General features: G+C 74.5%; 33 protein-coding genes and 1 tRNA gene. 23 read left to right on the top strand and 11 right to left on the bottom strand.

The annotated features are described in order from the left end of the window. Window positions 1-255: 255 nt before the first annotated feature. Window positions 256-330 (bottom strand) — tRNA-Gly (locus K1J50_RS11890). Window positions 331-582: 252 nt separating this feature from the next. Between K1J50_RS11890 and dapF the strand changes: the two genes are divergently transcribed. From dapF to ftsY, 3 genes are all read left to right on the top strand, one after another. Continuing rightward, complete coding sequence (dapF, locus tag K1J50_RS11885; RefSeq protein ID WP_220117931.1) at window positions 583-1,419, top strand: diaminopimelate epimerase; 837 nt, start codon at window positions 583-585, stop codon at window positions 1,417-1,419. Next, complete coding sequence (gene mtaB / locus K1J50_RS11880) at window positions 1,416-2,714, top strand: tRNA (N(6)-L-threonylcarbamoyladenosine(37)-C(2))-methylthiotransferase MtaB (RefSeq protein WP_220117930.1); 1,299 nt, start codon at window positions 1,416-1,418, stop codon at window positions 2,712-2,714. The genes dapF and mtaB overlap by 4 nt, the downstream gene beginning before the upstream one ends. A gap of 350 nt (window positions 2,715-3,064) precedes the next feature. Then, on the top strand, window positions 3,065-4,039 hold the full coding sequence (gene ftsY, locus K1J50_RS11875; protein WP_369413582.1) for a signal recognition particle-docking protein FtsY: 975 nt from the start codon (window positions 3,065-3,067) through the stop codon (window positions 4,037-4,039). 3 nt (window positions 4,040-4,042) lie between these two features. Here the strand turns inward: ftsY and K1J50_RS11870 are convergent, their stop codons facing one another. Next, complete coding sequence (locus K1J50_RS11870; RefSeq protein WP_220117928.1) at window positions 4,043-4,810, bottom strand: VIT1/CCC1 transporter family protein; 768 nt, start codon at window positions 4,808-4,810, stop codon at window positions 4,043-4,045. Window positions 4,811-5,083: 273 nt separating this feature from the next. On the opposite strand from K1J50_RS11870, the gene tkt reads away from it, so the two are divergent. The 5 genes from tkt (at window position 5,084) to K1J50_RS11845 (ending at window position 10,587) form a co-directional block, all read left to right on the top strand. Continuing rightward, on the top strand, window positions 5,084-7,033 hold the full coding sequence (gene tkt / locus K1J50_RS11865) for a transketolase (protein ID WP_220117933.1): 1,950 nt from the start codon (window positions 5,084-5,086) through the stop codon (window positions 7,031-7,033). A gap of 25 nt (window positions 7,034-7,058) precedes the next feature. Then, window positions 7,059-8,081: a type I glyceraldehyde-3-phosphate dehydrogenase gene (gene gap / locus K1J50_RS11860; RefSeq protein WP_220117927.1), complete on the top strand. Its 1,023-nt coding sequence runs from the start codon at window positions 7,059-7,061 to the stop codon at window positions 8,079-8,081. Window positions 8,082-8,106: 25 nt separating this feature from the next. Next, on the top strand, window positions 8,107-9,318 hold the full coding sequence (locus K1J50_RS11855) for a phosphoglycerate kinase (protein WP_220117926.1): 1,212 nt from the start codon (window positions 8,107-8,109) through the stop codon (window positions 9,316-9,318). A gap of 208 nt (window positions 9,319-9,526) precedes the next feature. After that, entirely contained in the window at window positions 9,527-9,751 is a 225-nt protein-coding gene (locus tag K1J50_RS11850) for a hypothetical protein (protein WP_220117925.1), read from the top strand. 128 nt (window positions 9,752-9,879) lie between these two features. Beyond that, a complete protein-coding gene (locus K1J50_RS11845; protein ID WP_220117924.1) occupies window positions 9,880-10,587 on the top strand; it encodes a ribonuclease activity regulator RraA in 708 nt (235 codons plus the stop codon). 27 nt (window positions 10,588-10,614) lie between these two features. On the opposite strand, the gene K1J50_RS11840 is transcribed toward K1J50_RS11845, so the two are convergent. Beyond that, complete coding sequence (locus K1J50_RS11840) at window positions 10,615-10,794, bottom strand: hypothetical protein (RefSeq protein ID WP_220117923.1); 180 nt, start codon at window positions 10,792-10,794, stop codon at window positions 10,615-10,617. A gap of 212 nt (window positions 10,795-11,006) precedes the next feature. Here K1J50_RS11840 and K1J50_RS11835 point away from each other — a divergent pair, with 212 nt between their 5' ends. The 4 genes from K1J50_RS11835 to argF all read left to right on the top strand — a co-directional run bounded on the left by K1J50_RS11835 (window position 11,007) and on the right by argF (window position 15,187). Further along, window positions 11,007-11,846 carry an NAD-dependent epimerase/dehydratase family protein gene (locus K1J50_RS11835; protein ID WP_220117922.1) on the top strand — a complete coding sequence of 280 codons (840 nt, stop codon included), beginning with the start codon at window positions 11,007-11,009 and terminating at the stop codon, window positions 11,844-11,846. Further along, window positions 11,843-12,706 (top strand): aldose epimerase family protein, encoded by an 864-nt coding sequence (locus K1J50_RS11830; protein WP_220117921.1) that lies wholly within the window; start codon window positions 11,843-11,845, stop codon window positions 12,704-12,706. The genes K1J50_RS11835 and K1J50_RS11830 overlap by 4 nt, the downstream gene beginning before the upstream one ends. A gap of 337 nt (window positions 12,707-13,043) precedes the next feature. Then, a complete protein-coding gene (locus K1J50_RS11825; protein ID WP_220117920.1) occupies window positions 13,044-14,249 on the top strand; it encodes an aspartate aminotransferase family protein in 1,206 nt (401 codons plus the stop codon). Beyond that, window positions 14,246-15,187, top strand: coding sequence for an ornithine carbamoyltransferase (gene argF / locus K1J50_RS11820; RefSeq protein ID WP_220117919.1), 942 nt, complete (start codon window positions 14,246-14,248; stop codon window positions 15,185-15,187). The genes K1J50_RS11825 and argF overlap by 4 nt, the downstream gene beginning before the upstream one ends. A 226-nt stretch (window positions 15,188-15,413) precedes the next feature. Here argF and murJ read toward each other — a convergent pair whose 3' ends face one another. Further along, complete coding sequence (murJ, locus tag K1J50_RS11815) at window positions 15,414-17,003, bottom strand: murein biosynthesis integral membrane protein MurJ (RefSeq protein WP_220117918.1); 1,590 nt, start codon at window positions 17,001-17,003, stop codon at window positions 15,414-15,416. Window positions 17,004-17,241: 238 nt separating this feature from the next. On the opposite strand from murJ, the gene K1J50_RS11810 reads away from it, so the two are divergent. From K1J50_RS11810 to dnaJ, 3 genes are all read left to right on the top strand, one after another. Continuing rightward, window positions 17,242-17,853, top strand: coding sequence for a nucleotide exchange factor GrpE (locus K1J50_RS11810; protein ID WP_220117932.1), 612 nt, complete (start codon window positions 17,242-17,244; stop codon window positions 17,851-17,853). 658 nt (window positions 17,854-18,511) lie between these two features. After that, the gene (gene dnaK / locus K1J50_RS11805) at window positions 18,512-20,440 is read left to right on the top strand and encodes a molecular chaperone DnaK (RefSeq protein WP_220117917.1); all 1,929 of its coding nucleotides are present in this window, start codon (window positions 18,512-18,514) and stop codon (window positions 20,438-20,440) included. A gap of 101 nt (window positions 20,441-20,541) precedes the next feature. Continuing rightward, window positions 20,542-21,705: a molecular chaperone DnaJ gene (gene dnaJ, locus K1J50_RS11800; protein WP_220117916.1), complete on the top strand. Its 1,164-nt coding sequence runs from the start codon at window positions 20,542-20,544 to the stop codon at window positions 21,703-21,705. A 30-nt stretch (window positions 21,706-21,735) separates the two neighbouring features. Here dnaJ and K1J50_RS11795 read toward each other — a convergent pair whose 3' ends face one another. Both K1J50_RS11795 and K1J50_RS11790 read right to left on the bottom strand, forming a co-directional pair. Then, window positions 21,736-22,587 carry a serine hydrolase gene (locus K1J50_RS11795; RefSeq protein ID WP_220117915.1) on the bottom strand — a complete coding sequence of 284 codons (852 nt, stop codon included), beginning with the start codon at window positions 22,585-22,587 and terminating at the stop codon, window positions 21,736-21,738. Window positions 22,588-22,601: 14 nt separating this feature from the next. Continuing rightward, window positions 22,602-23,279, bottom strand: a complete 678-nt coding sequence (locus tag K1J50_RS11790; RefSeq protein WP_220117914.1) for an RraA family protein — start codon at window positions 23,277-23,279, stop codon at window positions 22,602-22,604. 1,056 nt (window positions 23,280-24,335) lie between these two features. Here K1J50_RS11790 and K1J50_RS11785 point away from each other — a divergent pair. The 3 genes from K1J50_RS11785 to K1J50_RS11775 are packed head-to-tail and all read left to right on the top strand — an operon-like array spanning window position 24,336 to window position 29,010. Beyond that, the gene (locus tag K1J50_RS11785) at window positions 24,336-26,132 is read left to right on the top strand and encodes an FAD-dependent oxidoreductase (protein WP_220117913.1); all 1,797 of its coding nucleotides are present in this window, start codon (window positions 24,336-24,338) and stop codon (window positions 26,130-26,132) included. Then, window positions 26,120-27,958: a 2-oxoacid:acceptor oxidoreductase subunit alpha gene (locus K1J50_RS11780; RefSeq protein ID WP_220117912.1), complete on the top strand. Its 1,839-nt coding sequence runs from the start codon at window positions 26,120-26,122 to the stop codon at window positions 27,956-27,958. The genes K1J50_RS11785 and K1J50_RS11780 overlap by 13 nt, the downstream gene beginning before the upstream one ends. Next, on the top strand, window positions 27,955-29,010 hold the full coding sequence (locus K1J50_RS11775) for a 2-oxoacid:ferredoxin oxidoreductase subunit beta (RefSeq protein ID WP_220117911.1): 1,056 nt from the start codon (window positions 27,955-27,957) through the stop codon (window positions 29,008-29,010). Before K1J50_RS11780 ends, K1J50_RS11775 begins: the two co-directional genes overlap by 4 nt. A 34-nt stretch (window positions 29,011-29,044) precedes the next feature. Here K1J50_RS11775 and K1J50_RS11770 read toward each other — a convergent pair whose 3' ends face one another. Genes K1J50_RS11770 through K1J50_RS11760 form a run of 3 tightly spaced genes read right to left on the bottom strand, consistent with a single transcriptional unit; the run spans window position 29,045 to window position 33,540 of the window. After that, the gene (locus K1J50_RS11770; protein ID WP_220117910.1) at window positions 29,045-30,202 is read right to left on the bottom strand and encodes an acyl-CoA dehydrogenase family protein; all 1,158 of its coding nucleotides are present in this window, start codon (window positions 30,200-30,202) and stop codon (window positions 29,045-29,047) included. A gap of 5 nt (window positions 30,203-30,207) precedes the next feature. Further along, complete coding sequence (locus K1J50_RS11765; RefSeq protein ID WP_220117909.1) at window positions 30,208-31,413, bottom strand: acyl-CoA dehydrogenase family protein; 1,206 nt, start codon at window positions 31,411-31,413, stop codon at window positions 30,208-30,210. 18 nt (window positions 31,414-31,431) lie between these two features. Then, a complete protein-coding gene (locus tag K1J50_RS11760) occupies window positions 31,432-33,540 on the bottom strand; it encodes a 3-hydroxyacyl-CoA dehydrogenase NAD-binding domain-containing protein (protein WP_220117908.1) in 2,109 nt (702 codons plus the stop codon). A gap of 204 nt (window positions 33,541-33,744) precedes the next feature. Here K1J50_RS11760 and K1J50_RS11755 point away from each other — a divergent pair, with 204 nt between their 5' ends. Continuing rightward, window positions 33,745-34,932: an acetyl-CoA C-acyltransferase gene (locus tag K1J50_RS11755; protein WP_220117907.1), complete on the top strand. Its 1,188-nt coding sequence runs from the start codon at window positions 33,745-33,747 to the stop codon at window positions 34,930-34,932. A 13-nt stretch (window positions 34,933-34,945) separates the two neighbouring features. Here K1J50_RS11755 and greB read toward each other — a convergent pair whose 3' ends face one another. After that, complete coding sequence (gene greB / locus K1J50_RS11750; protein WP_220117906.1) at window positions 34,946-35,467, bottom strand: transcription elongation factor GreB; 522 nt, start codon at window positions 35,465-35,467, stop codon at window positions 34,946-34,948. 226 nt (window positions 35,468-35,693) lie between these two features. On the opposite strand from greB, the gene cnbZ reads away from it, so the two are divergent. The 4 genes from cnbZ to K1J50_RS11730 all read left to right on the top strand — a co-directional run bounded on the left by cnbZ (window position 35,694) and on the right by K1J50_RS11730 (window position 41,650). After that, window positions 35,694-36,455, top strand: a complete 762-nt coding sequence (cnbZ, locus tag K1J50_RS11745) for a 2-amino-5-chloromuconate deaminase CnbZ (protein WP_220117905.1) — start codon at window positions 35,694-35,696, stop codon at window positions 36,453-36,455. 63 nt (window positions 36,456-36,518) lie between these two features. Further along, entirely contained in the window at window positions 36,519-37,613 is a 1,095-nt protein-coding gene (locus K1J50_RS11740; protein WP_220117904.1) for an alpha-hydroxy acid oxidase, read from the top strand. A 16-nt stretch (window positions 37,614-37,629) separates the two neighbouring features. Further along, complete coding sequence (locus tag K1J50_RS11735) at window positions 37,630-39,369, top strand: thiamine pyrophosphate-binding protein (RefSeq protein WP_220117903.1); 1,740 nt, start codon at window positions 37,630-37,632, stop codon at window positions 39,367-39,369. A gap of 1,120 nt (window positions 39,370-40,489) precedes the next feature. Next, the gene (locus K1J50_RS11730; RefSeq protein ID WP_220117902.1) at window positions 40,490-41,650 is read left to right on the top strand and encodes a Hint domain-containing protein; all 1,161 of its coding nucleotides are present in this window, start codon (window positions 40,490-40,492) and stop codon (window positions 41,648-41,650) included. 143 nt (window positions 41,651-41,793) lie between these two features. On the opposite strand, the gene K1J50_RS11725 is transcribed toward K1J50_RS11730, so the two are convergent. Continuing rightward, the coding region (locus tag K1J50_RS11725; protein WP_369413499.1) for a transposase at window positions 41,794-41,910 on the bottom strand (117 nt) is incomplete at its 5' end.

The following is a 41,910-nucleotide window of genomic DNA, read 5'->3' as shown; positions in this document are numbered from 1 at the left end:
CGCCCGGTTCGAGGATTACAACGCCATCCACCCCCATAGCGGCTTGCGCATGCTCTCGCCGCGCGAGCTCATCGCCCAGCAGTCAGCAACCCAAGCCGTGTGCCCGGTCTGACGGGGTGCACTCCAGAGCGGAGAGAAGCGCCCGGAAGGTGTTCATTGCGCTATCGAAGTATCATTCCCGCCGCGCCATCTCCGGCCAACCCCGAGGCTCAGCGCGGCAACAACCCAGGGGAGGGAGTTGAGGGAAGCGGCGACTGGAGCGGGCGAAGGGATTCGAACCCTCGACCCCAACCTTGGCAAGGTTGTGCTCTACCCCTGAGCTACGCCCGCGCCCCGTTGGCGCGGCGGGTTCTGGCACGCGTCGGCGAGGATTGCAAGCCGCCGCCACGCGTTCGGTCGGCGGCTGCGGCGCGAGGCTCGCCCCCGCGAGGCGGCGGCCCCCGGCCGGAGCGGGCGATTGCCCGCCGGAGCCACCCCCTCGTGCCGGGCCGCGTCCGGCACGGGCCCGCGCCGGCAGAGGGCCGCCCGCCGCCGCCCGCCACCTTGGATCGCGCGGCGAACCGGCGCATATGAGCGCCAGCGATGCCTCTCCTCCCCTTCCGCAAGATGCACGGGCTCGGCAACGACTTCGTCGTGCTCGACGAGCGCGCCGCCCCGCTCGGCCTCACGCCGGCGCGCGTCGCGGCCCTCGCCGACCGGCGGCGCGGCATCGGCTGCGACCAGCTGGTCTCGCTCGAGCCCGCCGGGGCCGGCGCCGACGTGTTCCTGCGCATCCGCAACCCGGACGGCTCCGAGGCCGGGGCCTGCGGCAACGCGACGCGCTGCGTCGCCGCCCTGATCGCCGCCGAGACCGGCCGGCGGCGCGTGGTGGTGCGGACCCTCGCCGGTGACCTGCCCGCGGAGGTCCATCCCGACGGCAGCGTCACCGTGGACATGGGCCCGCCGCGCCTCGGCTGGCAGGAGGTGCCGCTCGCCGAGCCGATGGACACCCTCCGCCTGCCGCTCGCCGCCGGAGCGGCGGAGGGTCCCGCCGCCTGCTCGATGGGCAATCCGCACGCCACCTTCTTCGTGCCCGATCTCGACGCGGTCCCCGTCGCGACGCTCGGCCCGGCGCTGGAGCGGCATCCGCTCTTCCCCGAGCGCGCCAACATCGGCTTCGCCCAGGTGCTGGCGCCGGACCGGCTGCGGCTCGTGGTGTGGGAGCGCGGCGCGGGGATGACGCTGGCCTGCGGCTCCGGCGCCTGCGCGGCGCTGGTCAACGCCCACCGCCGTGGCCTCGCCGGGCGGCGCGCCACGGTGGTGCTGCCGGGCGGCGAGCTCGCCATCGAATGGCGGGCCGCGGACGGGCACGTGCTGATGACCGGCCCGGTCGCCACCGCCTTCACCGGCCAGCTCGACCTCGCGGCCTATCCGGCATGAGCGCGGCGACGGCCCGGGGCGGGGGAGAGCGGGCGGCGGGCGTCCGCCTGCTGACCTTCGGCTGCCGGCTCAACACCTACGAATCCGAGGCGATGCGCGCGCTGGCGACCGCCGCCGGGCACGGCGCCGAGACCATCGTCGTCAACACCTGCGCCGTCACCGCCGAGGCCGAGCGCCAGGCGCGCCAGGCGATCCGCCGCGCCCATCGCGAGAACCCGGAGGCGCGCATCCTCGTCACCGGCTGCGCCGCGCAGCTCCGGCCCGAGGACTGGGCGGCGCTGCCGGGTGTTGCGCGCGTCATCGGCAACGCCGACAAGCTGAGGCCGGAGACCTGGAGGAGCCTCGACGCGCCGCCCGCGCCCGCCGGCGACATCATGGCGGCGCGCGAGACGGCGGCGCACCTCGTCACCGAATTCGCCGGGCGCGCGCGCGCCTTCGTGCAGGTGCAGCAGGGCTGCGACCACCGCTGCACCTTCTGCGTCATCCCCTTCGGCCGCGGCCCCTCGCGCAGCGTCCCGGTGGGCGCGGTGGTGGAGCAGGTGCGCACGCTGGTGCGGAGCGGCTACCGCGAGGTGGTGCTGACCGGGGTGGACATCACGAGCTACGGCCCCGACCTGCCGGGGCGGCCGACGCTCGGCCAGCTCTGCCGCCGCCTGCTGCGCCTGGTGCCGGAGCTGCCCCGGCTCCGCCTCTCCTCGCTCGACCCGGTGGAGGTGGACGAGGACCTCTGGCGACTGATCGCGGAGGAGCCGCGGCTGATGCCGCACCTGCACCTCTCGCTGCAGCACGGCGCCGACCTGATCCTCAAGCGCATGAAGCGGCGCCATTCCCGCGCCGATGCGCTCGCCTTCGTGCGCCGGGCCCGGAGCCTGCGGCCGGAGATCGCCTTCGGCGCCGACCTGATCGCCGGCTTCCCGACCGAGACCGAGGAGCACTTCGCCCAGACGCTCGCGCTGGTGGAGGAGGCGGGGCTGGCCTTCCTGCACGTCTTCCCCTACTCCGAGCGCCCCGGCACGCCGGCGGCGCGGATGCCGCAACTGCCCGTGGCGCTGCGGCGCGAGCGCGCGGCGCGGCTGCGCGCGGCCGGCGCCCGGGCGGCGCGGCGCTTCTACGAGGGCCGCGTGGGGCGCGAGGAGACGGTGCTGCTCGAACGCGCGGACCGCGGCCACACCGAGCAGTTCGCGCCGATCCGCCTCGCCCGCCCCGGCGCGGCGGCGGGCCGGCCGGGGGAGCTGCGGCGGCTGCGGGCCGTCGCCGCCACGGATGCGGGCCTGCTCGCGGAGGCGGCGGCGTAGGACGGCGACGGGGCGCGGCGAGGGAGCCGCCGGCACGGTGCGCGCAGCGGAAGAGGTGGCTTGGCATGGCACTGAAGGGCTGGATTGACCGGCTGCGGGGCGGCCGCGGCGCGGACCGGGCCGCGCCTGTGGAGCCGCCGCCTCCGGTGACGCCGCCGGGGCGGCCGCCGGAGCCGGCGCCGCCGGAAGGCCCGCCCCGGCCGCCGCAGCCGGCGGCGCAGCAGGCCTATCCCGTCCCGCCGCTGATCCCCTCGGTCGAGCCGCCCTTCACGACGCCGCCCGCCGCCCGCCCGGCGCCGCCCCCGCCGCTCCCGGCGGCCGAGACCCTGCCCTTGCCGGAGGACGCCGCGGTGCCGCGCGAGGCGTCGGCCCGCGCCGAGCCGGACGCGCCGGCCGAGGCGCCGCGCGGCGGCTGGCTCGCCCGCCTCAAGGCCGGGCTCGCGCGCTCGACCGCGCGGCTCGGCGAGGGCCTCACCGCCCTCTTCCGCAAGCGCCGGCTCGACGACGAGGCGCTGGAGGAGCTCGAGGAGACGCTGATCGCCGCCGATCTCGGGGTCGCGGCCGCGCGCCGCATCGTCGAGGGCTTCCGCCGCACCCGCTTCGGGCGGGAGGTGACGGAGGAGGAGGTGAAGGCGGCGCTCGCCGAGGAGATCGCCGCGATCCTCGCCCCGGTGGCGCGGCCGATGCCGATCGAGCCCCGCCGCCGGCCGCACGTGGTGCTGGTGGTCGGCGTCAACGGCACCGGCAAGACCACCACCATCGCCAAGCTCGGCCAGCAGTACCGCGAGCAGGGGCTCTCGGTCGCCTTCGTCGCCGGCGACACCTTCCGCGCCGCGGCGGTCGAGCAGCTGCAGATCTGGGGCGAGCGCGTGGGCTGCCCGGTCTATGCGCCGGCGAAGCCGGGGGCGGACGCCGCCGGCCTCGCCTTCGACGCGCTGAAGGCGGCAAAGGAGGCGGGGATCGAGGTGCTGCTCGTGGACACCGCCGGGCGGCTGCACAACAAGGCGGCGCTGATGGAGGAGCTGCGCAAGATCGTGCGCGTGCTGAAGCGCCTCGACCCCGAGGCGCCGCATTCGGTGCTGCTGACGCTCGACGCCACCACCGGGCAGAACGCCATCCAGCAGTGCAAGGTGTTCAAGGAGATGGTGGACGTGACCGGGCTCGCCGTGACCAAGCTCGACGGCAGCGCGAAGGGCGGCGTGGTGGTGGCGCTGGCGCAGGAGTTCGGCCTGCCGGTGCACTTCGTCGGCGTGGGCGAGAAGGCCTCCGACCTCCGGCCCTTCGCGGCGCGGGACTTCGCGCGCGGGCTGGTGGGGCTCGACTGAGCGCTACCCGCCGACCCAGCTCGCCACCAGGTAGGCCGCCGCCGCCGCGGCGGCGCCGATCAGCAGCGTCTGCACCGCGCCGCGCAGCGGCGGCAGGCCCGTCGCCTTCGCCTTCAGCCAGCCGAAGCCGAGCAGCGCCACGCCGGTGACGGCGCAGGAGACGAGCAGCGCCGGCCGCGTCTCCGCGAGCAGCATGTAGGGCGCGAGCGGGATCAGGCCGCCCACCACGTAGGCGCCGCCGATCGCCGCCGCCGAGCGCGCCGCGCGGCCCGGCTCGGGCTCGCTCAGCTCCAGCTCGAAGCGCATCATGAAGTCCACCCAGCGCCGCCGGTCGGCGGCGATCGCCTCCACCGCCTGGCGCAGCGCCTCGCCCTTCAGGCCGTAGCGGTGGAGGATCGCCGCGACCTCCCACTTCTCGCGCTCCGGGTAGCGGCGCGTCTCCTCCTCCTCGCGCCGCCGCTCGCTCGTGTAGTGGTCGGCGTCGGTGCGCGCGGCGAGGTAGCCGCCGAGGCCCATCGCGATGCACCCCGCGGCGATCTCGGCGAGGCCCGCGGTGACGATCAGCGGATTGGCCGCCACCGCGCCGGAGAGGCCGGCGGCGAGCGCGAAGGGCACGGTCAGGCCGTCGGCGGTGCCGATGACCAGGTCGCGCACGGTCTCGCTGGCGGTGAAGTGGGATTCCTCGTGCGGCGGCCCGCCGGGCATCGGCGGCAGGCCGTCGTGCGCGGCGGCGGCTGGCGTCTCGGCGGCGGATTCGGGCGGCGCGACCATGGCGCGACCCTAGAGCAGATCGCGGATGGCCGGAACCGGCCGGGAGCGTGGACCGCCCGCGCGGACCGCCGGCCGGCGCCGCGGCCCGCCCCGGTTGCCCCTGCGGGGCGGCGTCCCTAATAGGGGCCCGCCTTCCCGCCGTCCCGCCCGAGGGTTCCGACCTTGGCCAGCCCTGCCGCCGCCGCCGTTGCCGCCCCCGACGCGCCCCCCGCCAGCCCGGCGCTCGCCGCCCAGGCGGCGATCCTCGCCCGCCCCGTCACGGAGGAGCGGCGCATGGCGGATGCGATCCGCGCACTCGCGATCGACGCGGTGGAGGCGGCGAAGTCCGGCCATCCCGGCATGCCGATGGGCATGGCCGACGTGGCGACGGTGCTGTTCACGCGCTTCCTCAAGTACGACGCCGCCGATCCGCGCTGGCCCGACCGCGACCGCTTCGTGCTCAGCGCCGGCCACGGCTCGATGCTGCTCTACGCCCTGCTCCACCTCACCGGCCATGCCGGGATGGGGATCGAGGAGCTGCGCCGCTTCCGCCAGCTCCACTCCCCGTGCGCCGGGCATCCGGAATACGGCGAGCATCCGGCGATCGAGACCACCACCGGCCCGCTCGGCCAGGGCCTCGCCACCGCGGTTGGCATGGCGCTCGCCGAGCGGATGCTCGCCGCGCGCTTCGGGCGCTCGCTGGTGGATCACCGCACCTGGGTGATCGCCTCCGACGGCGACCTGATGGAGGGCATCAGCCACGAGGCGATCTCGCTCGCCGGCCACCTGAAGCTGAACAAGCTCACGGTGCTGTTCGACGACAACGCGATCTCCATCGACGGCAGCACGCAACTCGCGGTCTCCGACGACCAGCTCCGGCGCTTCGCCGCCTCCGGCTGGGCGGTGCGGCGGGTGGACGGGCACGACCACGCCGAGGTGGCGGCGGCGCTTTCCTGGGCAGTGCGCAACCGCAAGCCGACCCTGATCGCCTGCCGCACCATCATCGGCTTCGGCGCGCCGACCAAGGCGGGCACCGCCGCGACCCACGGCTCCCCGCTCGGGGCCGAGGAGGCGGCGGCGGCGAAGCGGGCGCTCGGCTGGCAGCACCCGCCCTTCGTCGTGCCCGAGGACCTCAAGGCGCGCTGGGAGGCCGCCGGCCGGCGCGGCGCGGGGGCGCGGCGGTCGTGGCTGAAGCGGCTCGCGAAGCACCCGCAGAAGGACGAATTCGAGCGCGCCCTCGCCGGGCGCCTGCCGGAGGGCTGGCACGAGCCGCTCGCGGCGCTGCGCGCGCGGCTCGCCGAGGAGAAGCCGAAGCTCGCCACCCGCGTCGCCTCGCAGCGGGCGCTGGAGGCGCTGGTGCCGGCGGTGCCGGAGCTCGTCGGCGGCTCGGCCGACCTCACCGGCTCGGTCGGGACGCTGGCGAAGGGCATGGCCGCGGTCGCGCCGGGCAACTACGCCGGGCGCTACGTCCACTGGGGGGTGCGCGAGCACGGCATGGCGGCGGCGATGAACGGGATGGCGCTGCACGGGGGCGTGATCCCCTACGGGGGCACCTTCCTCGTCTTCTCCGACTACATGCGTCCCGCGATCCGGCTCGCCGCGCTGATGCGCCAGCGGGTGATCCACGTCCTCACGCACGATTCCATCGGCCTCGGCGAGGACGGGCCGACGCATCAGCCGGTCGAGCACCTGGCCTCGCTGCGCGCCATGCCGAATCTGTTCGTCTTCCGCCCCGCCGACGCGATCGAGACCGCGGAGTGCTGGGAGCTCGCGCTGCGCCGCACCGACGGGCCCTCGGTGCTGGCGCTGACGCGGCAGAGCGTCCCGGCGGTGCGCGGCGAGGCGGGCGAGAACCGCTGCGCCCGCGGCGGCTACGTGCTGGCGGAGGCGAGCGGCGCGCGCCGCGCCACCCTGATCGCCACCGGCAGCGAGGTGCACCTCGCGCTCGCGGCGCGCGCGGCGCTGGAGGCCGAGGGCATCCCCACCGCGGTGGTCTCGCTCCCCTGCTGGGAGATCTTCGCCGCCCAGGACGAGGGCTACCGCGACCAGGTGCTCGGCCGCGCGTTGCGGGTGGGGGTGGAGGCGGCGGTCCGCTTCGGCTGGGAGCGCTGGCTCGGGCCCGAGGGCGTGTTCATCGGCATGACCGGCTTCGGCGCCTCGGCGCCGGCCGAGGACCTGTTCCGCCACTTCGGCATCACCGCCGAGGCGGTCGTCGCGGCCGTCAAGCGCCGCCTGGACGCCTGAACGAACGGGAAGGAGAAGCACAGCCATGGCCGTGAAGGTCGCGATCAACGGGTTCGGGCGCATCGGGCGCCTGGTGCTGCGCGCCGCCGTCGAGAGCGGGCGCGACGACCTCGAGTTCGTCGCCATCAACGACCTCGGCTCGGTCGAGGCGAACGCGCACCTGTTCCGCTACGACAGCGTCCACGGCCGCTTCCCGGGCGAGGTGACGGTCGCGGGCGACAGCATCACCATCCGCGCGGGCGGCCGCACCTGGGGCCCGATCCGCGTCACGGCGGAGCGCGACCCGGCGAAGCTGCCGCTCCAGGGCGTGGACGTGGCGATGGAGTGCACCGGCCTCTTCACCTCGAAGGAGAAGGCCTCCGCCCTGCTCGCCGCCGGCGCGCGCAAGGTGCTGATCTCCGCCCCCGCCGACGGGGTGGACGCGACCGTCGTCTACGGCGTCAACCACCAGGTGCTGACGAAGGAGATGACGGTCGTCTCCAACGCCTCCTGCACCACCAACTGCCTCGCGCCGATGGCCAAGGTGCTGCACGAGCGCTTCGGCATCCTGCGCGGCTACATGGTGACGGTGCACGCCTACACCGGCGACCAGAACACGGTGGACACGCTGCACAAGGACCTGCACCGGGCGCGCGCCGCCGCCCTCTCGGCGATCCCGACCACGACCGGCGCGGCGCGCGCGGTCGGGCTCGTGCTGCCGGAGCTCAAGGGCAAGCTCGACGGCACCGCGATCCGCATCCCGACGCCGAACGTCTCGCTCGTCTCGCTCGACGTGAACCTGCGGACCGAGGGGGTGACGAAGGAGCAGGTGAACGCGGCGATGAAGGAGGCCGCGGAGGGCGTGCTCAAGGGCATCCTCGCCTACAACACCGAGCCGCTGGTCTCGGTGGACTTCAACCACACGCCCTACAGCTGCACCTTCGACGCCACCCAGACGCAGAGCGTGGACGGCGGCGGGATGATCCGCGTCATGGGCTGGTACGACAACGAATGGGGCTTCTCCAACCGGATGTCGGACACCGCCGCGCTGCTCGGGCGGCTCGGCTGACGGCGGGCGGGGAGGAGCGACGGGCATGGCCCGCTTCCGCACGCTCGACGACCTCGGCGATCCGCGCGGCAAGCGGGTGCTGCTGCGCGCCGACCTCAACGTGCCGGTCAAGGACGGCGCCATCACCGACCGCACGCGGATCGAGCGCCTGACCCCCACCATCCGCGAGCTCGCCGACAAGGGAGCGCGGGTGATCGTGATCAGCCACTTCGACCGCCCCAAGGGGCGGCGCGTGCCGGAGATGTCGCTCCGGCCGCTGGCCGAGGCGCTCGCCGCCGCGCTGCACCGCCCGGTCGCCTTCGCCGAGGACTGCATCGGGCCGGTGGCCGAGGCCGCCGTCGCGGCGCTCAAGGACGGCGAGGTGCTGCTGCTCGAGAACACGCGCTTCCATCCCGGGGAGGAGAAGAACGACCCGGAGATGGCGAAGGCGCTCGCCCGGCTCGCCGATGTCTACGTGAACGACGCCTTCTCCGCCGCCCACCGCGCGCACGCCAGCACCGAGGGCGTGGCGCGGCTGCTGCCCGCCTATGCGGGGCGGCTGATGCAGGCGGAGCTCGAGGCGCTGGACGCCGCGCTCGGCAACCCGGCGCGGCCGGTGGTGGCGATCGTCGGCGGCGCCAAGGTCTCGACCAAGCTCGATCTGCTCGGCAACCTCTCGCGCAGGGTGGAGGTGCTGGTGATCGGCGGCGCGATGGCCAACACCTTCCTCGCCGCGCAGGGCAGGCCGGTGGGCCGCTCGCTCCAGGAGGCGGAGATGCACGGCACCGCGCGCCGCATCCTGGAGGAGGCGCGCGCCGCCAACTGCGAGGTGGTGCTGCCGCTCGACCTCGTCGTCGCGCCCGAGCTGCGGCCGGATGCGCCGACCCGCACCGTGCCGGCGGACGCGATCCCGGCGGACATGATGGCGCTCGATCTCGGGCCGGAGACGGTGGCGGCGATCGAGGCGCGGCTGCGCCGGGCCTCGACGCTGGTCTGGAACGGCCCGCTCGGCGCCTTCGAGACGCCGCCCTTCGACGCCGCGACGGTGGCGGTGGCGGAGGTGGTGGCGGCGCTGACGCAGGCCGGGGCGCTGAAGTCCATCGCCGGCGGCGGCGACACGGTGGCGGCGCTGCGCCATGCCGGGGTGCTGGAGCGGCTGAGCTACGTCTCCACCGCCGGCGGGGCGTTCCTCGAATGGCTCGAGGGCAAGACCCTGCCGGGGGTGGCGGCGCTGGAGGCCGCGGCCGCGCCGGGCTGAGGCGTCCGGCGGCGCCGGCGGCACAGCCGGAGGTTGCTGGAAGGTTAACGGGCGGCCCGGCGATGCTGGCCCGGTCATGCGCATCGCCGGGCCGCGCCGCCGCGTCGTTCCTCCCCTCCTGCGGGGGCGGGCGCGCCCGGGCGCGGGCCGCCGGCGGAGCGGCGGCGCCTCAACCCTTCCTTCATCCCTCGGGCTGATGATCCTGCGCATGATCAGCCTGAACTCGCTCGCCGCCTTCACCGCGGAGGTCACGCGCACGGCGGGGCTGCAGCCGGCACGCGGCGCCGGGGCGGCGGCCGGGATGGGGCCGCGCGAGGCCCCGGGCGGGCCGGCGCTCGCCTCCGCGCCGCCGCAACGGGTGCTGGAGACGGTGCCGCCGCAGCCGCCCGCCCGCCCGCCGCCGCGCGGGTCGCTGCTCGACCTGCGGGTGTGAGGGCAGCGCGGGCGCGCGGCGCACGCGGAACGGGCGCGGCTGCCGCGGCGCGCCCGGCGGCGTCTTGCCGCGGCCGCCGCCCCTTGCCATCCCTCGCGCGGGCAACCGCTCGAGGAGAACCGCCCGCCATGACCCTCACCCCCGCGCTGCGCGACGCCCTCGCCGGCGTCACCACCGCCACCCTGACCACCGTGCTGCTCAAGAAGGGTGTGCGCTCCTGCTACATCCGCGGGGCGCGGCCGCTCGTCCCGGGCGACGCCCGCCGCGTGGTCGGACCCGCCTTCACCCTGCGCTTCACCCCGGCGCGCGAGGATCTCTCCACCCCCGAATCCTGGTCCTCCCCGCGCTCCACCCGCGCCGCCATCGAGGCCATGCCGGAGGGCTGCGTCGCCGTCGCCGACGCGATGGGCGTGACCGACGCCGGCATCTTCGGCGACATCCTCTGCGCCCGCATGGCGAAGCGCGGCGTCGCCGGCCTCGTCACCGACGGCATGGTGCGCGACGGGCCCGGCGTGATCGGCACCGGCCTGCCGGTGTTCTGCCGCGGCCATGTCGCCCCGGCCTCGGTGGCGAGCCTCAACTTCGTCGGCTGGCAGGAGACGATCGGCTGCGGCGGCGTCACCGTCGTCCCCGGGGACGTCATCGTGGCGGACGCGGACGGCGCCGTGGTGATCCCCGCCGCCCTCGTCGCCGCGGTCGCGGAGGCGGCGGTCGAGCAGGAGCGGCTGGAGGCCTGGATCATGCGCGAGGTCGAGAAGGGGGCGTCCCTGCCGGGCCTCTACCCCCCCAGCGCCGAGACCCGCGCCCGCTACGAGGCGGAGACGCGGCGCGGCTGATCCCGCGCCGCCTCGCCGCGGCGGGAGTCAGCCGGGCGAGGGGCGATCCTGCGGGCCGTCCGGCGCGGCGGCAGGGGCCGCGTCGTTGGCGGGCGGCAGGCGCTCGACCTCCGCCATGGCGAAGGGAAAGAGCAGAAAGCCCACCGCCCCGCTCTCGATCAGCAGGAAGGCCTCGCCCTCCTGTTCGTCCGGCTCGTGCCCGGCCATCGCGCGTGCTCCCCGGTTGCCGGGCAATTGCCTCCCCGCGCGCGCGGTTTCCACGCACGGCTGCGTGCGCGGGCGGAGCGGAGCGGGAGCGCACGCCCGCCGCGGCTCTTCTCCCGCCGCGGCGGGGCGCCGGCGCGACACCGGCGCCGGCCCGGTCGCCCGCCCCGCCGTTCCTGTCCTACCCTGGGTCCGGCGCACTGCGGAGGAAAGCCATGACCATCCCCCCGAAGCCCGTCCTGCTCACCGGCGCCTCCGGCGCGCTCGGCCGCATGCTGGCGCGCGAGCTGGCCGCCGCCGGCTGGACCCTGCGGCTGACCGACATCGCGCCCTTCCCCGATCCGCTGCCGCCGCGCGCCGCCTTCGTCCGCGCCGACCTCAACGACGGCGTCGCCCTGCTGCGCCAGGCCGAGGGCTGCGGCGCCATCCTCCACTTCGGCGGCGTCAGCGTGGAGCGTCCCTTCGAGGAGGTGCTCGGCCCCAACCTGCGCGGCCTCTACCACGTCTACGAGGCGGCGCGGCGCGAGCGGGCGCGGGTCGTGTTCGCCTCCTCCAACCACGCGATCGGCTTCCACGAGCGCCCGCGGGAGGGCGAGCCGCGGCTCGCCTTCGGCTGCGCCTTCCGCGCCGACGGCTATTACGGGCTCTCCAAGGCCTATGGCGAGCTGATGGGCCGGCTCTACTGGGACAAGCACGGGGTCGAGAACGTCAACCTGCGCATCGGCTCCTGCGTCCCGAAGCCGACCGACGCGCGGATGCTCGCCACCTGGCTGTCCTATCCCGACCTGGTGCGGCTGGTGATCGCCTGCGTCGCCGCGCCGCGCACCGGGCATGCGGTGATCTGGGGCTGCTCGGACAACCCGCGCAGCTTCTGGGGCGAGGACCACCGCGACCGCATCGGCTGGCGCCCGCGGGACAGCGCCGAGGCCTACCGCGCCGAGGTCGAGGGCAGGCTCGGCGACCCGGTCGCCGAGCGCTACCAGGGCGGCGCCTACGCCAGCATCGAGTATTCGCGGGCGACGCCGGCGCCGCGCGATCCCTTCGCGCTGGAATGAGTGCGGCCCTCGGCCTCGCGGCGGGGGCGTGGGAGGCGGCGCTGCTGCCCGCGCAGGGCGCCGCCTTCGCCCGGCTGCGCCACAGGGGGCGCGACCTGCTGGTGCCGGTGCCGCCCGGCGCCGATCCGAACCGCGGCTTCTGGGGCGCCTTCTGGATGATCCCCTGGGCCAACCGGCTGGATCGCGGGCGGCTCCCCTGGGGCGGCCGGACGCATCGCCTGCCCGTCAATCGCCCGGAGGACGACACCGCGATCCACGGCCTCGCCCGCGACCGCCCCTGGCGCGTCGCGGCCGCGGCGGGCGACCGCGCCGTGCTCGTGCAGGCGTTCGCGGCGCCCGGCATCCCCTACCGCTACCGTGCCCGGGTGGAGGTCGCGCTCGCCGCCGACGGCGTGCGGCTCGCCGCCGCGGTCGCCAACGCCGCGGACGAGCCCTTTCCCTTCGGCCTGGGCTGGCATCCCTTCTTCCCGCGCCCGCCCGGCACGCGGCTCGCCTTCCGCGCCACGACCCGGTTCGGGCGGGATGCGCGCACCCTGCCGGTGGCGCCGTGCCCGACGCGGGGAATCGCCGGCGACGAGACGGCCTATCTCGGCCTCGACACCCATTTCGCCGACTGGGACGGGCGGGCGGAGATCGCCTTCCCCGGGCCGGACGGGCCGCGCCTCTGCCTCGTCGCGAGCGGCGCCTGGGCCGGCAACCTGCAGGTCTTCGCGCCGCCCGCCGTGCCGGTGCTCTGCGTCGAGCCGCAGAGCCACGTGCCGGACGTGGCGAACCGCCCGGCCTTCGCCGCGCACGGCGCGATGACCGTGCTTGCGCCGGGCGACGCGCTCGAGGCGCGCCTCGCGATCGCCCTCGCCTGACGCGCCGGCGCGCGGGAACGCACGCCCGGAGCCGGCAGTGCCGGCCGCGGAAGCGTCGCGGGCGGCCGGCGGCGCGCGGCGGCCGGAGCCGGCGGGGCGGCGCCGCGCCGATCCCCGCCCGCGGACGGTCCGGCGCCCGGCAAGGCGCGGTGATGCGGCCCCGGTGCGGCCGGCGGGACCGTCGCCGGCCGGCCCGGCCGCTGACGCCTTCGCCGGGCCGCCTTGCGTCCGGCAGGTTTGACGGGGGGCCGTCTCGCCGCCATGCTTCTCGGCTCCCCGGACGGGACGCGATGGGCGCGCCCCGCCGGGGATGCAATTGCTGCGGAGAGCCCGTTCCGTGATCCCCGCCCTGATGCCGACCTACAACCGCGCCGACCTCGCCTTCGAGCGGGGCGAGGGCGCCAGGCTGTGGACGGCGGACGGGCGACGATTCCTCGATTTCGGCGCGGGCATCGCCACCTCCTCGCTCGGCCACGCGCACCCGCACCTGGTCAGGGCCATCGCCGAGCAGGCGGCGCGGGTGATCCACGTCTCCAACCTCTACCGCATCCCGGAGGCCGAGCGGCTGGCGCAGCGGCTGGTCGAGACCTCCTTCGCCGACAGCGTGTTCTTCTGCAATTCGGGCGCCGAGGCGAACGAGGGCATGATCAAGGCGGTCCGCAAGTACCACGCCGAGCAGGGCCACCCCGAGCGCTTCGTCACCCTCTGCTTCGAGGGCGCCTTCCACGGCCGCACCCTGGCGATGCTGAGCGCGACCGGCAACGAGAAGTACCTCGCCGGCTTCGGCCCGCCGGTGCAGGGCTTCCGGCACGTCCCCTTCGGCAACATGAACGCGGTGCGCGACGCCATTGACGAGACGACCGCGGCGATCCTGATCGAGCCGGTGCAGGGCGAGGGCGGCGTGCGGCCGGCGAGCCTCGACTTCCTGCGCGCGCTGCGCGCCACCTGCGACGAGTTCGGGCTGCTGCTCGCGCTCGACGAGGTGCAGACCGGCATGGGCCGCTCCGGCAGGCTGTGGGCGCACCAGTGGGCCGGGATCGAGCCGGACGTGATGTCCGCGGCCAAGGGCATCGGCGGCGGCTTCCCGCTCGGTGCGATCCTCGCCAAGGAGAAGGTCGCGCAGTACCTCAAGCCGGGCACGCACGGCTCGACCTTCGGCGGCAACCCGCTCGCCTGCGCCGCCGGCAACGCGGTGCTCGACGTGATCCTGGCGCCGGGCTTCCTCGAGCGGGTGGACCGCGTGGCGCGGCATCTCTGGCGCGGGCTCGAGGATCTGGCGCGGCGGCATCCGGCGGTGATCGAGGGCGTGCAGGGGGCCGGGCTGCTGCTCGGCCTCAGGCTGCGGCCCGAGGTGACCAACACCGCGCTGCAGGACGCGGCGCTGGCGGAAGGGCTGCTGACGGTGGCGGCGGGGATGAACGTGCTGCGCCTCGCGCCGCCGCTCGTCATCGCCGAGGCGGAGGCGGACGAGGCGCTGGCGCTGCTCGACCGCGCCTGCCTGCGGGTCGCGCCGGGGGCGGCGCAGGCCGCGGCGGCGCAATGAGCGCCGCGCTCAAGACGGTGGCGGGGGGGCGCGAGCCGCCCCGGCACTTCCTCGAGCTGATGGACCTCGATGCGGCGACGCTGCGGCGGATGCTCGACCTCGCCGCGCAGGCCAAGCGCGGGGCGCTGACGGGCAAGCCGCTCGCCGGCAAGGCGGTGGCGCTGATCTTCGAGAAGCCCTCGACCCGGACGCGCGTCTCCTTCGAGGTCGGCATCCGCCAGCTCGGCGGCGATGCGGTCGTGCTCTCGGCGAAGGAGATGCAGCTCGGCCGCGGCGAGACGCTGGCGGACACGGCGCGCGTGCTGTCGCGCTACGTGGACGCGATCATGCTGCGCACCGATTCGGTGGCGAAGCTGCGCGAGCTGGCCGCGCACGCGACGGTGCCGGTGATCAACGGCCTGACCGACGTCTCGCACCCCTGCCAGCTCATGGCCGACGTGATGACCTTCGAGGAGCACCGCGGCCCGATCGCCGGGCAGGTGATCGCCTGGAGCGGCGACGGCAACAACGTCGCCCGCACCTTCATCCAGGCCGCGGCGCGCTTCGGCTTCACGCTCCGCCTCGCCACGCCGCCGGCGCTGCGCCCGCCGCAGGCGCTGGTGGACTGGGCGCGGGCCGAGGGGGCGCGGATCGAGCTGACCGACGACCCCGCGGAGGCGGTGCGCGGGGCGCGCTGCGTCGTCACCGACACCTGGGTCAGCATGTCGGACGACCCGAACAGCAAGCGCCACAACCTGCTCGCCCCCTACCGGGTGGACGCGGCGCTGATGGCGCAGGCGGCGCCGGATGCGATCTTCATGCACTGCCTGCCTGCCCACCGCGGCGAGGAGGTGGCCACGGAGGTCATAGACGGCCCGCAGAGCGTCGTCTTCGACGAGGCCGAGAACCGGCTGCACGCGCAGAAGGGCGTGCTGCTCTGGGCGCTGGGGGTGGTCTAGCGCCGGGCGCGGACGGCCGGAAACGGCCGGAAGCGTGGATCGGCGCGACCGACGAGGAGGCAGGACCGCTGCGGCGGGCACGGCCGGGCGAAGCGGCCCCGGGACCGTTTCCGCCCGCCCGGGCCGCGGCGACGGCTCCGGCGCGCCGTTCGCGGCGCCGATCCGCGCCCGCCGCGGCGTCCGGCCGCCTGCGACCGGCTCCGGCGCGGGCCGGGCCGCGGTGCGGTCAGGGCGTGGCGGCGCCGACCGGAGCGTCGCCGCCGACGCCGGACGGCGCCCGGCGCCGCGCGAGCAGGGCGCGCAGCTCCGCCGGCGCCACCGCGCCGAGCGCCAGGGCGAGCCCGCCGTAGATTCCGGCCCCGATCGCCACCAGCAGCGCGAGCGTCGCCGCACGGGCCGCGCTGCCGGCGCCGCTCGCGGACAGCGCCGGCGCGACCGCGCCGAGCGCCAGCGCCATCGCCGCCGCCGCGGCTGCGATGCGAGGCAGCCGCCGCCGGGTCCGCCGGTCGAGGACCAGGCGCCGCCGCCGCGCCAGCAGCGCCGCCAGGGTCAGCGCGTTGCCCCAGGCCGCGAGCGAGGTCGCAAGCGCGATGCCGACATGCGCGAGCGGCCAGGCCAGGACGAGGTTCAGCACGAGGTTCGCCGCCATTGCGCCGAGGCCGACCGCGACCGGCGTCGTCGTGTCGCCGCGGGCGAAGAAGCCGGGGGCGAAGACCTTGACCAGCACGAAGGCCGGCAGGCCGGCGGCGTAGGCGACCAGCGCCGCGGCCGCCGCGCGCGTCGCGGCCGAGTCGAAGGCGCCGCGCTCGAACAGCGTCCCGACGACCGGTTCGGCCAGCACCGCGAGCCCGGCCGCGCCGGGCAGGGTGAGCAGCAGCACCAGCTCGACCGCGCGGTTGGTGGCCCGGTGCGCGGCGAGCGGCCGGCCGCCGCGCGTGTGGCGCGAGAGCAGCGGCAGCAGCGCCGTCCCGACCGCCGCGCCGATCACCCCGAGCGGCAACTGCGCCACCCGGTCGGCATAGTAGAGGTAGGACACGGCGCCGGAAGGCAGCAGCGAGGCGATCAGGGTGGCGACGAAGAGGTTGATGTTGACCGCGCCTCCGCCGATCAGTCCGGGCACCATCTTGCGCAGCACCTCCCGCACCGCGGGCGTGAGGCGCGGCCGGCGCAGCAGGGTCAGCGCCATGCCGGCCCGGCGGGCGGCGGCCAGCACGAGCAGGAGCTGCGCCACGCCGGAGGCCGCGACCCCCCAGGCCAGCGCATGGGCGGGCGTGGCGACGTAGGGCGTGAGGCCGAGCAGCGCCGCCATGCCGAGCAGGTTGAACAGCACCGGCGCCGCGGCCGCGGCGGCGAAGCGGTCGAGCCCGTTCAGCACGCCGCTGACCAGGGCGGTCAGGCAGATGAACCAGAGATAGGGCAGGGTGATCCGGGCGAGCTCGACGGTGAGGGCGAATTTCTCCGGCCGGCCGAGGAATCCGGGCACGAGCACGGCCAGGACCTGCGGCATGAACAGCAGGCCGAGCAGGGTGAGCAGGGCGAGCCAGAGCGCCATCAGCCCGGCCATGCGCTCGGCGAGGTCGTGCGCGGCGGCGCGGCCCTCGCGCGCGAGCGCGCCGGCGAAGGCGGGCACGAAGGCGGCGTTGAAGGCGCCCTCGCCGAACAGGCGGCGGAACAGGTTGGGCAGCTGCAGGGCGACGAAGAAGGCATCCGCCACCGGCCCGGCGCCGAGGCGGTGCGCGATCAGCATGTCGCGCGCGAAGCCGAGCACGCGGCTGGTCATCGTCCAGCCGCCGACGGTGAGGACGCTGCGGAGCATCGCCGCCGATTAGCGCGCGCGGCGCCGGCCCCCAAGCGGATTTGGCGCCCCGGGTCCGGGGGGCGGCCGCGGCGGGGCGGGGGCCGCCTTGCCGCGGCGGCGCGGGACGCCTAGGTGGAGGCGCGCGCCACGGCCGCTCCGCGGCTGCCCCCTCCCTCATCCCTGAACATGGCCCATGAACAACAACGACCAGACCGAGACCCCGCCCGGTGTTCCCGAGAAGGCTGAGGCGACGGCGATGACCTCGCGCGCGCCGGACCGCCCGGGGGAGGCGCCGCCGGGCGACGCCGCGCCGGACGGGGCGCGGGCAACGCAGGAGGCCGACGGCGCGGCCGCCGCGGAGGCGGCCGGCCCGGCCGATCGGATCGCGGCGCTGGAGGCCGAGAACGCGGCGCTGAAGGACCGCTGGCTGCGCGCCGAAGCGGAGCTGCAGAACCTGCGGGCCCGCATGCGGCGCGAGATCGAGGACGCGCGCAACTACGCCATCCAGAAGTTCGCCCGCGACGTGGTGGAGGCCGTGGAGAACCTGCGCCGCGGCCTCGAGGCGCTGCCGCCTCCGGCGGAGGGCGAGCCCGAGCTGCTGACCAAGATGCGCGGCGGCTTCGAAGGGGTGGAGCGGGCCTTCCTCTCCGTCCTCGAGCGCAACGGCGTCGTGCGGGTCGAGGCGGAAGGGAAGCCGTTCGACCCGGAACTGCACCAGGCCATGGCCGAGGAGCCGGCGCCGCCGGGTGTCGCGCCGGGGACGGTGCTGCGGGCCTGGACGCCTGCCTGGATGCTGAACGGGCGGCTGCTGAAGCCTGCCATGGTGGTGGTGGCGGGCGGCGGCGAACGGGCTGCCGAGACGCGCTAGAGCGGATCGCGGACGGCCGGGAACAGCCGGGAGCGTGACTCCGCTCGCCAGGCACCGAGCCGGAGCCGCTGCCGCAAGCACCGCCGGGCGGAAACGGCGCTAGGGCGCGCGGCCGCTGATCGCCGCGACCGGCGAGGGGAGCGGCGCCGCCGCGATGCGCGCCGGCGACGGACCTTCGGGCGGGTGTCCGGCGCGGACCTCGGCACCGCCAGGCCCGGCATCGCGGTCCTCCCGGCCGAGCCCCGCCGGGCTCCGCGGTCCGGGACGTGACGGTCTTCCGCACGGCAGGCCGGGGCACCGGCCTGGTGCGGGATGCGCGCGACGCGCCGTCGGCGACGCCGACACCTGGACGCAGAAACGCGGGAACGGGGGGACGCCGGCATCGAAGCGGCGCAGGACGAGCCGGCGCGTTCGCTCCGGGCGGAGCGTCCGGCGCGCCGGCCTCGTCCGCTGCCAAAGACCGGGGGGAAAAGGCCCTCGGTCCTGGCGGCGAGGACCGCCACCCCTTGTCCTGCCCCCCTGCGCTCAATACATCGCCATCCGACACGGCCTGTCCCGGCCGGGACGGGCCGCAACACCCCACCCCATCCGTCGCAGGACGGGGGCGGGTGCGGCGCCATCCTGGGCCGTCCCCGCCTGCCAGGAAGGAGCATTACGGATGAGCAAAGTCATCGGCATCGATCTCGGCACCACGAACTCCTGCGTCGCCGTCATGGAGGGCAAGGAAGTCCGGGTGATCGAGAACGCCGAGGGCATGCGGACCACGCCCAGCATGGTCGCCTTCACCAAGACGGGCGAGATCCTGGTGGGCCAGGCCGCGAAGCGCCAGGCGGTGACCAACCCGCAGAACACCCTCTACGCCGTCAAGCGCCTGATCGGGCGCCGCTACGACGACCCGATGGTCCAGAAGGACATCGGCCTCGTCCCCTACAAGATCGTGCGCGCCGACAACGGCGACGCCTGGGTCGAGGTCGAGGGCAAGCGCTACGCGCCGCAGCAGATCAGCGCCTACGTGCTGATGAAGATGAAGGAGACGGCCGAGGCCTATCTCGGCGAGAAGGTCACCCAGGCCGTCATCACCGTCCCCGCATACTTCAACGACGCCCAGCGCCAGGCCACCAAGGAGGCGGGCCAGATCGCCGGGCTCGAGGTGCTGCGCATCATCAACGAGCCGACCGCGGCCGCGCTCGCCTACGGGCTCGACAAGAAGCAGTCCGGCACCATCGCGGTCTACGACCTCGGCGGCGGCACCTTCGACATCTCGATCCTCGAGATCGGCGACGGCGTGTTCGAGGTGAAGTCCACCAACGGCGACACCTTCCTCGGCGGCGAGGACTTCGACCAGCGCGTCATCGACTACCTCGCGGACGAGTTCAAGCGCGAGCAGGGCATCGACCTGCGCAACGACCGCCTCGCGCTGCAGCGCCTGAAGGAGGCGGCGGAGCGCGCCAAGATCGAGCTCTCCTCGGCCAAGGAGACCGAGATCAACCTGCCCTTCATCACCGCCGACGCCACCGGGCCGAAGCACCTGGTGATGCGGCTGACGCGGGCGAAGCTCGAGTCGCTGGTGGAGGACCTGATCCAGAAGACGCTCGGCCCCTGCCGCCAGGCGCTGAAGGATGCCGGCCTCGCCGCCAACGAGGTGGACGAGGTGATCCTGGTCGGCGGCATGACCCGCATGCCGAAGATCATCGAGACGGTGAAGCAGTTCTTCGGCAGGGAGCCGGCGCGCAACGTCAACCCGGACGAGGTGGTGGCGATCGGCGCCGCCATCCAGGGCGCGGTGCTGAAGGGCGAGGTGAAGGACGTCCTACTGCTGGACGTGACGCCGCTCTCGCTCGGCATCGAGACGCTGGGCGGCGTGTTCACCCGGCTGATCGAGCGCAACACCACGATCCCGACCAAGAAGAGCCAGATCTTCTCGACCGCCGAGGACAACCAGACCGCGGTCACCATCAAGGTGTACCAGGGCGAGCGCGAGATGGCGGCGGACAACAAGCTGCTCGGCCAGTTCGACCTGGTCGGCATCCCGCCCGCCCCGCGCGGCGTGCCGCAGATCGAGGTCACCTTCGACATCGACGCGAACGGCATCGTCAGCGTCTCGGCCAAGGACAAGGCCACCGGCAAGGAGCAGCAGATCCGCATCCAGGCCAAGTCCGGCCTGACCGAGGCCGACATCGAGCGGATGGTGAAGGAGGCCGAGGCGCACGCCGCCGAGGACCGCAAGCGGCGCGAGGCGGTGGAGGCGCGCAACCAGCTCGACGCGCTGGTGCACTCGACCGAGCGGACGCTGAAGGAGAGCGCGGAGAAGATCCCCGCCGCCGAGAAGGCCGAGGTCGAGTCCGCCATCGCCGACGCCCGCAAGGCGATGGAGGGCCAGGACACCGACGCCATCCGCCGCGCCGCCGAGCGGCTGAGCCAGGCGGCGATGCGCATGGGCGAGGCGCTCTACAAGGCGCAGCAGGCCCAGCCCGGCGGCGGTGACGCCGGCGCCGGCGGCGCCCAGGCGGGGGGCGGCGCCCAGGGCGAGAAGGTGGTGGACGCCGAGTTCGAGGAAGTGGACCCGAAGAAGAAGAAGTCGGCGTAACATAGGGGAGCGCCGTGCCCCGCGACTGGTGACCGGCGCCCGGCCTCGCGAGGGGCCGGGCGCCGCCCTGTTGCGGCGCGGCTCAAGGAACAGACCGCCGCATGGCCAAGAGGGACTACTACGAGGTTCTGGGCGTCGGCCGCGACGCGAGCGAGGAGGACCTGAAGAAGGCCTACCGCAAGCTCGCCCTGAAGTACCACCCCGACCGCAACCAGGGCGACAAGCAGGCGGAGGCGCGGTTCAAGGAGATCAACGAGGCCTACGACGTCCTCAAGGATCCCGAGAAGCGCGCGGCCTACGACCGCTACGGCCACGCCGCCTTCGATCCCAGCCTGGCCAGTGGCGCCGGCGGCTTCGGCGGCGGCGGGTTCGGCGGCGCCAGCCCCTTCGGCGGCAGCTTCGAGGACATCTTCGAGGAGATGTTCGGCCGCTTCACCGGCCGCGGGCCGGGCGGCCGCGCCGCCGGGCGCGGCGCCGACCTGCGCCAGCAGGTGGAGATCTCGCTCGAGGAGGCCTTCGCCGGGACGAAGAAGACCATCCGGGTGCCGACCCTGGTCGCCTGCGAGGCGTGCAAGGGCACGGGGGCGGAGGGCGGCAGCGCCGCGGTGCAGAGCTGCGCCACCTGCCACGGCGCGGGCAAGATCCGCGCCCAGCAGGGCTTCTTCCTGATCGAGCGCACCTGCCCCGCCTGCGGCGGCCAGGGCCGGGTCATCAAGAACCCCTGCAAGACCTGCGGCGGCCTCGGCCGGGTGCAGCGCGAGCGCACCCTCGCCATCACCGTCCCGGCCGGGGTCGAGGACGGCACGCGCATCCGCCTCGCCGGCGAGGGCGAGGCCGGGGTGCGGGGCGCGCCGCCCGGCGACCTCTACGTGGACGTCGCGGTGCGCCCGCACCCGATCTTCCAGCGCGAGGGCGCCAACATCTTCATCCGCGTGCCGCTGCGCATGACCCAGGCGGCGCTCGGCGGGCCGATCGAGGTGCCGACCATCGACGGCGGCCGGGCGCGGCTGACGATCCCGCCCGGCACCCAGAGCGGCGAGAAGTTCCGCCTGCGCGGCAAGGGCTTCTCCGTGCTGCGCAGCGCGGCGCGCGGCGACATGTATGTCGAGGTGGCGGTCGAGACGCCGCAGAACCTCACCAGGCGCCAGCGCGAGCTGCTCGAGGAGTTCGAGGCCGAGGCGGCGAAGAACGAGCGCTCGAGCCCCGAGAGCGAGGGCTTCTTCGCCCGGGTGAAGGAGTTCTGGGACGGGCTCGGCGGGCGGTAGGCGATCCCGCCCGCCGCGGCGCCGGCGCGCTCAGGCGCCGATCGCCTCCCAGCAGGCGCGCGAGAGCCGCGCGATGGTGGCGAAGGCCGCGGCGTGGCCCGGCAGGCCGTCCGGCATCGTCTCCGGCACGAAGTCGGTGAAGGCGGCGAGGAGGTAGGCCGGCCGCTCGCCGCGGAAGACGATGCCGGCGTCCATCCGCCCGCGCCGGCCGCGGCCCGTCTTGTTGGCGACCTTCGTCGCGTAGGGCAGCAGCGCGGGGATCATGGTCCGGTGCTGCTGCCAGGTGAGGATGTCGAGCCCGAGCCGGCAGAGCGCCTCGCTGCAGCCGAGCCGCTCCGCCGCCGCCGCGGCGTCCCCCTGCGCGCCGCGCAGGATGAGGTCGAGCAGCAGCCCCTGGTCGCGCGGCGTGGTGAAGGCGGTCTGCTCGACCGGGTGGTCGTAGGCGAGGCCGAGGGGCGGGATCTTCGGGCCGTGGCGCGTGTGCGCCATGCCGATGCCGCGGCACCAGGCGTTGAGCGCCTCGGTGTCCAGCCGCTCCAGCACGATCTGCGTGCAGACGTTGTCGCTGGTGATGATCATGTTGACGATCGCGTCGCGCAGCGGGATGACGCAGCCCGGCGTCATGTAGCGGTAGGTGCCGGACATCACGTCCTTCTGCAGCCGCGCCTCGATCGTGCAGGGCTCGTCGAGGCGGAGCCGGCCCTCGTGCACGGCCCTGAGCGCGGCCATCATGATCGAGGTCTTGCGCACGCTGGCCGAGGGCACCGGCACGTCGCCGTCGCGGTCGGCCTCCCGGCCGGTGGCGAGGTCCTTGAGGTACCAGCTCGTGCGGAAGGGCTGCGCGTCGCAGATCGCGTGCAGGCGCTCGACCAGGGCGTCCATCGCCGTCTGCTCCCTCAGCGGACCGGGCAATTCCTGGCGGCGAGAGTCTGCTCCACCCAGGCGCGGTCCCAGGTGCCGGCCTCGATGGCGGCCTGGGCCTTGATTTCCCTGGCGTTGTGCGCCTCGGCGGCGGCGATCACGGCCTCGGCGTCCTCGCGCGGGATGACGACCACGCCGTCCTCGTCGGCGGCGACGAGATCGCCGGGCATGACGACCAGGCCGCCGCAGGCGATCGGGTAGCCGATCTCGCCCGGCCCGTCCTTGTAGGGGCCGGCCGGGGTCGCGCCGCGCGCCCAGATGCCGAGATCGAGCGCGGCCAGCGCGGCGACGTCGCGCACCGCGCCGTCGATGACCACCGCGGCGATGCCGCGCCGCGCGGCGTGGCCCAGCATCAGCTCGCCGGCCAGGGCGATGCCGAGCTCGCCGGCGCCGTCGCAGACGATCACGTCGCCCGGCGCGGCGAGATCGAGGGCGCGATGCAGCAGGAGATTGTCGCCGGCGCGCACGCGCACGGTGAAGGCGGGGCCGGCGACCGCGCGCCGGCCGCCGAAGGCGCGGAAGCCGCCGCGCATGGTCTGCATGCGGTTCGCGACGTCGCCGATGTTCGCGGCCGGCAGCCGCGCGGCGCGGGCGCAGAGCTTGGGCGGGACGCGCTGCGCGACGGCGGCGCGGATACGGAAGCCGGGGATCATGGCGCTGCTGCTCTCCTCCTGCGCGGTGCGCTTCCGCCGCCGGCGGGGCTTCCCGTCACGGCCGGCCGGGGCGCGCGCTGCGGCGGCGGGCGGCGGCGCTCGCGCAACCGGTCGCCACCCCTGCGCCGGGCGCACGGCGTCGTGCGATCATGAATTCCCCCTCGGCCAGGACGCATGGGCGTGCGGGAGCACGTCCGTCCGTCCCGGCCCTCGCTCCGCGCGGGCGGCGAGCGCCTCGGGCCCCCGGCCGTCGCTCCGGCAAGGGACGCTATCGGCGCGACGCGGCCCTGTCACGGGCCGATGCCGGCCCCGCCGCCGCGGGAGGCGCGGGCGCATGCGCGGCATCGCTCACGGGTGCGGCCCCGTCGGCGGCAGACCCGGCCCGGTGGCGCGGCACCTGCGGGCCGGCCGGGCGCCGCCTCCGGCGCGGGCGTGGCCTGCGATCGCACGCCCGCGCGCGACCTGGCCCGCGGGCGCGCTCGGCGCGCGGACGCACGGGATGGTGACCGCGCGGGCGAAGACCATGCGGACCGCAGGAGCGTCATGACCATCGCCGGAATGCGCGGCGCGGCGGAGCGATCCGACGTCGCGCGCGTTGCGGCGGCAGCGTCGGCGCTCCCGCGCGCGTCCCGGGCGGGGCCGCGGCTCTCCAGAGGCAGGTCGCCGAGGCTCGGCCCGCGGCGTGCATCGCCGCGGCGGCCGCGCCACGCCGTGCCGGAGGGGCGTGGCGACGCGACCGCGGGGCGCCGGACGGCGATGCGCCATGTTGCACGTGCGAAGAGGCGGCGGGGTGGGCCGGTTGCGGAGGGGGCGCCCTTGGGGCAGAGTGCCGGGTCGCGGACAGGCAGGGAAAGCCCATGGAATTCCGTTCCAGCCCAGGCGAAGGCGCCGGGCGCGCAGCGGCACCGCCGCGGGCGGCGATGGCCGGGTGTGGCATGCCGGTTTGCGATGCGCGGATCCGCTCCGGCACGGTCCGCACCGGCTGCCGCCTGCAGGAACGCTGAGCACAACCGCCGGGGCTGGATCCGTCCCGCTGCCGATCGCGGAGGGAGTCGCTTGAAGCCGACCGACATCCGGAATCCGGACTACTTCCACAAGGTCGTGGACTGCCAGTGGGCGTGTCCGGCGCACACGCCGGTGCCGGAGTACATCCGGCTGATCGCGGCGGGGCGCTACACCGACGCCTACATGATCAACTGGCGCTCCAACGTGTTCCCGGGGATCCTCGGCCGCACCTGCGACCGTCCCTGCGAGCCTGCCTGCCGGCGCGGCCGCGTCGAGCACGAGCCGGTGGCGATCTGCCGCCTCAAGCGCGTCGCCGCCGACAACAAGGAGGACATCGCGGCGCTCCTGCCGCCGATCCCGAAGGAGAAGAACGGCAAGCGCATCGCCTGCATCGGCGCCGGGCCGGCCTCGCTGACGGTGGCGCGCGACCTCGCCCCGCTCGGCTACGAGATCCACGTCTTCGACGACCAGGCGAAGCCCGGCGGCTTCATCCGCACCCAGATCCCGCGCTTCCGCCTGCCGGAGGAGATCATCGACGAGGAGTGCGGCTACATCACCGGGCGCGGCGGCGTGGTGCTGCACATGAACCGCCGCGTCGAGAGCCTGAAGGCGGTGCTGGCGGAGGGCTACGACGCGGTCTTCGTCGGCACCGGCGCGCCGCGCGGGCGCGACCTCGACGTGCCGGGCCGCAAGGAGGCGGCGGCGAACATCCACATCGGCATAGACTGGCTCGCCAGCGTCTCCTTCGGCCACACGCGGAGCATCGGCCGGCGCGTGATCGTCCTCGGCGGCGGCAACACGGCGATGGACTGCTGCCGCTCGGCGCGCCGCCTCGGGGGCGAGGACGTGAAGGTCGTCGTCCGCTCCGGCTTCGAGGAGATGAAGGCCTCGCCGTGGGAGAAGGAGGACGCGCTGCGCGAGGGCATCCCGATCCTCAACTGGCTGGTGCCGAAGGAGGTGCTGCACGAGGGCGGGCGCCTGACGGGCATCGTGTTCGAGAAGGTCCGGGCCGAGTACGACGCGAAGGGCCGCCGCAGCCTGGTGCCGACCGGCGAGCCGGACGTGGCGATGGAGTGCGACGACATCCTGGTCGCGATCGGCCAGGAGAACGCCTTCCCCTGGATCGAGCGCGACCTCGGGCTGGAGTTCGACCGCTGGGGCCTGCCGCGGCTCGACCCGGTGACGCTGCAGTCCACGCTCCCCAACGTCTTCTTCGGCGGCGACGCCGCCTTCGGGCCGAAGAACATCATCTGGGCGGTGGCGCACGGGCACGAGGCCGCCGTCTCGATCGACCTCTTCTGCCGCGGCGAGGACGTGCGCGCCCGCCCGCCGCCCGAGGTGCGGATGACCAGCACGAAGATGGGCATCCACGAGTGGTCGTACGACAACGACGTTTCGCTCGACCTGCGCTACAAGGTGCCGCACCGCGACCTGTCGCAGTCGCTGCGCGACATTACGGCGGAGGTGGAGCTCGGCTACGACCGGGAGCTGGCGTACAAGGAGGCGCAGCGCTGCCTCAACTGCGACGTGCAGACGGTGTTCACCGCCTCGCTCTGCATCGAGTGCGACGCCTGCGTGGACATCTGCCCGGTGGACTGCCTCAACTTCACCGAGAACGGCGAGGAGGAGGAGCTGCGCCGGCGGCTCAAGGCGCCGGCGATCAACCCGGACCAGCCGCTCTACGTCGCCGACGGGCTCAAGACGGGCAGGGTCATGGTCAAGGACGAGGACGTCTGCCTGCACTGCGGCATGTGCGCCGAGCGCTGCCCGACGGGGGCGTGGGACATGCAGAAGTTCTTCCTCGAGACCGCTAGGCCCAAGGCGAGGCAGCACGCATGCGCGCTCTGACCGCGACCAACGACTTCGTCGTCAAGTTCGCCAACGTCAACGGATCCGGCTCGGCCAGCGCCAACACGCTGTTCGCGAAGTCCATCCTGCGCATGGGCATCCCGATCGCCTCGCGCAACATCTTCCCCTCCAACATCCAGGGCCTGCCGACCTGGTTCGAGGTGCGGGTGAGCGGGGAGGGGCATCTCGGGCGGCGCGGCGGCGTGGACCTGATGGTGGCGATGAACCCGCAGACCTGGGACCGCGACGTCGCCGAGATCGAGCCGGGCGGCTACCTGCTCTACGATTCCACCAAGCCGCTGCCGAAGTCGAAGTTCCGCGACGACGTCAACGTCATCGGCGTGCCGCTGACCGAGATGTGCAACGCGGCCTACACGGACGCGCGCCAGCGGCAGCTGATGAAGAACATAATGTACGTCGGCGCGCTCTCCGCGCTGCTGCAGATCGAGCCTGCGGTGGTGGAGGCCCTGCTCGGCGAGCAGTTCAAGGGCAAGGAGCGGCTGGCGCAGCCGAACCGAGACGCCTTCCACATGGGCCGCGACTGGGCCCTCAAGAACCTGGAATGCCCGATCGGGCTCAGGCTGAGCCGCCTCGACGCGGTGGGCGAGCGCATCTTCGTGGACGGCAACACGGCCGCGGCGCTCGGCGCGCTTTACGGCGGCGCCACGGTCTGCGCCTGGTACCCGATCACGCCCTCCACCTCGCTCGCCGAGGCGTTCGAGAGGTACTGCCGGCGCCTGCGCCACGATCCCGAGACGGGAAGGAAGCGCTACGCGATCGTGCAGGCGGAGGACGAGCTGGCCGCGATCGGCGTCGTGGTCGGCGCGGCGTGGAACGGCGCGCGCGCCTTCACCGCGACCTCCGGACCCGGCATCTCGCTGATGCAGGAGTTCGTGGGCCTCGCCTACTTCGCCGAGATCCCGGCGGTGATCTTCGACGTGCAGCGCGCCGGTCCCTCGACGGGGATGCCGACGCGCACGCAGCAGGCCGACGTCCTCGCCTGCGCCTACGCCAGCCACGGCGACACCAAGCACATCCTCCTCTTCCCCGAGGACCCGCACGAGTGCTTCGCCATGGGCGCGGACGCCTTCGACCTGGCGGACCGCTTCCAGACGCCGGTATTCGTCATGCTCGACCTCGACATCGGCATGAACGACTGGCTGTGCGAGCCCTTCCGCTGGGACGACGCGCGCCGCATGGACCGCGGCAAGGTGATGACCGCCGAAGAGCTCGAGGCCGGCAGGACCTTCGGCCGCTACCTCGACGTGGACGGCGACGGCATCCCCTACCGCACCTATCCGGGCACGCACCCGAGCAAGGGCTCGTTCTTCACCCGCGGCACCTCGCGCGACCGCTTCGCCCGCTACACCGAGCACGGTCCCGCCTACGTGGACAACATGCAGCGCCTGCTGCGCAAGTTCGAGACGGCGAAGGCCTACGTCCCCCGCCCGGTCGAGCGCCGCGCGGCGCAGCCGACGCGCGACGGGGTGATCTACTACGGCTCGACCAGCGCGCCGATGCGCGAGGCGCTCGCGGCGCTGGAGCGGGACGGCGTCCACCTCGACGCGCTCCGGGTGCGCGCCTTCCCCTTCCATGACGAGGTGATGGACTTCATCGCCCGCCACGACCGCGTCTTCGTGGTCGAGCAGAACCGCGACGCGCAGCTCCGCACGCTGCTGACGATCGAGGGCTGCGTGGATCCCGCCCGCCTGGTCCCCATCCTCCACTACGACGGCACGCCGATCACCGCGCGCTTCATCCGCGCGGCGATCGCCGACAAGGCGTCGGCGCTGAACGTCGTGCCGCTGCGCAAGGCCGTGCCATGAGCTATCTGCCCAAGCCCAGGCTGCACCACCCGACGCTGCCGAAGAACGCGCTCGGCTACACGCGGCGCGACTACGAGGGGGCGATCAGCACGCTCTGCGCCGGCTGCGGGCACGATTCGATCAGCGCCGCGATCATCCAGGCCTGCTGGGAGCTCTCGATCGAGCCGCACCGGGTGGCGAAGCTCTCCGGCATCGGCTGCTCCTCCAAGACGCCGGACTACTTCCTCGGCGCGAGCCACGGCTTCAACTCCGTGCACGGGCGCATGCCCTCGGTGCTGACGGGGGCGAACCTCGCCAACCGCGACCTGATCTACCTCGGCATCTCGGGCGACGGCGATTCGGCCTCGATCGGGCTCGGCCAGTTCGCGCACATCATGCGCCGCGGCGTGAACATGACCTACATCGTCGAGAACAACGGCGTGTACGGGCTGACCAAAGGGCAGTTCTCGGCGACCTCCGACAAGGGCTCGAAGGCGAAGAAGGGCGCGGTCAACACCGACGAGGCGATCGACCTGGTGGCGCTCGCCATGCAGCTCGGCGCCACCTTCGTCGCGCGCGGCTTCTCCGGCGACAAGGCGCAGCTCGTCCCCCTCATCAAGGCGGCGCTGCTGCACCGGGGGGCGGCGTTCATCGACTGCATCAGCCCCTGCGTCGCCTTCAACAACCACGAGGGCTCGACCAAGAGCTACGACTTCGTGCGCGAGCACAACGAGGCGGTGAACCGGCTCGACGTCATCCTCGGCCGCCAGCCGATCACGGCGGAGTACGAACCGGGCTCGGTGATCGAGGTGACGCAGCACGACGGATCGGTGCTGCGGCTGCGCAAGATCGCGCCGGACTACGACCCGACCGACCGGGTGGCGGCGATGAACTACCTGCAGGAGCGCAAGGCGGCGGGCGAGATCGTCACCGGCCTGCTCTACGTGGATCCCGACCCGACCGACCTGCACGCCAAGCTGGGCACGGTGGAGGTGCCGCTGAACCGCCTCGGCGACGCGGAGCTCTGCCCCGGCTCGGCGGCGCTCGCGCGCATCAACGCCGCGCTGCGCTGAGCCGCGGGGCGGGCGCGCGCCCGCCCCCCGCGCCTCAGGCCGCCGCCGCGCCGGTCAGGCCGCCCTGTTCGGCGAGCGCGTTCAGGTGGTGCTCGGCGTCGCCGAACGTCGTGTCGATCGCCGTCAGCCGCTTGAAGTAGTGGCCGGCGGCGTACTCCATCGTCATCGCGATGCCGCCATGGAGCTGGATCGCCTGCTGCCCGACGAACTTCGCCGAGCGGCCGATCTGCAGCTTCACCGCGTGCATCTGCCGGCGGCGCTCCGCCGCGTCCTCCTCCTCGGCCATCATGGCGCCGAGCATGGCCATGCTGCGCGCCTCCTCGAGCGCCACCATCATCTCCGCGGCGCGGTGCTGCAGCGCCTGGAACGAGCCGATCGGGCGGCCGAACTGGCGGCGCGTCTTGAGGTATTCGACGGTGAGCTGGTGCACCGCCTCCATCGCCCCGACCGCCTCGGCGGCGAGCGCGGCGATCGCCTCGTCCACCACGCGGTCCACCAGCGGCAGCCCGTCCTCCGGGTCGCCGAGCACCGCCTCCGGCCCGACGCGCACGCGCTCGAGCGTCACCTCTGCCGCCCGGTGCCCGTCCACCGCCGTGAAGCCGCGGCGCGAGACGCCCGGCGCCGCGGCGTCCACCAGGAACACGCCGATGCCCTTCCGGTCGCGCCGGCCGCCGGCGGTGCGCGCCGTGACCACCAGGCGGTGCGCGGAATCGCCGTGCAGCACGACCATCTTGCGCCCGTCCAGCACCCAGCCCGCGCCGTCGCGCCGCGCGGTCGTCGCCACGTCGTGCAGGTCGTAGCGCGACTGCGCCTCGGTGTGCGCGAAGGCGAGCAGCATCTCGCCCGCCGCGATCCGCGGCACCAGCGCGCCGCGCAGCTCCGCCGGGGCGCCGTGGCGCAGGAAGCCGCCGCCGAGCACGACGGTCGGCAGCCAGGGCTCGAGCGTCAGCGCCCGGCCCATCTGCTCGGCGACGATCATCGTCTCCTCGGCGCCGCCGCCGTGGCCGCCCTCCGCCTCCGCGAAGGGCAGCGCGAGCAGGCCGAGCTCGGCGTAGGCCGCCCACATCTCGCGCGACCAGCCCTCCGGCGTGGCCATGTACGCATTGCGCTGCTCGAACCGGTAGCGGTCGCCGAGCAGCCGCGCGACGCTGTCCTGGAGGAGCCGCTGCTCCTCGGTGAGGTCGAAATCCATCTGCGTCAGAGCCCCAGGAAGGCCTTGGCCATGATGTTCTTCTGGATCTCGTTCGATCCGCCGTAGATGCTCTGCTTGCGCCAGTTGAAGTACACCGGCTGCGCGAGCGCGGCCCACTCCGGGACCAGCTCGGGCTCGTTGCGGCGGTCGGAGTCGGGGTGCGCGCCGGCGAGGCCGTACGGGCCGGCGGCGAGGACGTAGAGCTCGCTGATCGCCTGCTGCAGCTCCGTGCCGCGGATCTTGAGGATCGAGGAGGCCGGGTTGGGCTTGCGCTGCCCGAGGTTCTTCTGCTCGGTCGCGAGCACGCGCAGCGTCGTGATCTCGAGCGCCTTGAGCTGGACCTCGACCTCGGTGAGCCGTTCGCGGAAGCGCGGATCCTCGATGATCGGCCTCCCGCCGCCCGGCGCCTGGCTCGCGATCAGCTTCAGCCGCCGGATGCGCTCCTTCGAGGCGCCGACGCGCGCCTGGCCGGTGCGCTCGTTGGAGAGCAGGAATTTGGCGCAGTCCCAGCCGCGGTTCTCGGTGCCGACCAGGTTCTCGACCGGCACCTTCACGTCGTCGAAGAACACCTCGTTCACCTCGTGCGCGCCATCTATGGTGATGATCGGGCGCACGGTGATGCCCGGCGACTTCATGTCCACCAGCAGGAAGGAGATGCCCTCCTGCGGCTTCGCCGCGTTCGGGTCGGTGCGGACGAGGAGGAAGATCCAGTCGGCGTATTGCGCGAGCGTGGTCCAGGTCTTCTGGCCGTTGACGACGTAGTGGTCGCCCTGGCGCACCGCGCGCGTCTTGAGGCTGGCGAGGTCGGAGCCGGCGCCGGGCTCGGAGAAGCCCTGGCACCACCAGTCGTCGAGGTTCGCCATGCGCGGCAGGAAGCGCTTCTTCTGCGCCTCGGTGCCGAAGGCGATGATCACCGGGCCGCACATGCTGACGTTGAAGGCGAGCGGCAGCGGCGCCGGGGTCTGCTGGATCTCCTCCTGCAGGATGAAGCGCTTGATCGGCGACCAGCCGGTGCCGCCCCACTCGACGGGCCAGTGCGGCACCGCCCAGCCCTTGGCGTTGAGCGTGCGCTGCCACTGCACGACCATCTCCTTGGTCGGCGTGCGGCCCGATTCCATGCGCTCGCGCGTCGCGGCGGGGAGGTTGCGGTCGATGAAGTCGCGCACCTCCTGGCGGAAGGCGCGCTCTTCCTCGGTGAAGCGGAGTTCCATGACCTGCGTCTCCTCGGTTCAACCCGCCGCCGCGGCCGGGGACCTGGCGCGGTCGAGGCCGGCGAAGCTGCCGCCCTCCGCCGCGAGCCGCTCGATCAGCGGCGCCGGCTGCAGGTTGGGATCGTTGGTCGCCGCGGCGTAGCGCGCGAGGCGGTCGCGCACCTCCTTGAGGCCGACCCGGTCGGCCCAGAACATCGGGCCGCCGCGCCAGGCCGGCCAGCCGAAGCCGTGGACGAACACCACGTCGATGTCGGAGGCGCGGGTCGCGATGCCCTCCTCGAGGATGCGCGCGCCCTCGTTCACCATCGGCAGCAGCAGGCGGTCGAGGATCTCCTCGTCGGAGATCCTGCGCCGGGTGATGCCGAGGCGCTGCGAGGTCTCGAGGATGATCCGCTCCACCTCCGGGTCGGGGTGGCGCCTGCGGTTCTCGTCGTAGCGGTACCAGCCCTTGCCGGTCTTCTGCCCGTAGCGGCCGGCGGCGACCAGGGCGTCGGCGATCGGCGCCACCGTGCCGCGCGCGCGCCGCACCGCGGCGCCGATGTCGAGCCCGGCGAGGTCCCCGGTCGCGAGCGGGCCCATCGCCATGCCGTAGGATTCCATCACGCGGTCGATGTCCTGCGGCAGGCAGCCCTCGGCCAGCAGCTTCTCGATCTGCGGTCCGCGCTTGCCGGTCATGCGGTTGCCGACGAAGCCGTCGCAATTGCCGACCACGACCGGCACCTTGCCGATCGCCTTGCCGACCTCCATCGCGGTGGCGATCGCCTCGGGCGAGGTCTCCCGGCCGCGCACGATCTCGAGGAGGCGCATGATGTTGGCCGGGCTGAAGAAGTGCATCCCCAGCACGTCGCGCGGCCGCCTCGTCGCGCGGGCGATGCGGTCGATGTCGAGGGTGGAGGTGTTGGAGGCGAGGATCGCGCCCGGCCGCGCGTGGCGGTCGAGCTCGGCGAACACCTTCTCCTTCACGCCGATGTCCTCGAACACCGCCTCGATCACCAGGTCGGCGTCGCCGACCGCCGCCATGTCGGTGGTGCCGGTCATCAGCGACAGGCGGCGCCGGATCTCCTCCTCCGGCGGGGCGTTGCGGCTGCGGCGCCAGTTGGCCGCGCAGCGCTCGATGCCCTTCTGCAGCGCCTCCGCGTCCGCCTCGACGACGGTCACCGGGATGCCGGCGGCGGCGAAGCACATGGCGATGCCGCCGCCCATGGTGCCGGCGCCGATCACCGCGGCCTTCGCCACCTTCACGGTCGGCGTGCCGGGCGGCACGCCGGGGACCTTCTGCGCCTCGCGCTCGGCGAAGAAGATGTGGCGCAGCGCCAGCGACTGCTCGCTGTTCACCAGCTCGTTGAACAGCGCGCGCTCGGTCTGGAGGCCCTGGTCGAAGGGCTCGGTCAGCGCGGCGCGGACGCTCTTGGCGCAGTTGACCGGGGCCAGCATGCCGCGGCTGCGCCTGAGCAGCGCCTCCACCTCCGCGTCGAAGGCGGCGAGGTCGGCGCCCGCGGTCTTGTCGGTGCGGTCCCTGGCCAGCACGAAGCGGTGCCCCTCGGCGAGCGCGCGGCGCGCGAAGGCGACCGCCGCGGCCTCGATGTCGCCCTCCGCGACCTCGTCCACGAAGCCGAGCTTCAGCGCCTCCTCCGCCGTCACCGGTTCGCCGGAGACGATCATGCGGAGGGCGGGGATCGGTCCGATCAGGCGCGGCATCCGCTGGGTGCCGCCGCCGCCCGGCAGGATGCCGCGCTTCACCTCCGGCAGGGCAAGCTTCGTCCCCTTGGCCGCCACCCGCGCGTGGCAGGCGAGGGCGAGCTCGAGCCCGCCGCCGTAGGCGCCGCCGTGGATGCCGGCGACGACGGGCCCCGGGAAGCGCGCGATCTCCTCGGCGATGTCGTGCAGGCCGGGCGGCACGCGCGGCTTGCCGAACTCGGTCATCTCGGCGCCGGCGCTGAACATGCGCCCGGTGCCGACGATCACCACCGCCTTCGCGCCGGCCTCGCGCGCCGCGTTCAGGCCGGCGACCAGCTCCGCGCGCAGGGCGGCGCGAAGCGTGTTCACCGGCGGGTTGGCGAGGCGCAGGATGTGGATGTCGCCCTCGGCGGCGTGCTGGACGTAGTGCGCTTCGTCCTGCTGCTGCAAGATCGTTACTCCTCCGCATCGGCATCCGCGGCGGGGCGGCGCCGGTGGCGGAGAGGCTACACGGCCGGCGACCGGACCGACAGCCCGCACGCGGCCGGCGCCGGCGCCGCCGTGCGGCGCCGCTCGGGCGGGGCGGCAGGCCGGTTGCGGCGGGACCGGCGGACGCGCAGGATCGGGCCGGACCCACGCCGGAGGAGCCTGCCGATGGACCGCGCCGTGATCGTCTCCACCGCCCGCACGCCGATCGGCCGGGCCTATCGCGGGGCGTTCAACAACACCCCCGCCCCCACCCTCGCCGCGCACGTCATCCGCGCCGCCATCGAGCGCGCCGGCGTGGCGCCGGAGGAGGTGGCGGACGTCGTCCTCGGCTGCGCCATGCAGGAGGGCAGCCAGGGCTACAACATCGGCCGCGTCGCCCTGATGCGCGCCGGCCTGCCGGCCTCGGTGCCGGGCACCAGCGTGGACCGGCAATGCGCCTCCGGCATGCAGGCGATCGCGGTCGCCGCCTGGCAGGTGATGCACGAGGGAGTGAAGGTCGCGGTCGCCGGCGGGGTCGAGAGCATCAGCCTGGTGCAGACCGAGCACCGCAACCGCCACCGCGCGCGCGATCCCTGGATCGAGCAGCACCGGCCCGACGTGTACATGGCGATGCTCGACACCGCCGAGGTGGTGGCGCGGCGCTACGGCATCCCGCGCGAGGCGCAGGACGAGTACGCCTTGCAGAGCCAGCTCCGCACCGCCGCGGCGCAGCAGGCCGGGCGCTTCGACGACGAGATCGTGCCGCTGCCGGCGACGATGCTGGTGCAGGACAAGGAGACGGGCGCCCTGGCCGAGAAGCCGGTCACGCTGACGCGCGACGAGGGCAACCGCCCGGGGACGACGCTCGAGGGCCTCGCCGCGCTGAAGCCGGTGCGGGAGGGCGGCACGGTCACCGCGGGCAACGCCTCGCAGCTCTCGGACGGCGCCTCCGCCTGCGTGGTGATGAGCGAGCGCGAGGCGGAGCGGCGCGGCCTCCGCCCGCTCGGCGCCTTCGTCAGCCTCGCCGTCGCCGGGGTGGAGCCGGACGAGATGGGGATCGGCCCGGTGCGCGCGGTGCCGGAACTCCTGCGCCGCAACCGGCTGACGATGGACGACATAGACCTGTGGGAGCTGAACGAGGCCTTCGCGGTGCAGGTGGTGTACTGCCGCGACGCACTCGGCATCCCGAACGAGCGGCTGAACGTCAACGGCGGCGCGATCGCGATCGGCCACCCCTACGGCATGTCGGCGGCGCGCCTGGTCGGCCACGCGCTGATCGAGGGCCGCCGGCGCGGCGCGAAGCGCGCGGTGGTGACGATGTGCGTCGGCGGCGGCATGGGCGCGGCCGGGCTGCTCGAGGTGTTCCCGGGCTGAGCGCGCGCCGCGCTCAGCCGTAGCGGATCGCCAGCACCTCGATCTCCTCCACCCCCTGCGGCGTGCGCACCCGCGCGAGGTCGCCGACGCGCCTGCCGAGCAGCGCGCGCGCGACGGGCGAGAGGAAGGAGATCCGGCCGCGCGCCGTATCCGCCTCGTCCACGCCGACGATGGTCACGGTGACCTCGCTGTCGTCGGCGCGCGCATAGGTGACGGTGGCGCCGAAGAACACCTGGTCGCGCTTCGTCTGCGCCGCGGGGTCCACCACCTGCGCCCGCTCCAGCCGCTTGCGCAGGAAGCGCACGCGCCGGTCGATCTCGCGCAGGCGGCGCTTGCCGTACTGGTAGTCGGCGTTCTCGGAGCGGTCGCCGAGCGAGGCGGCCCAGGCGACGGTCTCGACCACCTTCGGGCGCTCCTCGGTCCACAGCCGGCGCAGCTCCTCGACGAGCCGGGCGTGGCCCTCGGGGGTCATGTAGAAGGGCGTGCCGGGGGGAAGGCCCGGCAGGTCGTCCGTGTCGTCGTCCTCCTCGGCCATGGCTCAGCCCTTCGCGACGATGGCCGGCGCCGCCGCGGCGGGGCGGCCGGCGGGGCGCGGCAGCGGGGAGGGGCGCGGGCTCATGCGGCGAGTCCTGCGGTGGCACGGCCGCGCCGGCCGATCAAGCCCCGCCTCCGGCGGCGGGCCATTGCCGCGCGCGCCGCGCTCCGCTTGACTGCGCCCCCGTTCCGACCCGACCGAAGCGCGCGGGAGGCGCCTGCCGGCCATGCCCCATGCCACCCTCGACCGCCCCGCCGCCGGCTACCGCTTCCTCCCCGCCGTGTTCCAGTACTCCGCCGGCGTCGCCGCGCTGCCCGGCTTCCGCATCGAGCGCGTGCGCTTCGCCGAGCCGGTGCCGCTCGCCGAGGGCTGGCGCCGCATCGCCGCCCTGCTCGACGCCGCGGGCCGCCCGTGCGCCGCCTTCTGCGCCTGCGAGCTGCGCTCGCCCGCGCCCTTCACCGAGGAGGGCTTCGCCGCCTTCAACCGCGCCTACGCCGCCGTCCTCGCGGAATGGGGCGTGCTCGACGAGGCCGGCCGCAACCCGGTCGCGCGCAGCAACGTCTGCCCGGAGCTCGCGCCGCCCGCGGCGCCCGCCTTCCACGCCTTCTGCTACACCGTGCCGGACCCGCAGGCGGCGCCCTCCTTCGTCGTCGCCGGCAGCGGCGAGGCGGAGGAGGGGCACGCCACCTACCGCGACCACGTCGTCGCCCCCGGCGACGTCTCGCCGGAGGGGCTGAGGGCCAAGGCGCGCTGGGTGCTCGGCGAGATGGAGCGCCGCATGGCCGCGCTCGGCGCCGGCTGGGGAGCGACGACCGGCGTGCAGGCCTACACGGTGCACGACCTGCATCCCTTCCTCGCGGAGGAGATCGTCGCCCGCGGCGCGGCGCGGCACGGCCTCACCTGGCAGTTCTGCCGCCCGCCGGTGGCAGGGCTCGAGTTCGAGATGGACTGCCGCGGCGTGCCGCTCGAGCGGGTGCTCGCCGCCTAGGCCCTCGGCAGGCGCGCCGTCCTGGGGCATCCTCCCGCCGATCCCGCGAAGGAACCGAACGCGATGCTGAGCGAGACCGAAGGCCAGTTCCTCACCCTGCACGAGTTCGTCAAGGCCGCGCGTCTGAAGCTCAATCCCAACATCTGGGACTACCTCGTCGGCGGCACCGAGACCGAGACGACGCTGCGGCGCAACCGCCTGGCGCTCGACTCGATCGCCTTCCGCCCGCGCGTGCTGCGCGACGTCTCGCAGGTGGACCCGGGCGGCCGCTTCTTCGGGCGCAGGATCCGGCTGCCGGTCGCGCTCGCGCCGGTCGGCTCGCTCGAATCCTTCGAGCCGGGCGGCGCGGCGACGGCCGGGAAGGGCGCCTCGGCCTTCGGCGTGCCGATCATCGTCAGCTCGGTGACGCATCCGGGGCTCGAGGCGGCGGCGGCCGCGGCGCCGGGGCCGAAGATCTTCCAGCTCTACGTGCGCGGCGATGCCTCCTTCGTGGACGAGCACGTCCGCCGCGCCGTGGACGCCGGCTACGACGCCTTCTGCCTCACCGTGGACACGGCGATCTACAGCCGCCGCGAGCGCGACATCGCCAAGCGCTTCGTCAAGCCCTGGCGCGCCCGCGCCTCCGGCATGGACTGGCAGGCGCGCCTCAACTGGGACGACGTGCGCCGCTTCAGGGACCGGCACCCCTCGGTGAAGCTGATCCTCAAGGGCATCGCCACCGCCGAGGATGCGGCGCTCGCCTGCGAGCACGGCGTCGAGGGCGTCTATGTCTCCAACCACGGCGGCCGGCAGCTCGACCACGGGCGCGGCGCGATCGAGGTGCTGCCCGAGGTGGTGAAGGCGGTCGCCGGCCGGGCGCAGGTCTTCATCGACGGCGGCTTCTGCCGCGGCAGCGACGTGGTGAAGGCGATCGCGCTCGGCGCCGACATGGTGGCGGTGGGGCGGCTCTACTGCTACGCGCTGGCCGCCGCCGGGGCCGAGGGCGTGCAGCGCATGCTGGAGATCCTGGAGGCCGAGATGATCGAGGTGATGGGCCTGCTCGGCGTCACCAGCCTGGCGCAGCTCGATCCCTCCTTCCTCCATCCGGCGCAGCCGACCAATCCGCCGCATGTGCTGAGCGCCTTCCCCCTGCTCGACCTCACCCGCGAGGGATACTGAGGCGGGGGAGGGGAGGATGGAGACGCGTCCCAACGCCGCGCCGGCGCGCATGACGGGGGGCGAGGCCCTGGCGCGCAGCCTCGCCGCGGCGCGCCTCGGCCCGATGTTCGGCATGGGCGGCTTCCAGCTCCTGCCCTTCTACGAGGCGGTGCGCGCGCTCGGCCTGACGCACTTCCTCGTCAACGACGAGCGCACCGGCTGCTTCGCCGCCGACGCCTGGGCGCGCATCGCCAACCGCCCGGGCGTGTGCGACGCCACCCTCGGCCCCGGCGCCACCAACCTCGCCACCGCGCTGGTCGAGGCGCTGAACGCCGGCACGCCCCTGCTCGCGATCATCGGCGGGGCGCACCGCGACCACGCCGGCAGGAACATGACGCAGGAGGCGCGCCAGGCCGAGATCCTGCGCCCCGCGGCGAAGGAGCTGATCCGGATCGAGAGCATCCGCCGCGTGCCGGAGCTGGTGCGGCGCGCCCTCTCGGTCGCCACCGCCGGCCGGCCGGGACCGGTGGTGCTGGAGGTGCCGGAGGACGTGGCGCACGGCGAGCACACGTTCGGGCCCGAGGAATTCGACCTCCCCGAGCGCCTCACGCGCATCCCGGCGATGCGCGCGCGCCCCGACGCGCGGGACGTGGAGCGCGCGGCGGCGCTGCTCGCGCGCGCGAGGCGCCCGCTGCTGCTGGCGGGCGGCGGCGTGCATCTCTCCCAGGCCTACGCCGCGTGCCAGCGGCTGGTGGAGGAGCAGGCCATCCCGCTCGCCCACACCATGAGCGGCAAGGGCGCGATTGCCTGCACGCATCCGCTGAACGCCGGCCTGTTCGGCCGCTACGCGCGCATCGCCAACGACCTGATCGCCGAGGCCGACCTGCTGCTCGTCGTCGGCTGCAAGCTGGGCGAGATCGCGACCAGGCGCTACCAGCTCCTGCCGCCGGAGGTGCCGGTCATCCAGCTCGACATCGTGGCGGAGGAGATCGGGCGGACCGCGCGCTGCGACGTCGCGCTGTGGGGCGACTGCGCGGCGGGGCTCGAGGACATCGCGGAGGCGGCGAGGGGCACGCGGCACGACCGCGCCGGGTGGGCGGCGCAGGTGGCGCCGCGCATGGCGGCCTGGCGCGAGGGCGCGCGGGAGCGCCTCGAGAGCGCCGAGCGGCCGATCGGCCTCGGCCGCGTGATCGCGGAGCTGAACCGGCTGATGCCGGAGGACTCCGTCCTGGTCGGCGACGGCGGCTTCGCCGGGCACTGGACCGCCCTGCTCTACGAGACGAAGCGGGCCGGACGGCACTACGTGGCCGACCGCGGCCTCGCCGCCATCGGCTACGGGCTGCCGGGAGCGATCGGGGCGCAGCTCGCGGTCGGCGCGCGCCGCCGCGTCGTGGCGCTGACCGGCGACGGCGGGTTCAACATGACGCTCGGCGAGCTCGAGACGGCGCGGCGCGCCGGGACGGCGCCGGTGATCCTGGTGGTGAACAACGCCGCCTCCGGCTACGTGAAGGCGCTGCAGCACGCGATGTACGGCGCCGGGAGCTACCAGTCCTCCGACCTCGTCGAGATGGACTACGCGGCGATCGCCCGCGCCATGGGCTGCGCCGGCATCCGCGTGGAGGATCCCGACCGCGTGGCGGACGCGCTGCGCGCGGGGCTTGCCAACACCGACACGCCGACGGTGATCGACCTGATCGTCACCCGCGACCCGGCGCGGATGCTGCCTGCCGCCGATTCGCGCACGCTGCGGGTGGAGAAGGGCGACCGGCCGGCCTGATCCCGCGCGCCGCGCCGGCCGATCCGGCTGGCAGGTGATTGGGCGGAATCTCGTTCCGGGCGAGCCCCGTTCATGCGCGGCGACGCCCGCGCTGCAGCGGTTGCGGGTGGCTGCCGCCTCCGCGCCGCTGCTCCGGACGGGGCCGGCGCGGCGGCTGCGGCGGCGCGGGCTGGCGCGGCGTCCCTGCGCCCGGCGCGTTCGCCGGCCGGGGCGGGGGGTGCGGCGCGTCCGAAATGATCGCTCGCTCGGCGGCGGCGTTCCGGGCCGGCGCGAGGTCTGTCCTTCCGTAGGTGTGTTCCCTCTCGTTTGAGCGGGCTAGCGACCGGCTGCGGGCGCCCGACCGTCCGATTTTTCTTTCCATCGCATCCCTATCTTTCGATAGGTAGCGCGAAACGCGACGTTTCGCGGTGGATGCGGTCATTTCTTGTTGACTTTTTCTCGTCTTGACCCATTTCTTAAACATTGGTTTACAAATCGAGGCGGGGCACGGCCCGTGGCCGACGTGCAACCCATTCCGGAAACGAAGGACGCAGCGGCTCGCTCCGCCGTGGCCGCGCTTCGGGGGCACGGCGCGGCCGGTGCCGCGGTGCGCTGGGCTCCGGGGCCCGGCGGATCCTCCGGCATGCGCCGCGCCCTCCGGCTGGTGCGGAAGCTGCGGCGCGGCGGCACCGTCCGGGTCACGCCGTTCGATCTCCCGCTCGGTGCGGTGCGCCGGGGCGCGGCGGCCGTGCCCGGCCTCGCGTTGCCGGCGACCGGGCGCACGAGGGCTGCTCCGGCTGCCGTGGACTCCGCCGGGGCGGCGCCCGCCACGGGGGTGGGCGCGGGCCGGCGCGCGGCGGCGGCCGCCGGGCACGCACGCGCCTGCCGCGCACGGCAGCGGGCGGGATCGCGGCGCGGCTGGCCGTCGTCGGGCGGCGATCGCGGCGGTTCAGCGGCGGCGCCGGCGGCTTACCGCCAGCCGCGCGGCTGGCACGCCTTCCCCCGGCGGGCTGCAACTCGAGCGCCCCCCCTGGTGCCGGTGCCTACCAGCCGCGCCCGTTCTTTCCTCGCCCTAGCTGACCCATCCCCCGCCGGTCCGCTCCCCCTGTCCGCGGCCCGGCCCTGATCCGGAGGCCCCCTCATGTCTGGAAGCACCATCATCGGTGGCGACAACAACGACACCCTGGCGGCGCCGCCTGGCGGCGGCTCGGGATCCCAGGTCACGATCTACGGCGCCGGCGGCGATGACGTGATCACCGGCCTGTCGGGCAGTGACATTCTTATCGGCGGTCAGGGTGCCGATTCCATCAGCGGCGGCTCGGGCGGCGACACGATCTACGGCGGGGGCAGCTACGATAGCGTCAGCGGCCTCGTCGCCAACGGCGGCGACAATGGCGCCGCCGACACCATCCTCGGCGGTCCCGGCAACGATCTGATCTATGCCGGCTACAACGACTATATTGACGGTGGCACGGGCCACGACACGGTGGTGCTGCCCGACAGCGGCAGCTGGACCGCAACGACGGTCACCGGCGCGGTGGGCGGCACCACCTACACCCTGTACAGCGACGGCAACGGCCACCACGTCTGGCTGAGCGGGATCGAGACCGTTTCCACCACCGGCGGCGCCCCCTGCTATCTCGAAGGCACGCGCATCATGACCGCGCGCGGCGAGGTCGCGGTGGAGGACCTCCGCATCGGCGATCTCGTCGTCACCGCCCACGGCAGGGGCCCGGTGCTGCAGCCCGTGGTCTGGGTCGGCAGGCGGCGCGTCAACCTCGCCCTCCACCCGAACCGCGCGGCGGCGGAGCCGATCCTGGTCCGCGCCGGGGCGCTGGGCGAGAACGTGCCGTTCCGCGACCTGCGCGTCTCGCCCGAGCACGCCCTCTTCGTGGACGGCCGCCTCGTGCCCGCGGCGCTCCTGGTCAACGGCGTCAGCATCGTGCGCGAGCCCTGGTGGCAGGCGGTCACCTGGTACCACGTCGAGCTCCCGGAGCACGGCCTGCTGATGGCCGAAGGCGCGCCCGCGGAGTCCTATTTCGACGCCGGCAACCGGCACATGTTCGGCGAGGGCGCGCTGGCCGCCCTGTTCCCGGACTTCGCCGCCGGCCGCGACGAGCGCCGCTACGAGGAGGCCGCCTGCTTCCCGCTGCTGCGCGAGGAAGGCCCGGCGCTGGCCGCGATCCGCGCCCGGCTCGCCGAGCGCGCCGCCGCGGCGTTCGGGCCGGCGCCGGCGGAGCCCGCGCCGGGCCGGGCCGTGCGCACGACGGCCGGCGGCCGGCGCGCACGTCCCGCCGGCTGAGAACCGGCCGCCGGCGTCGGCGCCCGCCGTCGCGGGACGAGGACCGGCCGGGCCGTTCGCGCGGCCCGGCCCTTTCGCGTCACGCCCCGCCGTGACCCCGGCCCGCCGGGCTCCCGGCCGTGCGCGATCGGCTCTAGGGCCTGTTAGAGCTTGAGCCAATCGGCTGTAGCGGCGAGGCAGAGGACGCCGAGAAAGGAACGGGCGGTCTTTTCATAGCGGGTGGCAACCGCACGCCACTCTTTCGGGCGTGCCCACAGGTT

It is taken from the genome of Caldovatus aquaticus (assembly GCF_019458025.1).
Lineage (GTDB): Bacteria > Pseudomonadota > Alphaproteobacteria > Acetobacterales > Acetobacteraceae > Caldovatus > Caldovatus aquaticus.
This window is presented reverse-complemented; position numbering and strand designations above follow the sequence as displayed.

Coding starts and splice junctions, on each gene's coding strand:
- K1J50_RS11755 (WP_220117907.1), top strand. CDS start 33,745: ATGGACCGCGCCGTGATCGTCTCCACCGCCCGCACGCCGATCGGCCGG.
- greB (WP_220117906.1), bottom strand. CDS start 35,467: ATGGCCGAGGAGGACGACGACACGGACGACCTGCCGGGCCTTCCCCCC.
- murJ (WP_220117918.1), bottom strand. CDS start 17,003: ATGCTCCGCAGCGTCCTCACCGTCGGCGGCTGGACGATGACCAGCCGC.
- K1J50_RS11730 (WP_220117902.1), top strand. CDS start 40,490: ATGTCTGGAAGCACCATCATCGGTGGCGACAACAACGACACCCTGGCG.
- dapF (WP_220117931.1), top strand. CDS start 583: ATGCCTCTCCTCCCCTTCCGCAAGATGCACGGGCTCGGCAACGACTTC.
- dnaJ (WP_220117916.1), top strand. CDS start 20,542: ATGGCCAAGAGGGACTACTACGAGGTTCTGGGCGTCGGCCGCGACGCG.
- K1J50_RS11870 (WP_220117928.1), bottom strand. CDS start 4,810: ATGGTCGCGCCGCCCGAATCCGCCGCCGAGACGCCAGCCGCCGCCGCG.
- K1J50_RS11795 (WP_220117915.1), bottom strand. CDS start 22,587: ATGGACGCCCTGGTCGAGCGCCTGCACGCGATCTGCGACGCGCAGCCC.
- gap (WP_220117927.1), top strand. CDS start 7,059: ATGGCCGTGAAGGTCGCGATCAACGGGTTCGGGCGCATCGGGCGCCTG.
- K1J50_RS11840 (WP_220117923.1), bottom strand. CDS start 10,794: ATGGCCGGGCACGAGCCGGACGAACAGGAGGGCGAGGCCTTCCTGCTG.
- K1J50_RS11810 (WP_220117932.1), top strand. CDS start 17,242: ATGACCTCGCGCGCGCCGGACCGCCCGGGGGAGGCGCCGCCGGGCGAC.
- argF (WP_220117919.1), top strand. CDS start 14,246: ATGAGCGCCGCGCTCAAGACGGTGGCGGGGGGGCGCGAGCCGCCCCGG.
- K1J50_RS11790 (WP_220117914.1), bottom strand. CDS start 23,279: ATGATCCCCGGCTTCCGTATCCGCGCCGCCGTCGCGCAGCGCGTCCCG.
- K1J50_RS11830 (WP_220117921.1), top strand. CDS start 11,843: ATGAGTGCGGCCCTCGGCCTCGCGGCGGGGGCGTGGGAGGCGGCGCTG.
- K1J50_RS11770 (WP_220117910.1), bottom strand. CDS start 30,202: ATGGATTTCGACCTCACCGAGGAGCAGCGGCTCCTCCAGGACAGCGTC.
- K1J50_RS11845 (WP_220117924.1), top strand. CDS start 9,880: ATGACCCTCACCCCCGCGCTGCGCGACGCCCTCGCCGGCGTCACCACC.
- tkt (WP_220117933.1), top strand. CDS start 5,084: ATGGCGGATGCGATCCGCGCACTCGCGATCGACGCGGTGGAGGCGGCG.
- K1J50_RS11765 (WP_220117909.1), bottom strand. CDS start 31,413: ATGGAACTCCGCTTCACCGAGGAAGAGCGCGCCTTCCGCCAGGAGGTG.
- K1J50_RS11740 (WP_220117904.1), top strand. CDS start 36,519: ATGCTGAGCGAGACCGAAGGCCAGTTCCTCACCCTGCACGAGTTCGTC.
- K1J50_RS11850 (WP_220117925.1), top strand. CDS start 9,527: ATGATCAGCCTGAACTCGCTCGCCGCCTTCACCGCGGAGGTCACGCGC.
- K1J50_RS11855 (WP_220117926.1), top strand. CDS start 8,107: ATGGCCCGCTTCCGCACGCTCGACGACCTCGGCGATCCGCGCGGCAAG.
- cnbZ (WP_220117905.1), top strand. CDS start 35,694: ATGCCCCATGCCACCCTCGACCGCCCCGCCGCCGGCTACCGCTTCCTC.
- K1J50_RS11735 (WP_220117903.1), top strand. CDS start 37,630: ATGGAGACGCGTCCCAACGCCGCGCCGGCGCGCATGACGGGGGGCGAG.
- K1J50_RS11835 (WP_220117922.1), top strand. CDS start 11,007: ATGACCATCCCCCCGAAGCCCGTCCTGCTCACCGGCGCCTCCGGCGCG.
- dnaK (WP_220117917.1), top strand. CDS start 18,512: ATGAGCAAAGTCATCGGCATCGATCTCGGCACCACGAACTCCTGCGTC.
- K1J50_RS11780 (WP_220117912.1), top strand. CDS start 26,120: ATGCGCGCTCTGACCGCGACCAACGACTTCGTCGTCAAGTTCGCCAAC.
- K1J50_RS11775 (WP_220117911.1), top strand. CDS start 27,955: ATGAGCTATCTGCCCAAGCCCAGGCTGCACCACCCGACGCTGCCGAAG.
- mtaB (WP_220117930.1), top strand. CDS start 1,416: ATGAGCGCGGCGACGGCCCGGGGCGGGGGAGAGCGGGCGGCGGGCGTC.